This window comes from Bradyrhizobium sp. JHI2711, from assembly GCF_056156565.1.
The window spans coordinates 225,818-281,780 of the sequence record NZ_JBPZPT010000002.1; the positions used below are offsets into that span (position 1 = coordinate 225,818).

A 55,963-nucleotide genomic window follows, 5' to 3' on the forward strand; every position below is an offset into this window, starting at 1 on the left:
GAGCGCGAGATCTGCGCCACGGTCGGCCCGGCGCTGCGCGAGCGCGGCCTGCTGTTCGTCGGCATCGACGTCATCAACGGCAATCTCACCGAGATCAACGTGACCTCACCGACCGGCATCCGCGCCATCGCACGGCTCGGCGGCCCGGATGTCGCGGCGAAGATCTGGGACGTGATCGAAGCGAAGCGGAAGAAGTAGAGCTCTGCGCGCAGCCCGGATGGAGCGTTAGCGAAGTCCGGGATGCTAACGACGTATTCACCATGACGCCGCGCGCGCCGTGCGAACGTACGTGCCCGCGTAGGTGAAACTACGGGGCTGTTGGCCGACCCAATAACGCCGCGTTCACCATCTGCCGAAAACCAGCATCGCGGCCGGCGATCACGTTCGGCCTCGCAACACCCCTTATACTTTTGCTGCCTACTCATCGATGCGGGGGAACACGCCAGGTGCGGTTCGAGTGCCCCGCGTAAGAGTAGAAGCGTATGAATACCGCACGCATTGTCGTTCTCGTCATCGCTCTCGGCGCCGGCGGCGTCGCTGCATATCTGGCGAGCGGCTATCAGAATCCGCCCGCGGCCGTCCTGCCCGTCGCCGAGAAGCTGCCGACGGTCGAGGTCCTTATCGCCAAGAACGACATCCAGCTCGGCCAGGCCGTCAAGCCCGAGGACCTGCAATGGCAGGCCTGGCCCGCGGCAACCGCCAGCAGCGCCTTCATCCGCCGCGACAGCAGGCCCGAGGCACCGACCCAGATCGCGGGCTCGATCGCGCGCGTGCCGTTGATGCAGGGCGAGCCGATCCGCGAGCAGAAGCTGGTCAAGGCCGAAGGCTCCGGCTTCATGGCCGCGATCCTGCCGTCCGGGATGCGTGCCGTCTCCACCGAGATTTCAGCCGAAACCGGCGCCGGCGGCTTCATCCTGCCGAATGACCGCGTCGACATCGTCCTGACCCGCCGGCTGAAGAATCCGGACGGCGGCAACACCAACGGCCCGACCGGCGGCAACGACCTCATCCTGTCCGAGGTCATTCTCACCAACATCCGCGTGCTCGCGATCGACCAGGCCCCGAAGGAAAAGGAGGGCCAGAACGCGGTGGTCGGCAAGACCGTCACGCTCGAGCTGCGGCCCGACCAGATCGCCACGCTTTCGGCCGCACGGCAGGGCGGCACTCTGACACTCGCGCTGCGCAGCATCGTCGATGCCAACGCAGTCGACGGCACGCCCGAGGACCAGGCGATCAAGCGCCCGGGCGGCGTGAACGTAATCCGTTACGGCGTCCAGGCACGGCAACTGACGTCACAGAAGTGATGGGGACAGCATGAACTACGGGGGTGATCGGACGGGCTTGCGCATTCGGGGGAAGCGCGTGCGCTCGGTCCTGGCGGGGACGATGTTGGTGCTGGGGCTGCTCGCGGCTTCCGGCGTCCTCAGTGCTGCGGAGGCGCCGGTCGGCGACCAGGCGCCGATGCAGGCGTCGGATCTCGGCTTATCGTCGGTTGGGACTATCGCACCGGCGCGGTCGCGCTTTCTGTCGCTCGGCATCGGCAAGTCCGTCGTCATCGACCTGCCGCGCGAGGTCAAGGACGTGCTGGTGGCCGATCCCAAGATCGCCAATGCGGTGATCCGCTCGGCCCAGCGCGCCTATATCATCGGCGGCCAGGTCGGCCAGACCAACGTCGTGTTCTTCGCGGCCGATGGCCAGCAGGTCGCCTCCTATGACATCGCGGTGAAGCGCGACCTCAACGGCATGCGTTCGGCACTGCGCCAGTCGCTGCCGGGCGTGCAGATCGAGGGCGTCGGCGACAGCGTGATGCTGACCGGCTCGGTGTCGAGCCCGGTCGAGGCCCAGCAGGCCGGCGACGTTGCCGCAAAGCTGGTCGGCGGCGCGGACAAGGTCGTCAACAACATCGTCGTGCGCGGCCGCGACCAGGTCATGCTCAAGGTCGTGGTCGGCGAAGTCCGCCGCGACATCGTCAAGCAGCTCGGCGTCGATCTCAGCGCCAGCCTGAATGCCGGCACGGCGGTGGTGAATTTCAACAATTCCAATCCGTTCTCGGTCTCTGGCGGACCGATCGTCAGCAGCAATGGGCTCGGCGTCACCGGCCTCGCCAAGGGCGTCGCCACCGTCAACGCCACGATGCGGGCAATGGAAAGCGCCGGCGTCATGCGGACCCTGGCCGAACCGAGCCTCACCGCGATCTCGGGCGAATCCGCCACTTTCATCGCCGGCGGCGAATTCCCGATTCCCGGGGGCTATGCCTGCGATCCGGTCACTCACGTCTGTACCACCCAGGTCACCTACAAGAAGTTCGGCATCTCCCTGAACTTCACCCCGGTCGTGCTCAGCGAAGGCCGCATCAGCCTGCGCGTGATGACCGAGGTCTCGGAGCTGTCTAACACCAACTCGATCACGTTGACGCAGGCCGTGACCGGGTCCTCGACCAACTCGATCACCATTCCATCGATCCAGACCCGCCGCGCCGAAACGACGCTGGAAATTCCCTCGGGCGGCTCGATGGCGATGGCCGGCCTGATCCAGCAGCAGACCAAGCAGGCGATCAACGGACTGCCTGGTGTCGACCAGGTGCCGATCATCGGCGCGCTGTTCCGCAGCCAGGACTTCGTCAACAACGAGACCGAGCTGATGGTGATCGTGACGCCTTACGTGGTGCGCGCGGTTGCCCAGAAGGAATTGTCGCGGCCCGACGACGGCTTCGCGCCGGCCTCGGACGCACAGAGGGCGCTGCTCGGCCGGGTCAACCGCCTCTATGGCATCGCGAGCCGTGTCGATCCGGTCGCCGGCACGCCGGGCGATTTCGGCTTCATCATCGACTGAGACGAACGGTTTTGGGGACCGGGCAAGGCAGGGGCAGGAGGGATCAGGGGATGACGACAACATCAGCCGATCGACGGCGCAATTTGCGGCTCGCGCTGGCACTGACGGGCCTCTCCGTCATGCTCGGCGCCTGCAACACCACCGAGATCGTCACCCAGACGGTGCCGACCGATTATCGCCAGCGCCATCCGATTGCGGTGCAGGAAGGCAAGAAGTCGATCGTGATCTTCGTCGGCAAGAGCAGAGGCGGCCTCTCGGCTGCGCAGCATTCGGACGTCGCGGGCATCGCGCGGGACTGGATGCGCGAAGGCACCGGCTCGGTCGTCGTCGATGTGCCGGTCGACACCGCCAATTCGCGCGCGGCCGCCGCAACCTATCAGGAGATCCGCTCGGTGCTCATGTCCGGCGGCGTGCCGTCGCGCGCCATCGTCCAGCGGCCCTATCGCCCTGATGATCCCGGGCTGCTGCCCACCATCCGCCTGAGCTATTCCAAGATCACCGCGGTCGCCGGCCCCTGCGGGCTGTGGCCCGAAGACGTCGGTCCCAGCATCCTCAACCCCGGCTACACCGAGAACCGCCCCTATTTCAATCTGGGCTGCGCCAGCCAGCGCAATCTCGCCGCGATGATCGACAACCCGGCTGACCTCGAGCAACCGCGCGCCGAGACGCCCGCCTATACCGCACGGCGCGACATCGCGTTCGATCGCTATCGCAAGGGCACGACGACGACGACCACCTATCCCGAATCCGACAAGGCCAAACTCAGCGATACCGCCAAATGACAGGCATCGACGACGAAGACGCGGACGATCCGCAGCACCCCGAGGAACACATCGCGCCGGTTCCTCGCATTTCGGTGCAAGCCTTCTGCGAGACCGAGCAGACGCTCAAGGCGGTGACGGCGGCTGGCCAGGATCGCCGGCTCGCCAAGGCCCATCTCAGCGCCAAGGACGGCGGCCTCGCCGCGGCGATCGAAGCCTATGAATCGATGCCGACGCCGAACGTGATCGTCATCGAGTCCGACGGCACGCGCGACATCCTCGAAGGACTGGACGACCTCGCCGGCGTCTGCGATCCCGGCACACGCGTGGTCGTGATCGGCAGCCCCAGCGACACCGCGCCCTATCGCGAGCTGGTGCGCCGCGGCGTCAACGACTACGTGGTCGGCCCGGTCGAAACCATCGACGTGGTCCGCTCGATCTGCAGCCTGTTCTCGGCCTCGGAAGCCATCATCACCGGCCGCGTCATCGCCGTGGTCGGCGCCAAAGGCGGCGTCGGCGCGTCCACCGTCGCGCATAATCTGGCCTGGACCATCGCCCGCGATCTCTCGCTCGATTCCGTCGTGATCGATCTCGACCTCGCCTTCGGCACCGCGGGCCTCGACTACAACCAGGATCCGGTGCAGGGCATCGCAAACGCGGTGCTGTCGCAGGACCGGCCGGACACGGCGCTGATGGAGCGCCTGCTCGCCAAATGCACCGATCGCCTCAGCCTCCTGGCAGCGCCCGCCACGCTCGACCGCGTCTACGATTTCGGTGCCGAAGCCTTCGATGCCGTGTTCGACACGCTGCGCATGACGACGCCCTGCATCGTGCTCGACGTGCCCCATCAATGGTCCGGCTGGACCCGGCGCGCGCTGGTGAATGCCGACGACATCGTGATCGTGGCCGAGCCCGATCTCGCTAACTTGCGCAACACCAAGAACATGCTGAGCGTGCTGAAGGCGGCGCGACCGAACGACCGGCCGCCGCTGTACTGCCTCAACCAGGTCGGCATGCACAAGCGCGCGGAGATCGAGGTCAAGGCCTTCGCCAAGACCATGGAGAGCCAGCCGATCACGGTGATCCCGTTCGATTCGAAACTGTTCTCGACCGCGGCCAATAACGGCCAGATGATCGCGGAGGTCTCCAGGACCCACCGCACCACCGTTCTGTTCCAGAATATGGCGAACCGCCTCGCCGGCCGCGGCGAGGTGAAGAAGCCGAAGCGCTCGCTGCTCGAGCCGCTTTTGAAGAAGCTGAAGGGCAAGTCAGGACGCAGCTCGGCCCCGCATCGCAAGGCGTCGTAGACGCGGCTTATTTGAGCATGATCTCCGCGCAAGCGCCTTCCGCGTTTGTCGCGAGGGAAAACCGCTTCACACTTTGCGCTGACGCGGCCCTTCGGGTCCGGATCATGCTCTAGGGCGGATTACCTGTCCGCCCGCTGCTGCTTTTTCGCCAGCAGCTGCTTCAGCGCCGCGACTTTGGCCGCGGCCTGGTCCGGCGGCAAGTCTGCCTTGACGAGGATTTCGGCCTCGGCCTCGCGACCCTGCAATCCCAGCACGAGCGCCAGATTGGCGCGGACCCGCGCATCGTTCTGATTGCGCTGATGGGCGCGGCCGAGCACCTGTTCGGCCTTCGAGAGATTATTTTGCAGCATGTAGGACAGGCCGAGATTGGACAGCACGGTCGGCTCGTTCGGCACGATCTTCAACGCCGCGGCGTAATATTGCTGGGCTTCCTCGTTGCGGCCGAGCTGATCGAGCACAGCCCCTTGCGCCGACAGGATGCGCCAATCGGGATCCTCGGGCGAATGCGCCCGGCCGAGGACGTCGAAGGCCTGCTGGAAATTGCCGTTGTCGGCGAGCGCGCGGCCGTAGCCGGCGAGCAGCGCCTTGTTGCCGGGACGGGCGAGCACGGCCTGCTCCAGCACTGCGACCGCCTGCGCGCGCTGGCCGCTGCCACGCAGCGCCTTGCCGTATTCGAGAGCAATGGCGGGATCGCTCGGCTTGGCGCGATAACGCTCGCGAAGTGCGTCCATCTCCGGCGTGGGGTCGGCCTTGCTGTCGGACTTGCCGTCAAGCTTGGCGGCGGACTCCCGCTTGCCGCCGAGCGCACCGGTGACGTCGTCGATGCCGGCCGTCTGACAGCCGCCGAGCGCGAGGATCAGGACGGCGGAACACAGATATCCCGCCGGGGGAAAGGCGAGGAACGAACGCTTGGGCATACTCTGATCACTCGGCAACTGATCAGAGATGCTTACCGATTAACGCTAAAGTCCCGTTAAGGGGCGCGCCTGTTGATGTTCAGTCGACGAATTCGGCGCCGAATTCGCAGCCGATGCGCCAGCGCAGGCGGCATTGGCGGGAATAATCAGGCGCGAAGATGATGGTGAATTGCGGCGGCACTTCCAGAAATTCCGCCACCACTTTCACGCCGCCATCCGAAATATCCGTGATCGTGCAATCCCGCGGCAGCGAGCCCGCGCCAAAATGGATCTTGGCGAGGCGGCTGCACACCCGACGTTCGCTTCTCCGGCGATTTGCAAGCATTTGAACTGTTCACCCGTTAGACCACGGCCCATCCCGCAGCCCTAGGAGTAGCGGACATTCGTTGGAATGTGCTGAGGAGAGAAGGTGGCATTCGAGACGTAGTGTCTGGGCTGCGTTTACGATTGGTTAGGATTTGACCGGCCGCCAAGCGATTGTTCCCGTATTGTTCTTGCGGAAACGGCCGCGCTCTGCTACCCCTAATTGCAGCAATGGGCAGGCTGGTTCGGCATGGTTCAGCGGGTTTCTACCGTCGCCTTTGAGGGGATCGAGGCCCGGGCGGTTGACGTGCAGGTGCAGGTCGCGCCCGGCCTGCCGGCCTTTGCCATCGTCGGCCTGCCGGACAAGGCGGTGTCGGAGGCGCGCGAGCGGGTGCGCTCGGCGCTGATCGCCTCGGGGCTGGCGCTGCCGGCGCGGCGGATCATCGTCAATCTGGCCCCGGCCGACCTCCCGAAGGAGGGCAGCCATTACGACCTGCCGATCGCGCTCGGGCTGATGGCCGCGATCGGCGCCATCCCGCCGGATGCGCTGACCGGCTTCACCGTGCTCGGCGAGCTCGGCCTCGACGGCTCGATCGCGCCGGTGGCCGGCGTCCTTCCCGCCGCGATCGGCGCCAATATGCGCGAGGAAGGTCTGATCTGCCCGGCGTCCTGCGGCTCCGAAGCGGCATGGGCGAGCCCGGACATCCAGATCATTGCCGCACACTCGCTGATCCAGATCGCCAACCATTTCAAGGGCACGCAGGTGCTGTCGCGGCCGACGCCGAAGGTGCACGAGGCCGCCGTCTCGCCGCTCGACCTGCGCGACATCAAGGGCCAGGAAAGCGCCAAGCGCGCGCTGGAGATCGCGGCCGCCGGCGGGCACCACCTGCTCATGATCGGCGCGCCGGGCGCCGGCAAATCGATGCTGGCCGCGCGCCTGCCGTCGATCCTGCCGCCGCTGTCGCCGAGCGAGCTGCTCGAGGTCTCGATGATCGCCTCGGTCGCCGGCGAGATCGAAGGCGGCGCGCTGACGGCGCGGCGCCCGTTCCGCTCGCCGCATCATTCCGCAAGCATGGCCGCGCTCACCGGCGGCGGCGCGCGCGCCAAGCCCGGCGAGATCTCGCTGGCGCATCAGGGCGTGCTGTTCCTCGACGAATTGCCGGAGTTCGATCCGCGCGTGCTGGATTCGCTGCGCCAGCCGCTCGAGAACGGCGAGGTCGCGGTGTCGCGCGCCAATCATCGCGTCACCTACCCTGCCCGCTTCATGCTGGTCGCGGCGATGAATCCCTGCCGCTGCGGCAATGCGTTCGAGCCCGGCTATGCCTGCAAGCGCGGCCGCATCGACCGCTGCACCGGCGATTACCAGGCGCGCATCTCCGGTCCGCTGATGGACCGCATCGATCTGCGCATCGAAGTGCCGGCGGTGACGGCCGCCGACCTGATCCTGCCGCCGCCGTCGGAAGGATCGGCCGAGGTCGCCGCCCGCGTGGCGGCGGCGCGCGACATCCAGCTGGCGCGCTATGCGGATGCAGGCCTGCCCCATGTCCGCACCAATGCCGAGGCGCCCGCCTCCGTGCTGGAGGAGATCGCAAAGCCGGATGCGCAAGGCGCCAAGCTGCTGCGCGACGCCGCGGAGACCATGCGCCTGTCGGCGCGCGGCTATCACCGCGTGCTGCGGGTGGCGCGAACGCTGGCCGACCTCGACCATGCCGACAAGATCGGCCGGCTGCACCTCGCCGAAGCGCTGTCGTACCGCGCACTCGCGGAGGATGTGCGCCAGCTGGCTTGATCATTCCGCGCATCAACCCGGCGGTAACGACTTTCCTTTACGCTCTGCAAACCATAAGGCCCGACGCGTTTCGGTTGTGAGTTCCCGGGGCCTAGCGAGTAGAGCGTCATGTTGCGTTTCAAGTTCCTGGCCTCGGCTGTTCCCCTGTTGGCGGCTGCGGTGTTCGCCCGCGCCGAGATCGGATCGGTGTCGCATCCCTGCATCGCGCTGGGCGACACATCGGTCGAGCTCACCTCGCTGTTCTGGACCGCCGGCGTGCATGTCGCCTTCACTGACGATCCCGCGCGGGCAACGGTGCGGGTTCAGATCACCGAGGATGCCGACGCCGCGGATTTTGCCGTGGTCGACGACGGCCTCGGCTCCGAGCCTGACACCTGCCAGGCCAGCCCTTCGACGCGTCTCGTCTCGATCGCCGCGCAGCCGGTCGACGGCGGCCAGGTGGTCTATCTCTCCGGCGAAGGACCGGCGGATTACCGCATCTATGTGCGCTCAAAGACGTTCTCGCCGCGCGAGGCGGCGGCGCTGATCGTCGGCGCCCGCGGCGGCCATGGCCGCTTCCAGGCGGCATCGCTTTAGAGCTTTGTGTTTGAGCATGATCTCCGCGCAAACGCGTTCCGCGTTTGTCGCGAAGGAAAACCGCTGCACACTTTTCGCTAACGCGGCCCTTCGGGTCCGGATCATGCTCTGACCCGTTAACGTCTCGTCAACCCTGTTCGGAGGCGGCGCCACCGCCGCAATTTGTTCGCAAGGTCGGCGGGCCATCGTCGCACGCGGCGGCGGGGTTTCAGGCAAGGGTCGGTTGCGATGGGTCGGACGTTCCGGATCAAAGTGCGCATGCGTCGTTTCAGGCGACGGCATCCGAGGCTCGCTTTCGCGATCCGCTCCTTCATGATCTTCTCGGCGACGTTCGGCGGCGCCTATGGTTTCGTCTCCGGCAGCCGGTCCGACAATTCCGGCTACGATCCCCACACCTTTGCGATCGGCGCCAGCTTCCTGTTCGCGCTCGCCTGCCTCGGCCTTGCGACGCTGAGCATGCGTCTGCGCTTCGTCAATAAGCGGCTGCGGACGCTCGCCGCCCACAACGAAGCCTTGATCGACCGCAATTGGGAGCTGAAGGAAGCGGAAGAGCGCGCCCGCAGCCTGTTCGAGCAGCAGGGCGACCTCATCGTGCTGCGCGCTACCGACGGCCGCGTCACCTTTGCCAACGAGGCCTATTGCGCGCTCGCGGGACAGGCGCGCAGCGCGCTGGTCGGCACGCGATTCGATTTCGACGTGCTGGAGCAGGGCGACAGTGCCCGCGAGAGCAGCGGCACGCGCATCCACGACCAGAAGATCGCAACCCCGCTCGGCGCGCGCTGGATCGCCTGGCGCGAGGGCTATGTCCGCCTCGATGCCGGCCAGCCCGCCGAGTTGCAGAGCGTCGGACGCGACGTCACCGACCGCACCGAGACCGAGCGCGCATTGTCCGACGCGCGCGACCAGGCCGACGCCGCCAACCGCGCCAAGTCGCGCTTCCTGGCGATGGCCTCGCACGAGATCCGCACCCCCCTGAACGGCATCATCGGTATGGGCGGCCTGTTGCTCGACACCGATCTGACGCCGGAGCAGGCGACCTATGCCAGGGCGGTGAAGACCTCGGGCGAAGCCTTGATGGCGCTGATCGAGGAGCTGCTCGACTATTCCAAGATCGAGGCCGGCAAGCTCGACCTCGATCAACGTCCCTTCGCGCTCTCGACACTTGTCGAAGAGATCACCGAGCTGCTCGCGCCGCGCGCGCAGGCGAAGTCGCTCGAGATCGCCGCCTATGTCGACGAGCGCCTGCCGCTCGAAGTGGTCGGCGACGCCGCGCGGTTGCGCCAGGTGCTGCTCAACCTCGCCGGCAACGCCATCAAGTTCACGAGCAGCGGCGGCGTGGCGCTGATCGTCGAGCCCGGCATCTGGCCGAACGAGATCAGCTTCCTGGTTCGCGACACCGGCATCGGCATCGCAGCCGAAGCCCAGCAGCGCATCTTCCGCGAATTCGAGCAGGCCGACGAGCGCGTCGCCCGCACCTATGGCGGCACCGGACTTGGCCTCGCCATCAGCGAGCGCATCGTCAAGCGCATGGGCGGCCGGATCACGCTCACGAGCGAGCCGGGCAGGGGCTCGACCTTCGAGGTCGCGGTGCCGCTTCCGCCGTCGCAAGGCGGCGCCGGGCAGACCGCATTTCCGAGTCCCGACCTCACCGGCAAGTCGATGCTCCTCGTCGCCGACGGCATCGAAGCCTCGCTCATCGCGCGGCGGCTCGAACGCTGGGGCGGCCAGACCTGCCTGGTTGCAGATGCGGCGGTCGCCGAAGCATTGCTGCCGGAACGCTCCTGGCACACGGTGCTGATCGATCGGGCGATCGGCCCAGCCGCGGCCGATCAGCTCGGTGAGGCCGCCCGCGCGCATGCCTTGCAGCGCCTCGTTCTGCTGACGTCGAGCTCGCGCCACGAGAAGCTGTCGCCGGCTTTCACCGGCTTTCTGGTGAAGCCGCTGCGCGCGGCCTCGCTCGCCGCACGCCTTGCCCTGACGCCGGAGGTCGCCTCGCCCGATCTCGCGCCGGAGCCGCCGCCGGCCTCCGCCGGCCCCGCACCGGCGAAAGGCCTGTCGATCCTCGTCGCCGAGGACAACGAAATCAACGCCTTGCTGATGCGCTCGCTGCTGACCAAGCTCGGCCATCGCGTCGTCATTGCCGTCCATGGCGAGGCCGCGCTGGAATCCTGGCTCGCCGCCTCATCGGCCGGCACGCCCTACGATCTCGTGCTGATGGACATCCAGATGCCGCAGCTCGACGGCATCGAGGCGACAAAGCGCATCCGCGCGCACGAGGCCGCGCTGGGCGATTCCCGGACGCCGATCCTGGCGCTCACCGCCAACACGCTGGTGGAGGATCGTTATGCCTGCTTCGAGGCAGGCATGAACGGATTTCTGATCAAGCCGGTCGACCGTGAGAAGCTCGAGGAGGCGCTGGCGGGCCTCGCCGCATCCCCGGCACCAGACGGTTCCGGATCTCACGGGAACCTGATCTCGTCTGACGATCGCAATTGAAATCGAGCGCGTTGCGCGTCACGATCCCACCGGGGGCATTTTGCAACCAAAGGATTTGCGCATGAACGTGCTTTGCCGCCTCGCCCTGATTGTTCTCCTGGCTGGAATCTCCCGCCACGCAGCCGCCGACACACCGGACCTCATCTCGTCGCTCAAGCAGGGCGGCTACGTCCTGATCTTCCGACACACCGCGACTGACGACAGCCAGAAGGATGTCTATCCCTTCAAGTTCGACGACATGAGTGCCCAGCGTCAGCTCAGCGAGAAGGGCAGGGACGCGGCGCGCCAGATCGGGACGGCGATCAAGGACCTCGCGATCCCCATCGGCGACGTCTACACCAGCCGCCTGAACCGCGCGGTCGAGGCCGGCAAGCTGATCTCCGGCCGTGAGGTCAAGCCGGTCGATGCCCTGACCGACAGCAGCAACGCCAGCGCATCGGGAATGGCAAACCCGACCGGCGCCAATGCCAAGGCCGGGCAGGCCGTGCGTCAGCTCGTCGATGCGCCGCCGCAGGCCGGCACCAACACCGTCCTGGTCACCCACAAGACCAACATCGCCGACGCCTTCGGCAAGGACGCCGGCAACGTCGGGGAAGGCGAGGCCTTCGTCTACAAGGCCGGCAGCTCGGGCCCCGCCACCTTCGCAGGGCGCATCACGCTTGCGGATTGGATCGCGAAAGCGGGCAGGTGAGGACCTGCCGCTCCGCCACGATGTTGTGCTACGGACATCATCTGGCGAACGAGCGAAGAGCTGGCGAACACGTGAGAACATCGGAGAACCGTTCATTCCTCATCCTGCTTGGCGCGATCTCCGTCGCGTTCGTCTGGGTGCTTTGGCCGTTCTCCGGTGCCGTGTTGTGGGCCACGCTGCTGGCCATCATCTTCGCCCCGTTCTATCGGCGGGTGCTGAGATCCGTGCCCGAAAAGCACAACCTTGCCGCCCTCGTCACCGTCATCGTGGTGGTCGTCATGGTCCTGATCCCCGTGGCGGTCATCATCGCGTCGCTGATCGACCAGGGCGGGGAGCTGTATCAGCGCGTTCAGAGCGGCGAGATCAGCCTCTCTCATCCCCTGCAGCAGCTGAAATCCGCGCTGCCCGCCTGGGCTGTGTCGCTCGGAGACCGCCTGGCCGGCATCGATTTTTCGGCCCTGAGGGAACGCCTGTCGGGTCTGGTCGTCCCTGCCGGACAACAGCTGGCCGGGCACGCGATCAACATCGGTCAGGTGACGCTGGAGTTCGTCGCAAGCCTGCTCGTGATGCTGTACCTGCTGTTCTTCCTGCTGCGCGACGGTGACGAGCTCAATGCCCGCATTCGCGAGGCGCTCCCGCTGAGCCCGAACCATACCGCGGAAATTCTCGATGTCTTCACCCTGGCGGTTCGTGGAACGATCAAGGGGATCGTTCTCGTCGCGTTGATACAGGGAGCACTCGGCGGGCTCATCTTCTGGCTGCTCGGCCTCACCGCGCCGCTGCTGGCGGGCGCGCTGATGGCGCTGCTCTCGCTGCTGCCGGTGCTCGGCTCCGCGCTGGTCTGGGTTCCGGTTGCGCTTTACCTGCTTGTGGCAGGTTCGGTCACGAAGGGACTCATCCTGCTCGCTTTCGGCACCTTCGTGATCGGCCTTGCGGACAATTTTCTCCGCCCGATCCTGGTCGGCCAGTCGATCCAGATGCCGAGCTATATCGTGCTGCTCGCCACGCTGGGCGGCCTTGCGACGTTCGGAGCGAACGGGTTCGTGATCGGCCCGCTCGTCGCCGCGATGTTTCTGACGACGTGGCACATCTTCGTCGTCTCGAAGTCGAAACAGGGGGCCCCGAAATGATCGTCATGCCGGGCCTGGAGCGGGCGATCCGGCCGATGCGCAATCTCATGCAGCAGAGACAATAAAGCGCGGTGCAGACAGCTTGTCCGGCGTCGTCTGGCCTCCCCGGAAGACGGTATTTGCCTGCGCGGCGCGCTTGCAATGGGGGCACACGAAGAGATGCGCGATGACCGGGGTCGGCTCGTCCGTGAGCAATTCCGAGCGGAACCACTTCATCTCGACATGGCAGTCCGGGCAGACCGGAGCTTCCAGCTGCTCCGCAGCGCTCCTGAGACGATCAACCATGGTGTGCCCCCGCCGTTTTCCAAGGAATAGCGGAATACCCATCGTTGGTCTGCATCAAAAGATACTCTGCGCGAATGGGCAGGGCCCGGGCACCAAGGCGATTACAGCCGCCTGAGCGCCACGCTCTCCACCGTGTGGTCGGCGCCCTTCTTGAGGATCAGCGTCGCACGGGGCCGGGTCGGCAGGATGTTGTCCTCGAGATTGGCGAGGTTGGTACGCTCCCAGATCGCGATCGCGGTCGCGGTGGCTTCCTCGTCCGACAACAGAGCATAGCGGTTGAAGTAGGATTTTGGATTGGTGAATGCGGTGTCGCGCAGCGCCAGGAAGCGCTTGATGTACCATTGCCGCAGCGCCGCCTCGTCGGCGTCGATATAGACCGAGAAATCGAAGAAGTCGGAAACCACCGGCACCGCCTTGCCGTCGCGCGGCAGCTTGCCGGTCTGCAGCACGTTGACGCCTTCGACGATCAGGATGTCGGGCTGGTCGATCTCGGCCCATTGGTTCGGCACGATGTCGTAGGTCAGATGCGAATAGACCGGCGCACGGACGTGGCGGCGGCCGGCCTTGATGTCGGAGAGGAAGTTGAGCAGCATCGGCAGATCGTAGCTCTCCGGAAAACCCTTCTTCTGCATGATGCCGTGCCGCTCGAGCACCGCATTGGGATAGAGAAATCCGTCCGTGGTGATCAGCTCGACTTTCGGCCGCGGCGACCAGCGCGCCAAGAGGGCCTGGAGCACGCGTGCCGTGGTGGATTTCCCGACCGCCACCGAGCCGGCGACGCCGATGATGTAGGGCACCTTGCGGTCCCTGATGTTAAGGAACTGGCGCTCGGCGTAGTACAGCCGCTGCATGGCATCGACGTAGATCGACAACAGGCGCGACAGCGGAAGATAGATGTCTTCGACCTCCTGCAGGTCGAGGCGATCGTGCAGCGAACGCAGCCGGTCGAACTCGCCCGGCTCGAGCGTCATCGGCGTATCGTCGCGCAGTCGCGCCCATTCCTCACGCGTATAAACGCGGTAGGGATTGTACTGCTGCTCGGGTGCGCGGATATCCATGACGCCGCCTTTCCGTTGCGATCTATTCGCCCTTGCCTAGCCGCCCTTGCGCGACGCCTTCTCTTCCAGCCCCGACATCGAGGTCCGCTTGTCCAACGCGGCCTCGACCTCTTCCAGCTTTATGCCGCGCGCCTTCAGCAGCACAAGGAAATGATAGAGCAGGTCGGCACTTTCAGCGATCAGATGCGCGCGATCGTTTTCGACTGCAGCGATTACGGTTTCGACTGCTTCCTCGCCGAACTTCTTGGCGCAATGCTCGGGGCCTTTGTCGAGCAGCTTGCGGGTATAGGATGCTTCGCCGCCGGACGCTGCGCGGGCGTCGATGGTTTCGGCCAGATCATGGATCGTGAAACGCGGCATCGGACTCACTCGGAAACACATGGGACCACGGCGGCCATCCCCGTCCGCCAATGTAGCATCGTTACGAACCGGAGTCGTCAGGCATCCAGGCGCATCGGCAGCCCACGCTGCGCCATGTGCTCCTTGGCCTCACGAATCGTAAATTCCCCGAAATGGAAGATCGAGGCCGCCAGCACCGCGGTGGCGTGCCCGTCGCGGATACCGTCGACGAGATGGTCGAGATTGCCGACGCCGCCCGAGGCGATCACGGGAACGGGAACGCTGTCGGCGATCGCGCGGGTCAGCGGAATATCGAATCCCTGCCTTGTGCCGTCGCGGTCCATCGAGGTGAGCAGGATTTCACCGGCGCCGAGCGAAACCACCTCCTGCGCGTATTCGATCGCGTCGATGCCGGTCGAGTTGCGCCCGCCATGGGTAAAGATCTCCCAGCGGTCGCCGCCCGGACGCTTGACGCGCTTGGCATCGATCGCGACCACCACGCACTGCTCGCCGAATTTTTCAGCGGCTTCCTTGACGAATTCGCGCCGCGACACCGCGGCGCTGTTGATCGAGACCTTGTCGGCGCCGGCGCGCAGCAGCGTCTTGATGTCGTTGACCTCGCGCACGCCGCCGCCGACGGTGACAGGCATGAAGCAGGCTTCCGCCGTGCGCCGGACCACGTCCAGCATGATGCCGCGGTTCTCGTGGGTCGCGGTGATGTCGAGGAAGGTGAGCTCGTCGGCGCCGGCGGCGTCATAGGCGATGGCGGCTTCGACGGGATCGCCGGCATCCCTGAGATCGACGAAGTTGACGCCCTTGACGACGCGGCCGTCCTTGACATCGAGGCAGGGGATCACGCGCACCTTGAACATGGGTCAGCTCCTGCGCGCGTCGCGGATCAAGGTGAGGGCGGCGGCGGGATCGAGCCGGCCGTCATAGAGCGCGCGCCCGGCAATCGCGCCGGCGAGCTTCTTCGCGCGCGGCGTCAGCATGGCTTTCACGTCCTCGATCGAGGCGAGGCCGCCGGAGGCGATCACGGGAATCGAAATGGCATCGGCCAGCGCGATGGTCGCCTCTAAGTTCAAGCCCTTGAGCAAGCCGTCGCGCGCGATGTCGGTGAAGATGATGGCGGCAACGCCGGCATCCTCGAAGCGCTTGGCGATCTCGAGCACCGTGACCTGCGACGTCTCGGCCCAGCCCTCGACCGCGACCTTGCCGTCGCGCGCGTCGAGCCCGACCGCGACGCGGCCGGGGAATGTCTTCGCGGCGGACTTCACCAGCTCGGGATCGCGCACCGCGGCGGTGCCGATGATGACGCGGGTGATGCCCTTGTCGAGCCAGGCTTCGACGGTCGCGAGATCCCGAATGCCGCCGCCGAGCTGGACCGGGATCTCGATCGTCTTCAGCATCGCCTCGACGGCGTCAGCATTCACCGGCTTGCCGGCGAAGGCACCATCGAGGTCGACGACGTGAAGAAACTCAAACCCCTGCTCGGCAAAGCTCTGCGCCTGTGCGGCCGGATTGAGATTGAACACGGTCGCGCGCGCCATGTCGCCTTGCTCGAGGCGCACGCACTGGCCGTTCTTGAGGTCGATCGCGGGAAAGAGAATCACGGTTTCCATCGCAAGAAGTTCGAGATCAGGGCCAGCCCGAAGCGCTGGCTCTTCTCGGGGTGGAATTGCGTGCCGATGGCGGTGTCCTTGCCGACGATCGCCGTGACGGGCCCCCCGTAATCGGCGCGCGCAAGCACGTCCGCCTCGCTGGCGGCGTTGAGATGGTAGGAGTGCACGAAATAAGCGTGCTGGCCCTTGGGACCGAGCGGCAGCTTGTTCAGCACCGGATGCTCCTGCAGCAGGTCCAGCGTATTCCAGCCCATGTGCGGGATCTTCAGGCTTTCATCGCGCGGCGTGATCTTCTCGACGTCGCCGCCGATCCAGTTCAAGCCCTCGGTGACGACGTGTTCCTTGCCGCGGCTCGCCATCAGCTGCATGCCGACGCAGATGCCGAAGAACGGCCGCGCCTTGACGCGCACCGCTTCGGTGATGGCCTCGACCATGCCGTTGACGGCATCGAGCCCGCGCCGGCAATCGGCAAAGGCGCCGACGCCGGGCAGCACCAGGCGGTCAGCCTCGTAAGCCTGGTCCGGATCGCTGGTAACAAAGACCTTTTGCGGGCTCTCCAGGCTGCGCGCGGCGCGCTCGAAGGCTTTCGCGGCGGAATGCAGGTTGCCGGAACCGTAATCGATGATGGCGACGCTCATCTTGACCCTCCCGGTTCTGGAAACAACCCAATGATGCCGCCGGCCGGAATCGGCGGCGGGTTCGAGAATGGCTGACCCGGCACATTGCGGGTCGGCGGCGGGCCGCCGCGATCGACGGCCCATTGATCGCCAGCGCTGCCGTTCTGCTTCTGGCTCCAGCGTTCGAAGAAGCGGCGCTCCGCAGTGTCGCTGTCATCAGCGACGACGATATCCAGCTGCCGCCACTTTCCGCGCGACAAGGTCCAGCGGCGCAGGCTCGAGGCTTCGAGGCCCATCAGCACCGCGACGATGCAATCGGCGAAGAAGATCGAGGAGCGCCCGACGCCGAGGCTCGACAGCCCCGCGTTGAACGCGGCCAGGAAGATCAGATAGCCGATCAGCGCCAGCCACAGCCGATTCCACAACAGCCAGAACGGACCGAAGATCATCGCCCAGAAATGGAAGCCGTCGCGCACGAACACGAACTTGTCGGTCGCGCGCGGGTCGGCTCCTGCGGGTGAGGGAGCGTGAACTGTGTAGACAGGCATGGTGATGCCCCGTTCTCGAAAATCAGTGATGCCGCCAGCAGCCTTCGCCGCAAGACGGAAGATGTCAGCCGCCGAGCGAGCCCTTGGTGGAGGGGATCTCGCCCGCCGCCTTCGGATCGATCGCCACGGCCGCGCGGAGCGCCCGCGCCAGACCCTTGAAGCAGGACTCGGCGATATGATGGCTGTTATCGCCATATAGGGTCTCGACGTGGAGAGTCACGCCGGCGTTGATGGCAAAGGCCTGGAACCATTCGCGCACCAGCTCGGTGTCGAACTCGCCGATCTTGGGCCGGGGGAAGTCGGCCTTGAACACCAGGAACGGGCGGCCCGAGATGTCGATCACCACGCGCGTCAGCGTCTCGTCCATGGGCATGTGCACGCCGGCATAGCGGGTGATACCCGCCATGTTGCCGAGTGCCTGCTTGACCGCCTGGCCAAGCGCGATGCCGGTGTCCTCGGTGGTATGGTGATAATCAATGTGCAGATCGCCCACCGCCTTGACCGTGAGGTCGATGCGGGAATGGCGGGCGAGGAGATCGAGCATATGGTCGAAAAAGCCGATGCCGGTCGCGATATTGGCCACGCCGGTGCCATCGAGGTTCACGGAGACCTCGATGTCGGTTTCCTTGGTCTTGCGCTTGATCGTCGCGGTGCGCATTGAAAGCTGGCTTTCATCCTAGCTAGGGAGCCGAAAACGCCAGTCTCTTAACAGCCAAATGACACCTTCGCTACTGCGGGAACGGCCGGCCGGACCTCTACTTCTGCCTATGGTGAGCGAAATTCGGCCCGGAACGGCCCGTTGTGCCCTTCGTCCCGACCGCCTAAATCAGGCCGGACAGTGAGGTATTCATGCAGGACTCCCAGAACAGCTCGCCGGGCTGGCACGGCACCACGATTCTAACGGTCCGCAAGGGCGGCAAGGTGGTGGTCGGCGGCGACGGCCAGGTCTCGATCGGCCAGACCGTGATCAAGTCCAATGCCAAGAAGGTCCGCAAGCTCGGCAAGGGCGACGTGATCGGCGGCTTTGCCGGCGCCACGGCTGACGCCTTCACGCTGTTCGAGCGGCTCGAATCCAAGCTCGAGCAATATCCGGGGCAGCTGACCCGGGCGGCGGTGGAGCTCGCCAAGGACTGGCGCACCGACCGCTATCTTCGGCGGCTGGAGGCCATGATGATCGTGGCTGACAGGGACGTCTCCCTCGTGCTGACAGGCACCGGCGACGTGCTCGAACCCGAGGCCGGCGTGATGGCGATCGGCTCCGGCGGCAATTACGCGCTGGCGGCGGCCCGGGCCCTGCTCGACACCGACAAGGACGCCGAGACCATCGTCCGCCGCTCCCTGGACATCGCCGCGGACATCTGCGTCTACACCAACCGGAATCTGACGATCGAGAGCCTGGCTACGGGGTAGGGCGGAGGGGTCATTTGTCCGAGTGCCTCTCCGCACGGTCGGTGCAACCTCCCGCTTGCGGGGGAGGTCGGCGCGAAGCGCCGGGTGGGGGCTCTTCCCTCTGGGGGATTGTCCCATTGCGGAAACACCCTCTCCCCAACCCTCTCCCGCAAGCGGGAGAGGGAGAGCAGCACCGCTGTGGACGCTAGATGACGCAAAGCTACGCCTTCCGTCCCATGACCGCGGCCGACATGCCGCTGATCCGGCGCTGGCTCGCCGCACCGCATGTTGCCGAATGGTGGCATGATCTGGAGACGCTTGAATTCGTCGGCGGCGACCTCGATCATCCTGACCTGGCGCAGTTCATCGTCAGCCTTGACGGCCGGCCTTTCGCCTACCTGCAGTGCTACCGGCTCGGCGATTGGCATATCAGCTTCGGCCCGCAGCCCGTGGGCACTCGCGGCCTCGATCAGTTCATCGGCGAGGCCGACATGCTCGGATGCGGCCACGGCTCCGCTTTCATCCGCGCCTTCATCGACCAGCTCTTCGCGCGCGGTGTGCCGCGCATCGTGATAGACCCGAGTCCTTCCAATGCGCGCGCGATTCGTGCCTATGAGAAAGCTGGCTTCGTGCCGCAGCACGAGATCGTCACGCCCGATGGTCCCGCACTCCTGATGATCCGAGACCCATGACGCTAGCCGCAAGCCCCGCCGCCAAGACCACATTCCCGCCGCTCGCCTGGGCCGGCATCGCGCTACTGCTGCTGGCGCTGCAGGCGGGGATCCTGCTTGCGATGGGGCGGGTGCCGATCTGCGCCTGCGGCACGATCAAGCTGTGGCACGGCGTGGTGAACAGCTCGGAGAATTCACAGCAGATTGCAGACTGGTACACGTTCTCACACGTCCTGCACGGCTTCCTGTTCTACGGCCTGACTTGGCTTTTGTTTGCGCGGTTACCCTTGCTGCCTCTCTCCTGGCCCGCACGGCTGATCATCGCCATCCTGATCGAAGGCGCCTGGGAGATCGTCGAGAACTCGCCCTTCATCATCGAGCGCTACCGCGCCGGCACGATCTCGCTGGATTATTACGGCGACAGCATCCTCAATTCGGTCTCGGACAATCTGGCCATGATCTTGGGGTTCCTGGCCGCACGCGCGCTGCCTGTCACCACGACCGTGCTGCTCGGCATCGCCTTCGAGATCGTGCTGGCGCTCCACATTCGCGACAATCTGACGCTCAATATCCTGATGCTGATCCATCCGATCGATGCCGTGAAGCAGTGGCAATCCGGCCCGCCGATCATCTGACCCAAAATGCGGCTTGTCCTTGGCCGTCTCCCGCCCTAGCTAATCAGACATGACAGACTTCTCCCCCCGCGAAATCGTTTCCGAACTCGACCGTTTCATCGTCGGCCAGGGCGACGCCAAGCGCGCCGTATCGATCGCGCTGCGCAACCGCTGGCGCCGGCAGCAGCTCACCGGCTCCTTGCGCGAGGAGGTGCTGCCGAAGAACATCCTGATGATCGGCCCCACCGGCGTCGGCAAGACCGAGATCGCGCGGCGGCTCGCCAAGCTCGCCAATGCGCCGTTCCTGAAGGTGGAAGCGACCAAATTCACCGAGGTCGGCTATGTCGGCCGCGACGTCGAGCAGATCATCCGCGATCTCGTCGAGGTCGCAATCGCGCAAGTGCGCGAGCGGAAGCGCAAGGATGTGCAGGCGCGCGCCCAGCTTGCCGCCGAGGAGCGCGTGCTCGATGCGCTGGTCGGCGCCAATGCGAGCTCGGCGACGCGCGAATCCTTCCGCAAGAAGCTGCGCGCCGGCGAACTGAACGACAAGGAAATCGAAATCGAGACGCAGTCGTCGGGCGGCGGCATGCCGATGTTCGAGATCCCGGGCATGCCGGGCGCTCAGATGGGCGCGATCTCGCTCGGCGACATCTTCGGCAAGCTCGGCCGCAGCAAGACGCGCCGGCTGACGGTAGAGAGCTCGCACGAGATCCTCGTCAACGAGGAATCCGACAAGCTCTTGGACACCGAGCAGCTGACGCTGGAGGCGATCAGCGCGGTCGAGAACAACGGCATCGTGTTCCTCGACGAGATCGACAAGATCTGCGCCCGCGACGGCCGCGTCGGCGGCGACGTCTCGCGCGAGGGCGTGCAGCGCGATCTCCTGCCGCTGATCGAGGGCACCACGGTCTCGACCAAGCACGGCGCGGTCAAGACCGACCACATCCTGTTCATCGCTTCCGGCGCCTTCCACGTCGCCAAGCCGTCCGACCTCTTGCCGGAATTGCAGGGCCGCCTGCCGATCCGCGTCGAATTGCAGGCGCTGACCCGCGACGACATGCGCCGCATCCTGACCGAGCCCGAGGCCTCGCTGATCAAGCAATATGTCGCCCTGATGCAGACCGAAGGCGTGACACTCGACATCACCGACAGCGCCATCGATGCGCTGGCCGACATTGCGGTTGCCGTCAATTCAACGGTCGAGAATATCGGCGCCCGGCGGCTGCAGACCGTGATGGAGCGGGTGCTGGACGAGATCTCCTTCACCGCCCCCGACCGCAACGGCGAGACGGTCCGGCTCGATGCGGATTACGTGCAAAAGCACATCGGCGACCTCGCCAAGAATGCGGATCTGAGCCGCTTCATTTTGTGATTCGGAGCGGTCACGCTATTGATGCGGCGTGACCGTACGCATCCTGCAAAATCCCTGGCGGCTCCTGCTCGCGATCAACGCGGCGGTCATCGTCGGCGTGCTCATTCACAAGATCCAGCTGCCGCCCTACGTCCCCTACATCCATCTCCTGGTCGACTATCATTTCGGCTTCATCAAGCGCGCGCTGATCGGGGCAATCGTCGCGCTGTTCACCGACAAGGTGCCGGTATGGCCGGTGTTCGCGCTCGGCGGGGCGACGTGGCTGGCAACGCTGGGTCTCTATGCCAGGCTCTTCCAGAACACGTTCGGCTTCTCCGCGAAAACGCTGCCGCTGTTCGTCTTCACCGCGGGCTCGCCGTTCTTCCTGAAGAACTTCATGCACACGCTCGGCCATTTCGACATCTATGGCTGCGCGCTGGCGATCATCCTGCTGCTGATGCCGGCGGGCTCGCTCGCCTTCGTGGCGACGGCTGCTTTGTTCTCGATCGTTCTCGTGCTGATCCATCACATTCATCTCTTGATGTACGTGCCGACGATCATCACCATCGTCGTGATCCGGCATTACCTTGCTTACGGTTGTGACCGCAGCAATGTTGTCTTCGGCGGGGTCGCTCTCGCCATTGTCTCCGCGCTGTTCTTCGCCGCGCAGTTTCTGGGAACGATGCCGGTCCCCGAAACGGACTTCGTCGCCTATCTCAAGAGCCGGATGGCCGATCCTGCGCGCATCGACCTCTTGCAATTCGCCTACATCTGGTACCAGCCGCTGGCGAAGGAGGTTGCCGACACCTGGGGCCGCCTGCCGCACAACATCCTCGGCGTGCCCGTGTTCGCAGCTCTGATCTGGCTGCACGCGCCGCTGTGGCGCTTCTTTGCCAGCCTGATCGGCGCGCTCGCCAGCGATCTGCACAAGCGGCTCGTCATCGCAGCACTGGTCGGCATCAGTGTCGCCTATCTCGTGATGTTCGCGATGGTGTTCGACTATTCACGCTGGATCTCGAACTGGGCGGTCTGCATGTTCCTGATCCTGCACGCGGTGAAGATGCTGCCGGCCAAGCAGGAAGCAGCGCTGATCCCGGCGGAGGATCGTCAGACCAACATTTTCGGTCTGATCCTCACGCTGATCCCACGCGTCGGAATCATCCGACCGTTTTAGGGCCGCACGGGCGGTGCGCTCCCTCCCCCGCTCTTGTCCGCCGAAGCCTTGGCGAAGGCGGATGCGGGGGAGGGAGGGTGTCTCCACAGAGGGATTCCCCAAGAGGAGAGAACCCTCACCCGCGCGCTTCGCGCGTCGGCCTCTCCAGCAAGCGGGAGAGGCAAGGGAAGCCGCATGCGCCGAGACTGCTACCCTCTCGCCCGCCTGATCCGCACATACAGCGCCCCCTCGCCGCCATGGCCGATCGCGGCTTCCTCGAAGCCGACGACGAAGGCGCGGAATTCCGGCAGGCTGAGCCATTCCGGCACTTGGCGGCGGAGCACGCCGCTTTCGCCGCCGCTGCGTCCCTTGCCGGTGATGACGAGCACGAAGGTGAGGCCGTCCTGATGGGCGCGGTGCAGGAAGCCGGCCAGTGCGCGATGGGCGCGCATCTGGGTCATGCCGTGCAGGTCGAGCCGCGCCTCGATCTCGCTGCGGCCGCGCGACAGCTTGGTCCGCTCGCGCTTGCCGAGCGGCGCTAGCGGCGGAATCGACGGCTTTGCAGCGCGCGGCGCCGGTGCAGCGGCAACCGGCCTTGACGGTGGCGAAGTCCTCGTCACCTGGGACCCGGGCGAAGATTCGGCGCGCGGGATAGCATGCGCCTTGGCCGCGCGATGCTTTCGCAGCGGCTTGACATGCTTTGCGACGAGATCCCACAGCTCGCGCTCCTCCTCGCTCAGCGCGCGACGGCGCGGCGAGGGGCGAGGCTCCAGCACGGGCGGACGGGACGATCGCTTCATTGCGGGCGATGAGGACGATTCTTTGCCGGACGGCGCGGCTCAGGGGCAGGCTCGATCGCGGGACGCGGCACCGGCAGCGGAACCGGGCCGGCGACGGCGACTGTTTCGGTCTTGCCTTGCGCCGCCGCGGCGACGGGCGTGCCGGTCTTCGCCGGATCGGTCTGCGGAAACAGCTTTGCGATCTTCTCGGCGGGCCTTGGGTCCGGGATCGGCAGCTTCGCGGCGCGCGGGGCGGGATCGAGGCTCTTCGGCACCAGCATCACGAATTGCATGGGGTGGCGCAGCCGGCCGGAGACACGGCCGGCATCCGCGCCGGCGCCGAAAAACAGATCGGCCCGTGCGGGCCCGATGATGGCAGAGCCGGTGTCCTGCGCGATCATCAGCCGGCGGAACGGCGTCTTGGCGCGTTCTGACTCGATCGGAAGCTCGCCCTCGATGAAGAACGGCGTGCCGTAGACATGCAGCGATTTGTCGACGGCGATGGAGCGCCCCGCGGTCAAGGGAATGCCTTGCGCGCCGACTGCCTCCTCCTTGTCGGAGAGGTTGACCTCGCGGAAGAAGATGTAGGCGCGGTTCGCGCGGCGCAGCTCCTTGGCGCCGTCGGGGTTCTGCGCCATCCACTCCCTGATCTTCTGCATCGACATCTCCTCTCTCGGGATGATGCCGCGCTCGATCAGGATGCGACCGACCGCCGTGTAGGGATAGCCGTTATAGGCGTCGTAATTGAGTCGAACCGAGCTGCCGTCGTCGAACTTGATGCGGGCCGAGCCCTGGATCTGCGCGAACAACAGATCGGTCGGATCCTTCAGCCAGGCGATCTCGAGCCCCCGGCCGGCGATCTTGCCGTCCTCGATCTCGCCGCGGTCGTAATAGGGCACCAGCTTGCGGCGGCCGATCTTGCGATAGACCGGGCCCTTGTTGGGCAGGCTGAGCGCATCCTGCTTGTAGCCGCGCACAAACAAGTTCGAGGGACGGCGATAGACCGGCACGTTGTAGACATCGGACTGCGTGCGCGCCCCCTCCAGCACCGGCTCGTAATAGCCGGTGACGAAGCCTTCGGGCTCGCCGAGCCGCGAGATCCGCAGCGGCGTGAAATTCTCCTCGAAGAAGGTCTTCGCTTTGCCGTCGTCGGCGAGATCGAGCGTTTTAGCGACGCGGCAGGGCTCACCCAGCGATGTGCCCAAAGCTTTGGGCTCGGCCTTGGCTTCGCCGTTCTGCGCATTGATCGGCTTGCAGCTGGCGCGAAAGGTCTTGTACGCGGCGAGATGATTGTCGTCGCCCCACCCCTTCACGTCCGCCCAGGCCAGCGGCAGATATTGCGCGCCGGGAATTTCGAAGGGCAGGGTGAGCTGCGGATAGGGCAAGGCTCGTGGCGGAGCGGCAGGCGTTCGCGGCAGATGGTGGTGGTGGCTGCGATGGTGACGCCGCGCCGCCTCGGCGCCGAGCGAAAACGACGACAGCGCGACGGCAGCTGCGCAAAGCGCCGTCGCGCCGTTCTTCAGGAAGATCTTAATTCGCGCTTCCGGTGCCAACCAGCTTCCAGTTCGGATCGCGAGAGGAGGTGTCGCGGGCGAAAGTCCAGATATCGGTGATATCGGCGACCGTGTCGGCGCTGCCGTCGACGATGTTGCCGGCCTTGTCGCGGGTGGCCGAGATCATCTGCGAGACGAAGCGCACGGTGAGCTGCGCACTGCGATCGCGCAACTCGGCGCCGACGAGCTCGGCCTTGTCGATCGACACGAAGCGCGTCTCGGTCTTCTGCTCGTTCTTCTCGCGTTCCTTGATTGCAGCGTCGAAGCTTTCATAGACGTCCGACGACAACAGATCGCGCAGCGCGCGGCGGTCGCCATTGGCAAAAGCGAGCACGATCATCTCGTAGGCGCCGCGCGCGCCCGAGAGGAAATGGCGCGGGTCGAAGCTGGAATCCTTCTCGACGATGGCATCGAGACCCTGCGCCAGCGGCGTGCCCGGCTCGGTCAGCCCCTTCCAGCGATCGGACGGCGCGGTCGGCTCGGCCGTCGGCGCCAGCGGGGCCTGGTCGATCACCTTGCCCGGCATGGTCACGACGTTGTTGTCCTGGGCGCCTCCGAGCGCGTTGCGGGCGGCGGTGCGATCGAACGGCGGCCGCTCGTTGCCGGTGCGCTGCCCCAGCACGCTACGCAGCCGCAAGAAGATGAAGACGGCCAGCGCCAGGAATATGATGGTGTAGATGTCCACGTCGTATTCGCTTTCTGGTCTTTGCAGGGCTCGTTGCCGGGAAAATCAATCCGGCCAGTAGACCGTTCCTTACGGAAACGGCAAGTCTACATCACCATTTTGGGTCCACGTCAGGTCCGTGGGATGTAGGCACGAAATCTGGCCCGGCCAATGGCGCCTTTTGGCACAGCGCCAAGTGTAGCGCGTTTTATGCTTAAGGGGAAACCCGATCCTGCCCGGAAATGGCGCATCTTCAATCGTTTAAGGCGAAATTTCGCGGAAAAGGCAGGAGGAACGTCAAAGGCGCGATTGCGGCCCGAATTCCCGGTCCGGGACCGTTCGTCCTTGTGGAACGAGCCGGCCCTATGTTAGCCAACCGCCGCGAAATTCAGCCCCAATCGGGTAAGGAGACACTTTCATGACCAACGGTAACGGTACCCCTCCCGAGGCGGCCCAGGCTCCCCAGCTCAACGTGCTGGCGCAATACACCAAGGACCTCTCGTTCGAAAATCCCAACGCGCCGAGCTCGCTGCAGCCGCAGAGCCAGCCGCCGCAGATCAACATCCAGATCAACGTCAACGCCAACAATCTCAGTGAACAGGAATTCGAGGTGACGTTGTCGGTCGAGGGCAAAGCCGAGACCGCCGGTAAAGTGATGTTCTCGTTCGAGCTCGCCTATGCCGGCGTGTTCCGGATCGTCAACGTGCCCAAGGAGAACCTGCACCCGCTGGTCATGATCGAGTGCCCGCGCCTGTTGTTCCCGTTCGCACGCGAGATCATTGCGACGGCGGTGCGCGATGGCGGGTTCCCGCCGCTGATGCTGGATCCGGTCGACTTCGTCGGTCTGTACCGCCAGAACATGGAGCGGCAAATGGCCGCTCAGGGCGGACAGGCCGGTCAGGCCTGAGCCGCCGCCAGCGCGACTGGAGCGGGCAGGTACTCGTTCCAGATCGCCTTGTCGCCGAGCGTTGCGATGAAGGCCCGATGGGCCTCGCGCTCGGCTTCGGAAATCCGCGGCGCGAGCGGCACCGGGCGTTGCCGCCGCGGCGCATCGCCGGCGCTATTGACCCTGATCTCCTCGGCGTCCGAGGCCAGCAGCAGCTGCGACTGCCGCGCTCCAACCAGATCGACATAGACCTCGGCGAGCAGCTCGGCGTCCAGCAGCGCGCCGTGCTTGGTACGGTGTGAATTGTCGATCGAATAGCGCGAGCAGAGATCGTCGAGCCGGTTGGACACGCCGGGATGCTTGCGACGCGCCAGCAGCAGCGTATCGACCAGGCGCTCGCGCGGGATCGCAGCGCGCTTGATGCGGTCGAGCTCGGCGTTGATGAAGCCGATGTCGAACGAGGCGTTGTGGATCACCAGCGGGGCGTCGCCGATGAACGCCAGAAAGTCGTCGGCGACCTCGTGGAACAACGGCTTGGTCGCCAGGAATTCGGACGACAATCCGTGTACCGCAAACGCTTCCGCCGGCATGTCCCGCTCGGGGTTGATGTAGACGTGATACGTCTGTCCGGTCGGCATGCGGTTGAAGATCTCGACGCAGCCGATCTCGACCAACCGATCGCCGCGCAGCGGATCGAGGCCGGTGGTTTCGGTGTCGAGGACGATTTCGCGCATGTCTCTTGGAAGCCGTGTGAGGCGGCGAATCAGGTCCGCCGCTGCGGCATCTTAACGACCTCGGCCAGGATGTGCGCGATTTGGGCCCGTACGGGGTCAAGTCCGTGTGAGGTATCCACCACGAAATCGGCCCGCTTGCGCTTCTCGGCATCCGGCATCTGCTTGGCGATGATGGCATCGAGCTTGGCCTCGTCCATCGTGCCGCGCGCCAGCACCCGCTGGCGCTGCAGCTCGGGCGAGGTCGAGACCACGACCACGGCATCGACCCGCTTCTCGCCGCCGGTCTCGAACAGCAGCGGGATGTCCAGCACCACGACCGGCGCCTTGGCGGCCTCGGCGTCGGCAAAGAATTTCTGCCGGGACGCGCCGAGCATGGGATGAACGATCTGCTCGAGCTGCTTGATCGCGGCGGGATCGTGCACGACACGCGCCGACAGCTTTTGCCGGTCGACCTTGCCATTCGCGGTGGTGCCGGGGAAGGCGGCCTCGATCGCGGGAGCGGCCTCGCCCTCATAGAGCTGATGCACGGCGGCATCGGCGTCGTAGACGGGGACGCCGGCCTCCGCGAACAATGTCGCGGTGGTGGATTTGCCCATCCCGATCGAGCCGGTCAGTCCGAGAATTCGCATCAGCACCCAGCCTTCTCTCGCATCTACACCGCAATTAGCTGCTCGCTGCGCAGATACGCAAGCAGCGGCAGCAGCGGCAGGCCGAGAATGGTGAAATGGTCGCCCTCGATGCGCTCGAACAGATGGATGCCGAGGCCCTCGAGCTGATAGGCGCCGACGCTTCTGGTCACAGCGTCGCCCGCGGCGTCGAGATAGGCCGAAAGATCGGCTTCGCTCATTCCCCGCATGGTCATGCGCGCCACGGAAACGTCCTCGAAGAGAATCCTGCCATCCTGCGCCACGGCGACGGCGGAATTCAGCTCGTGCGTCTGACCGGCGAGATCGCGCAATTGCGCCAGCGCCTGGGTGCGGCCTGCCGGCTTATTGAAGAGACGGCTCCCAAGCGCCAGCGTCTGGTCGGCGCCGATCACATAATGTCCGGGATAACAGGCAGAAACAGCCTTGGCCTTTTCGCGGGCCAGCAGCAGGGCAATCTCGCGCGGGTTGGAGAGCTTTGACGCGGCCTGGATGCCACGCTCGTCGATATCGGCGGTGACGGCTTCGAAGTCGAGCCCGGCATCGCCCAGCAGCATTTTGCGCGCGCTGCTTTGCGAGGCCAGGATCAACGGACTTTTGCCGCGCCACAGACTCATCGGCGACACTTACTCGGACGGCCGGTTGCGCTGGCGATCGCTATACAGCTTCATGATCGCCGCCGCGGTTTCCTCGATTGAGCGGCGCGTGACGTCCAGCAGCGGCCAGTCATGCTTGGCGCTCAGCTTGCGCGCGAACGCGACCTCCTCCGTGACCGACTGCTTGTCGGTGTAGGTATCGCTACCGCTGCTGGACTCGGCGCCCATGGACAGCAGGCGGTTCTGCCGGATCTGAATCAGGCGTTCCGGCGTCGCGTGCAGGCTGACCACCAGCGGCCGCGTCAGCGTCTCCAATTGCGGGGGCACCGGAATGCCCGGCACCAGCGGCACGTTGGCGGTGCGAATGCCGCGATTGGCGAGATAGATCGATGTCGGCGTCTTCGATGTCCGGGACACCCCGACCAGTACCACGTCTGCCTCGTCGAGACCTTCGACATGCTGACCGTCGTCATGGATCATCGTGTAGTTCAAGGCATCGATGCGCTTGAAATATTCCGCGTTGAGCACGTGCTGGGCGCCGACACGGCCGGTGGTCGCTGCTCCCAGATAGGCCTCGAACAGCTGCATCACCGGTCCGATGATCGACAGGCTCGGAACATTGATCTGCTTGCACTTATCCTCGAGTCTGGCGACCAGATCCTTCTCGAGCAGCGTGAACAGCACGATCCCTGGCGCTTCCTCGATCTCATCAAGCACGCGGTCGAGCTGCTTCTGGCTGCGCACCAGCGGATAGACGTGCTCGACCGGCGTCACGTTGGCGTATTGGGCCGCGACCGCGCGCGCCACGGTGATGAGCGTCTCACCCGTGGAGTCCGAGACCAGGTGGAGATGGAAATAATTGTTCGAGGTCGGCACAAAAACCCTTTGAATTTCGTTGGGGTGGTTTGTGGATTTCTGTGGAGCTTAACCTCTCGGAAAGGGATGTGCGACACCAGGGGCGGGACAAGGCGTGATTTTCTTCACACCGCTGCCGGTCAGGACAAATCCGACGCCTCGCCGAGAGGGAAGCGGGATTGCGCGGACAAGTCCCTTGATAAGCTGCCGATACAATCGCGCAAGCCTTTGAAGCCGGCTGACTTATCGGAAGTCGACAAAGGCTGTCCGGAATATGTGGATGGATGTGAACAAGCGCGCGTGAACGCGCGGACGGAATTGCGTGAGTCCAATCCACGGTCACATAGACTCAAACCTTAAGAATCTAAGATTCTAGATTTGAGGAAGGCGCTACGGAGGGATATGTGTGCGGGGTAAGACCTTAACGGGTTCTTACTATCCCCAGCGTTCCCCGCGCTGGGCAGCAAGCCGGACCCCCGAAAATGTTCGAAGACGTCTATCTCTGGATCAAGGCGCTGCACGTGATCGCCGTCATCTCCTGGATGGCCGGCATGCTCTACCTGCCGCGGCTGTTCGTCTATCACTGCGAGGCCGAAATCGGCTCGAAGCAGTCGGAGACGTTCAAGGTGATGGAACGCCGGCTGCTCAAGGCGATCATCAACCCCGCGATGATGGTCACCTGGCTCGCCGGGCTCTATCTCGCCTGGTCCGGGCATTGGTTCTCGTTCGGCTGGCTGCACGTCAAACTGGCACTGGTCCTCGTGCTCTCGGCGGTCCACGGCTATTTTTCACGCTGGGTCAAGGATTTCGCCGCCGATCGTCGCCCGCGAGGCCAGAAATTCTATCGGATTATCAACGAGGTGCCGACCGTCCTGATGATTTTCATCGTTATCATGGTGATCGTGAAGCCGTTCTAGGCAAACTGCGCGACGATTCGCTCAGCGCTTCGGCTTGCGGAGCGCTAGGCGATTTTCTATATTATCGATATCCCACCCAACGCAGGCGGATGTGGTTGTGTCCGAGCCTTCCAGAGGCCGGACCCCGCATCAGGATTGAAGCCTCACCGGCGTTCACCTTGCCAGACCTGCGGACCTTACCTGCACCTGCTCGCGTCCGCATTTCAGAGCCTCCTCGCACCCCCTCTTTTCAGGTTACCCCACAGGACCACCCCAATGCGGGAAATCAAACTCGAAGACCTCAAGTCCAAAACGCCGGCCGAGCTCGTCTCGTTCGCGGAGGAGAATGGGGTCGAGAATGCCAGCACCATGCGCAAGCAGGAGCTGCTATTCGCCATCCTCAAGCAGCTGGCGCTCGCCGAGACCGATATTGTCGGCCAGGGCGTCGTGGAAGTTCTCTCCGACGGCTTCGGCTTTCTCCGCTCGCCCGACGCGAATTATCTGCCGGGTCCTGACGACATCTACGTGTCGCCCTCGCAGATCCGCCGTTTCGGCCTGCGCACCGGCGACACCATCGAAGGTCACATCCGCAGCCCGAAAGAGGGCGAGCGCTACTTCGCGCTGCTGAAGGTCAACACGCTCAATTTCGAGGATCCGGAAAAGGCCAAGCACAAGGTCAATTTCGACAACCTCACGCCGCTGTTTCCGAATCAGCGTTTCCGCATGGAGATCGACGATCCCACGCGGAAAGACCTGTCTGCACGCGTGATCGACATCGTCGCGCCCATCGGCAAGGGCCAGCGCGCCTTGATCGTGGCACCGCCGCGTACCGGTAAAACCGTGCTGATGCAGAACATCGCGCATTCGATCACGCACAATCACCCCGAATGCTATTTGATCGTGCTCTTGATCGACGAGCGTCCGGAAGAAGTCACGGACATGCAGCGCTCGGTGAAGGGCGAGGTCGTGTCCTCGACCTTCGACGAGCCGGCGGTGCGCCACGTCCAGGTCGCCGAGATGGTGATCGAGAAGGCAAAACGCCTGGTCGAGCACGGTCGCGACGTCGTGATCCTGCTCGATTCGATCACGCGCCTCGGCCGCGCCTACAACACCGTGGTGCCGTCATCCGGCAAGGTGCTGACCGGCGGTGTCGACGCCAACGCGCTGCAGCGTCCGAAGCGCTTCTTCGGCGCGGCCCGCAACATTGAGGAGGGCGGCTCCCTGACCATCATCGCGACCGCGCTGGTCGATACCGGCAGCCGCATGGACGAAGTCATCTTCGAAGAGTTCAAGGGCACCGGTAACTCCGAACTGATCCTGGACCGTAAGGTCTCGGACAAGCGCACCTTCCCGGCGATCGATATCTCGCGCTCCGGCACCCGCAAGGAGGAGCTCATCACCGATCCGCAGGTGCTCAAGAAGATGTACGTGCTCCGCCGCATCCTCAATCCGATGGGGACGATGGACGCGATCGACTTCCTGCTCGACAAGCTGCGCTCGACCAAGAGCAATTCGGAGTTCTTCGACTCCATGAACACCTGAGTGCACTGCAACAAAGAATTTTGGGGCGCCTTCGGGCGCCCCTTTTTGTTGCGGCTTTGCTGCAGCGAAGGTGCAGCATGAGTGGCAGCCGATGCCCAACCTAGGTTTCTCACTAAACTGTTGATATTGAAAGGTAATTCTTGAAATCCTAGTCGGCCTCCTCCTGCGATCAGGCCAACTGCAGCAGAATGCTGCGGTTATATTGCGGTGCAAAATCGATTTGCTGCAGAACCTGGTGCAGCAAATCCGGTTGCTCTCGATCGCGAGAAACGGACGTTTGCGTTTTCGGCCGCAGCCGGACAAATAGGCTATGCATCCGCGAGACCAGACCATTTTCGCGCTGTCATCCGGGCGGGCGCCCAGCGCGATCGCCGTGGTCCGCGTCTCCGGCTCGCAAGCCGGCGCCGCGCTGACGGCGCTTGCGGGCCGGCTGCCGGCGCCGCGACAAGCGAGCCGTCGGCTACTCCGGGACGGGGCGGGCCAGCCGATCGACGATGCGGTCGTGCTCTGGTTTCCAGGACCGGCCAGCGCCACCGGCGAGGATGTTGCCGAGTTTCACGTTCATGGCGGCCGGGCGGTGCTCGCGGCGCTCTTCGCTGCAATTTCCGATATCCCGAATACGCGTGCGGCCGACCCCGGCGAGTTCACGCGCCGCGCCTTCGAGAATGGCAAGCTCGACCTGACCGAGGCCGAGGGGCTCGACGACCTCATTCACGCCGACACCGACCGCCAGCGCCGCCAAGCGCTGCGCCAATTCCAGGGCCTGCTTGGCGACCGCGCGCGCGAATGGCGCGAGCGCATCATCGAGGCCTCCGCGCTGATCGAGGCCGGCATCGATTTTTCCGATGAAGGCGACGTGCCGGCGGAGCTGCGGGCGCCGGCGGTGAAAGCGATCAGAGCGCTTCACGATGAAATCGCGAAAGTGCTTGCGGCACAGGGGCATTCTGAACGGCTGCGCGAGGGCCTTGTCGTTGCCATCGCCGGCGAGCCGAATGTTGGCAAGTCGACGCTGATCAACCAGCTCGCGCGCCGCGAGGTCGCGATCGTCTCGCCGCATGCCGGCACGACGCGCGACGTCATCGAGGTGCAGCTCGACCTCGACGGCTATCCCGTCACGGTCATCGACACCGCTGGCATCCGCGAGACCGAGGATCCGGTCGAGCAGGAAGGCGTGCGCCGCGCCCGCGCGCGCGCCGAGGACGCCGACCTGGTGCTGTGGCTGGTGGAGGGCGGACAAGCCGTCGATCCTGATACAACGCGCTCGCGCTGGACATCGGCGGCCGGCGCTGCTTCGCCCGGCGGCTCGGTCTGGATCGTGCGCAACAAGATCGATCTCGGCGGTGGCGAAGGAGCCAGGCCGAGCGAGTTCGGGATCTCGGCAAGCCGGGGCGACGGCATGCCTGAGCTGGTCGAGGCCCTGGTGAAATTCGCTTCGGAGTTCTTCGGAACCACCGAGGGCGCCATGGTGACCCGGGCGCGCCAGCGCGAATTGTTGAGCCGGGCCTCAGCCAGCTTGCGCCGGAGTCTGGACCTTGTAGAACACGGTGAGGAGCTCGCGGCCGAAGAGCTGCGGGCGGCCGCCTATGCCTTGGGCCGGCTCTTGGGCCGGGTAGACGTCGAGGACGTCCTTGGGGCCATCTTCCAGAAGTTCTGCATCGGAAAGTAGCGCTAGTTCTTCATTGTAGAACTGGCCCTTGTTCCATTTCTTCTGTTTCACGTGAAACGGGGGTTCCGGTTCCGCACGGTGGTTTCTGGTCGTTTCACGTGAAACAGCGCCGGGGGCCCGTGTCGGTCGGCCGTTCCCATCTACAGCGAGAGCGCCGAGGCGACGGCCGTGCTTCGAGTCTGGTCATTGCGAGGAGCCCTTGCGACGAAGCAATCCAGACTGTCTCCGCCGCGAGACTCTGGATTGCTTCGCTGCGCTCGCAATGACGGAGTATGACGCGGTTGCCCCGCGTTCGACTGGCAGCTCCGCCAAAGAGACAATGGGACGTATCGGGGGTTGTGTTCGATGGTCGTGGAATTAGGCCCCGTTCCGTTTCACGTGAAACGCGATGTGGCTCAATGCCCCTCCTACTGTGCATGGGGTTGTTTTCGCGAAAGTGCTGCCGCCCTGGGCCCGCGCTTGTTTCACGTGAAACACGGCCCGCAGAGTTTCTACTTCCGGCTTTCTCGCCGCTAAGCTAGAAGTCCGTCCATGCGAACAGAGCGAGAGAGCTTCGACGTCATCATCATCGGCGGCGGCCACGCCGGCTGTGAGGCCGCGGCTGCGTCTGCCCGGATGGGTGCGACGACCGCTCTGGTAACGCACCGTTTCTCGACCGTTGGCGCGATGTCCTGCAATCCCGCCATCGGCGGGCTCGGCAAAGGGCATCTGGTCCGCGAGGTCGATGCGCTCGACGGCCTGATGGGCCGTGTGAGCGATGCCGGCGGCATCCAGTTTCGCGTTCTCAATCGCCGGAAAGGTCCTGCTGTACGTGGACCCCGAGCCCAGGCCGACCGAAAACTCTATGCGGCGGCGATGCAGGCGGCGATCCGCCAGACCGAAGGCCTTTCCGTCATCGAGGGCGAAGCCGACGAGCTAGTCGTGACCGATAGCAGGGTGACGGGACTGCGTCTTGCCGACGGCCGGGAGCTCCGGGCAGGGGCCGTTGTCGTCACCACCGGCACTTTCCTTCGCGGTCTCATCCATCTCGGTGAGAAGAACTGGCCCGCCGGCCGCGTCGGCGAGGCACCTGCAATGGGCCTTTCCAGCTCCTTCGAGCGTGCCGGCTTTACCCTCGGACGCCTCAAGACCGGGACGCCGCCGCGTCTCGACGGCACTACCATCGACTGGTCCGCAGTCGAGATGCAGCCCGGCGACGAGCCGCCGGAGCCGTTCTCGGTGATGACCGAGCGGATCACGACGCCGCAGATCCAGTGCGGGATCACCCGGACCACGGTCGCGACCCATGAGGTGATCCGGGCCAATGTCCATCGCTCTCCGATGTACTCCGGCCAGATCAAGAGCTCCGGACCGCGCTATTGCCCCTCGATCGAGGACAAGATCGTCCGCTTCGGCGACCGCGACGGTCACCAGATCTTTCTGGAGCCGGAAGGGCTCGACGACACGACCGTCTATCCCAACGGCATCTCGACCTCGCTTCCCGAAGAGGTCCAGCTCGCGATCCTCGCCAGCATCCCCGGCCTGGAGCGGGTGAGGATGGTCCGTCCCGGCTACGCCATCGAATACGACCACATCGATCCCCGCGAGCTCGATCCGACCCTCCAGACCAAGCGTCTGCGTGGTCTCTTCCTGGCCGGGCAGATCAATGGCACCACCGGATATGAGGAAGCCGCCGGGCAGGGCATCGTCGCCGGCCTGAATGCCGCGCTCTCGGCCAGCGGTGCCGCGCTCACCGTGTTCGACCGTGCCGACGGCTATCTCGGTGTGATGATCGACGACCTCGTAACCCGCGGGATCAGCGAGCCCTATCGCATGTTCACCTCCAGGGCCGAGTACCGGCTGACCCTGCGGGCCGACAATGCCGACCAGCGTCTGACCGAGAAAGGGATCGCTCTGGGATGTGTCGGCAGCGCCCGCATCAGGCATCATCGCGCCAAGATGGACGCCCTGAACGCTGCCCGGACGTTGTCGAAGTCCCTGACCATCACCCCGAACGAAGCCATCAAGCACGGGCTGTCGCTGAACCGGGACGGCCAACGCCGCTCGGCGTTCGAGCTGATGGCCTATCCGGAGATCGGCTGGAGCCAGGTCCGCGCGATCTGGCCTGAGCTGTCGGCCATCGATCCCCTCATCGCGACCCATCTCGAGATCGACGCCAAGTACGACGTCTACCTGGAGCGCCAGAGCGCCGACGTCGAAGCCTTCCGGCGCGACGAGGGCATGGTGCTGGCGGATGTCGATTACCAGCTCGTGCCCGGTCTCTCCAATGAAGTGCGCGCCAAGCTGGAGAAGGCACGACCGTTCACCGTCGGCCAGGCCGGCCGGATCGACGGGATGACGCCGGCGGCGCTCGGCATTCTCGCGGCCTATCTCCGCCGCGAGGCACGGAAGACTTCCAAAGCAATCGCATAAAGCCAATCGCATAGGCGTTTCACGTGAAACAGCGCGGATCGGGCGGAGATCGACCGCCATCGCGAAGACCCGGAGCGGGTGAGGGCGCCGGGCAGCGAAGTGAACCTGGAGTGGCCGGCCCGAAGATCAGCAAGGCCGCGGCCAACGACAAGGTGCTCGATTCGATCATCGCCGCTGACAAGACCGCCGCTATGAAGCTCGCTCCCGTTTCACGTGAAACCGAGGAGCGGCTTGATCGCTACATCGCGCTACTCCGGGAGTGGCAGGCCAAGACCAATCTCGTCGCGCCATCGACTTTGCCAAACCTCTGGACCCGGCACATCGCTGACTCGCTCCAGCTCGTCGATCTCGCACCGGCTGCAAAACGGTGGGCTGATCTCGGGAGCGGCGGCGGATTTCCCGGCGTCGTGCTCGCCTGCGTCATGGCCGGCACGCCTGGCGCGAGCGTCCATCTGGTCGAGCGAATCGCCAAGAAGGCCGCTTTTTTGCGCGAAGCGATCCGCGTCACCACATCTCCGGGAGTCGTACATCTCGCTGAGATCGGGGATAATGTGGATAGAATCACCGGCCCCGTCGATTGCGTCACCGCGCGTGCGCTGGCTCCGCTACATCAACTCATCGGCTTTGCGGAGCCGCTGATGAGCCAGGGCGCAAAAGCGTTGTTTCCCAAGGGTCAAGATGTAGAGGCTGAATTGACCGAAGCCGCTAAATATTGGAATATTCGGCCGCAGCTCCACCAAAGCCGCACGGGCGACGGCTGGATCGTGGAGCTCAATGCCGCCGAACGGCGCAACTGAGGCGTTGAGGGGTGAGTGGGGAATTGCGATGAGCGTGATTGACGAACCGCAGCAAGAACAGACGGCCCAAAAGACCGACGAGGTCCCCCACGGCCATCCGCGCATCCTCGCGCTGGCGAATCAAAAGGGCGGGGTGGGGAAAACAACCACAGCGATCAACTTGGGCACGGCGCTCGCGGCGATCGGGGAGCGCGTCCTGATCGTCGATCTCGATCCTCAGGGCAACGCCTCGACCGGCCTCGGCATCGATCGCCGCAACCGCTCCTGCTCGACCTACGACGTGCTGATCGGCGAAGCCGCCTTGCGCGAGGCGGTGGTCTCGACCGCGGTGCCGCGGCTGCACATCGCACCATCGACCATGGATCTCTCCGGCCTCGAGCTCGAGCTCGGCACCACGCCCGGCCGCGCCTTCAAGTTGCGCGATGCGATCGGCGCGCTCAACAACAACGTCTCGCCGGACGCCGACTACACCTACGTGCTGATCGACTGCCCGCCCTCGCTCAACCTGCTTACGGTCAATGCGATGGCGGCCTCGGATGCGATCCTGGTGCCGCTGCAATGCGAGTTCTTCGCGCTCGAAGGTCTGTCGCAATTGTTGCAGACCGTGGAGCAGGTGCGCTCGACACTCAATCCGAATCTGTCGATCCACGGCATCGTGCTGACCATGTTCGACTCGCGCAACAACCTGTCGAACCAGGTCGTCGCCGACGTCCGCCAGTTCATGGGCGAGAAGGTCTACAAGACCATGATCCCGCGCAACGTGCGCATCTCGGAAGCGCCGTCCTACGGCAAGCCGGTGCTGGTCTACGACCTCAAATGCGTCGGCAGCGAAGCTTACTTGCGCCTCGCCACCGAAGTGATCCAGCGCGAGCGCGAGTTGCGCACCACGCATTGACAATGCCGTAGGGTGGGCAAAGGCGTCTTCGCCGTGCCCACCGTCTTCCGCACACAATCGGTGGGCACGCTTCGCTTTACCCACCCTACGATAATTCAGTTCTGGAGTGCTGCACCGTGAATCCAAGGGAGCTGGCGATGGCCGACGAAGCGCGTTCGCGACTGGGCCGGGGTCTTGCAAGTCTGATCGGTGACGTCGGCGGCGAGGCTCAGCATGTCGATCGTCCGCGCGCGCAGCGCAAGGTGCCGATCGAATTCATCAAGGCCAATCCGCGCAACCCGCGCCGCACCTTTTCGGACACCGAGCTGAAGGAGCTCTCGGAGTCCATCAAGCAGCATGGCGTAATCCAGCCGATCGTGGTGCGTCCGGTGAAGGGCACGCAGGACCGCTTCGAGATCATTGCCGGCGAACGACGCTGGCGCGCCTCGCAGATGGCCGGGCTGCACGAGGTGCCGATCGTCCCGGTCGACATCAGCGACAGCGATGCGCTGGAATTCGCGATCGTCGAGAACGTGCAGCGCGAGGACCTCAATCCGATGGAAGAGGCGCAGGGCTATCATGCGCTCGCCAACGAGTTCAAACGCAGCCAGGAGGACATCGCCAAGGTCGTCGGCAAGAGCCGCAGTCACGTCGCCAACATGATGCGGCTGACCAAGCTGCCGGCGGAAGTGCAGGCCTTCATCGCGACCGGCGAGCTGACGGCCGGCCACGCCCGCGCGCTGATCGGCGTGCCCGATCCACTCGCCGCCGCCAAGCGCATCGTCGAGGAAGGTCTCAACGTCCGCCAGGCCGAGGCGCTTGCGCATGAAGAGGGCGTGCCGGAGCGCAAGCCGCAGAAGGCGCGCGCCAGCGGAGGCAAGGAGAAGGACCCCGACACGATCGATCTGGAGAAGCGCGTCAGCGACGCGCTCGGCCTCAAGGTCACCGTCAATCACCGCGATCCCGGCGGCTCCGTGCAGATCAACTACCGCAACCTCGATCAGCTCGACGAGGTGATGAAGCGGCTGGCCAAGGGCGCGCTGTAGAGCCATTTTCACACCACTCTCTCCACGCGTCATTGCGAGGAGCTCGCGACAAAATTGCGAAGCAATTTTGCGCTGAAGCGACGAAGCAATCCAGAATCTTTCCGCGTAGGGACTCTGGATTGCTTCGCTGCGCTCGCAATGACGTGGAGAGAGCGGAGGTCTAGCCCCGCCGTTTCGCATTCGCGGCGATCGCCATCAGCGCGCGTTGGGCGATGGCGGCGGCGAGGGTGGACTGCTTGCGCGTGTCGAGGGCGGCGGTCGCCAGCTGCTCGATCACAGCGGCGAGCCGCGCCGGGCTGAAATTGCGCAGCGCGGTTTCGACCGCGGGCTTTCGTGAAAAATGCAGGCGCGGAAAGCCGCCGTCGAGCACGGCGGAGGCAGGCGTGCCGTCTGCAATCGCCAGCGCGGATTTGTGCAGCCACGCGGCCTGGCGCTGCGCGGCCGAGATGATCACGCCAGGATAGGTCCCGGCGATCATCGCTTTCGCAAACTCGGTCTCGACGATGTCGGGCCGCCCGGCGAAGGCACCGTCGACGATCGGATCGAGCTTCAGCTCCGAGGCATCGGCGACCACGGCCATGACGTCATCCAGCGTGACCTCGCCCTTGCCATGGGCGTAGAGCGTCAGCTTGCGCAGCTCGTTACGCGAGGCCTGACGGTCGCCGCCGAGGAACGACATCAGCGCCGCGCGGGCGTCCGGCGCGATGCGCAAATTCGCGATCCGCAGCTCGTCGTCCATCAGCTTGGCAAGATCGCGCTCGGTGTCGGGATAACAGCCGATCGCCACGGCAGTCTTGGCTTTCTCGCAGGTCTTGCGCAGCGGCGATTCCGGACGGAGCTCGCCGGCCTCGATCACGATGCGGCAATCCTTCACGTTCATCTCGGCCAGAGTCTCGATGCCGGAGGCAAAGCTGCGCGAGCCGGCGCGAACGCGGATGGCGCGTCGGCCGCCGAACAGCGGCACCGTCATGGCTTCGTCGACCAGGCGCGACGGCTCGGCGGAGAGCTCGTCACCGTCGAGCTTGACCAGCGAGAACGGATCGTTGGGATCGTCGACGCCGGACGCGATCAGCGCGTCGGCGCGCTCGCGCACGAGGCCGGCATCGGGACCGTAGAGCAGGATGATCGGACGGCCCGCATCGGGGCGGGCGAGGAAGGCGTCGATCTCTTTTCCGCGCAGTGCGACCATATCGTCCGATACTCGTCATTCCGGAATGCCTCGTCAGAAGGCGAACCCGGAATGACGGAAGCGTATTACGTTCCCGCGGTGAAGAACGAGGCGAGCCGGGTGGTGATGTTCTCGGCGATCTCGTTGGCGGCCCGGTCTTCGGCATCGCGCACGGCGCGGGTGCGCGAGAAGCGCTGATAGGACCCCGGCATGTCATAGGACACGCGCGAGAAGGTCGAGCCGGTCATCACAGACTTGCCGGTTACGACTTCGACCAGATTGTACTGGGCGTCGATGCCGAGATTTTCGCTGGTCGGCAATCCCGTTGCGGAGCTGATGATCAGGGAGGAGCGGCTGGTGGTGAAGCGGATGTCGAGCCGGTGGGTCGGCGGCATGCCCGTCGCCGTGCCGTAAAGCTTGAAGGCCAGCGCGTTGCGGATCTCGACGCCGACGCGGGCCTCGCGGGACGCATTGGGTTTGTTGATCGGGGGCAGCTCGACCCCCATCAGCTTCTCGCGCAGGCCCGGGGTGCCGTCGCTGCGCTCGGCATACATCGGCTGGAAGCAGCCGGCCGTCAGCGCCGCCAGCGCGGCAACTGCCAGCAAGCGGGCTGCGATACGGGTCCTAGCCGACAACATTCACGATCCTCTTGGGAACGATGATCACCTTGCGGACGGGCTTGCCGTCCAGGGCCAGCTTTACCGCATCGAGGGCCAAAACGGCAGCCTCGATTTCCGGATTTTGGGCCGCTGTTGCAACTGTGACCTCACCCCGCTTCTTGCCGTTGACCTGCACCACCAGGGTCACGCTGTCTTCAACCAGCAAATCGCGTTCGATTTGCGGCCAATCGGCCTCCGAAACCAGCCCCTTTTGGTCTAGAACCTGCCAGCACTCCTCGGCCAGATGCGGCATCATCGGCGAGAACAGCTGGACCAGGATCTGGCTGGCCTCCTGGATCGCCCAAGCCAAATCTGGAGCGAGATCCGGGGCGGGCTGGCCGGGGCGCTGGAGCACCTCCGAGAAGGCATTGGTGAATTCGCGGATATGGGCGAGGCAAACGTTGAAGTGCAGCCGCTCGATGCCGGCGGTGACCTTGTCCAGCGCGCCGTGGGCGGCCTTGCGCAACGCCGTGGCGTCCGGGCCGAAGCTGGCCGGCCGGGCCGCCGGCGCAGCCTTGCCGAGGGTGGCGGCATCGTTCACCAGCCGCCACAGCCGCTGCACGAAGCGCGAGGCACCCTGGACGCGCTCGTCGCTCCAGATCACGTCGCGGTCGGGCGGAGAGTCCGACAGCATGAACCAGCGGGCGACATCGGCGCCATAGGTCTCGATGATGTCGTCGGGGTCGACCGTGTTCTTCTTCGACTTTGACATCTTCTCGATCGGGCCGATCGCGATGTCTTCGCCCGTCGTCAGAAGCGTAGCGCGGCGTCCGTTGCCGCCGACCTCGACCTTCACCTCGGCCGGCTGCACATAGCTGCCGTCGGCCTTCTGGTAGGTCTCGTGCACCACCATGCCTTGCGTGAACATGCCGGCGAACGGCTCGTCCAGCGCGATATGCCCGGTCGCTTTCATCGCGCGGGTGAAGAAGCGGCTGTAGAGCAGATGCAGGATCGCGTGCTCGACGCCGCCGATATATTGGTCGACCGGCAGCATCCGGTTGGCGACCGCAGGCGTGGTCGGCGAAGCCTCGTTCCAGGGATCGGTGAAGCGCGCAAAGTACCAGGACGAGTCCACGAACGTGTCCATGGTGTCGGTTTCGCGCTGCGCCTTGCCGCCGCATTGCGGGCAGGTGACGTGCTTCCAGGTCGGATGATGATCGAGAGCGTTGCCCGGCTTGTCGAAGGTCGCATCGTCAGGCAGCTTCACGGGCAGGTCGGCATCCGGCACCGGCACCACGTCGCATTTCGGACAGTGAATGACGGGAATCGGGCAGCCCCAATAGCGCTGGCGCGAAATGCCCCAGTCGCGCAGACGGAAATTCACCTGGCGCTCGCCGACCGGCGCGTTGCCGCGCAGCTCCGTCTCGAGCCGCTTCGCCACCTCTTCCTTCGCCTGCTCGATGGTCATGCCGTCGAGGAAGCGCGAATTGATCATGCGGCCGTCGCCGTCATAGGCGGTATCGGTGATGACGAAGCTCTTCGGATCCTGGCCGTCCGGGCACACGACGGGCGTGTTGCCGAGAGCGTACTTGTTGACGAAGTCGAGGTCGCGCTGATCGTGCGCCGGGCAGCCGAAGATGGCGCCGGTGCCGTATTCCATCAGCACGAAATTGGCGACATAGACCGGCAGCTTCCAGGAGGGATCGAGCGGGTGCACCGCGCGGATGCCGGTGTCGAAACCCTGCTTCTCAGCGGTGTCGATGATCTCCTGCGCGGTGCCGATCTTCTTGATCTCGGCAACGAAAGCCGCAAGCTCAGGGTTCTTTGCGGCGGCGGCCTGCGCCAGCGGATGATCCGCCGAGATCGCCATGAACTTGGCGCCGAACAGCGTATCCGGCCGCGTCGTGAAAATCTTCAGCTCGCTCTCGCCGGCCGGCGTCGTCGCCGCATCCAGCGCGAAGCGGATCAACAGGCCCTCGGAGCGGCCGATCCAGTTGCGCTGCATCAGCCGTACCTTGTCGGGCCAGCGGTCCAGCCCGTCGAGCGCCGACAGCAGCTCCTGCGAGTACTTCGTGATCTTGAAGACCCACTGGTTCATCTCGCGCTGCTCGACCACGGCGCCCGAGCGCCAGCCGCGGCCATCGATCACCTGCTCGTTGGCGAGCACGGTCATGTCGACGGGGTCCCAGTTCACCTTGCGCTTCTCGCGCTCGGCAAGCCCTGCGCGCAGGAAATCCAGGAACATCTTCTGCTGGTGCTTGTAATAGGAGGGGTCGCAGGTCGCGATCTCCCTGGACCAGTCCAGCGACAGCCCGATCGAGCGGAGCTGCTTCTTCATCGCGGCGATGTTGTCGTAGGTCCAGGCCTTCGGCGCCACCTTGCGCTCGATCGCGGCGTTCTCGGCCGGCAGGCCGAAGGCGTCCCAGCCCATCGGATGCAGCACGTTGAACCCCTTGGCGCGCATGAAGCGGGCCAGCACGTCACCGAGCGTGTAATTCCGGACATGGCCGATATGGATGCGCCCGGACGGGTAGGGGAACATCTCGAGCACGTAATATTTCGGCCGCGGATCGCCGTTCTTGGAGACGAAGATCGCCTGCTCGTCCCAGAGGCGTTGCCAGCGCGGTTCGGCGTCGCGGGCGTTATAGCGTTCGGAGGTCATGGAATCGTTGGGTTTTCGTGGTTCGGCCGTCTCAAGACGGCGGACTAGGCCATAGAAGCCCTTAAGGGGTCAATGGGTTGCCGCGTTTTGGAACTTTGACCCCTCCGCATAACTACGAGGGTCCGCGTTGGGGTGTGATTAAGGCGTCGATGCCAAGTTGCAGCCCGACAAGGCCGCGTTACCGCACATGGATTCCAGCTTCGACGATCCCGATTACGACTATGCCGCGTCCGTCGCCGGGCGGGCAATGCGGAGCATGGCCGAACAGCGGATTGCACCGACCCCGGCCAACTTTGCCGTCTGGTTCCAGTATTTCGCGGGCAGCCATGACGATCTGCGCAACGCGATCGATCTCCTGATCGACCACAATCGTCCCTTCGACGCCCAAACCAATCAGGATCTGTTCGAGACCTACGTCGCGCCGCAGGTGAGTGCCGTCGTGGTCGACACCTCCGAGCGGCTGCAGGCGCTGATGGGGACGGCGAAGGAGTTTCTGACGACGGCGATCGCCGACAATCATTCGCAAATGCAGGTCATCAGCCAGGTGGCTGACCAGGGCAAGGCCGGCGTCGATCCAAAGCTGCTGGTTGCCCAGCTCATGAACGAGCTGGCGCGGGCGGCCACGCGGGCGACGCGGCTGGAGGCAGGCTTTGCGGAAAAGACCCGCGAACTCGACGTGATCCGCGATTCGCTGTCGCGGTCCGAGCAGCGCGCCCGGACCGACACGCTGACCGGGCTGGCGAACCGGCGGGCCCTCGACGAATTCCTGCGCAAGGCGCAGACGACGGCGGAATGGGGCGAGCCGCTCAGCGTGCTGATGCTCGACATCGACTACTTCAAGTCGTTCAACGACAATTTCGGCCACGGTGTCGGCGACCAGGTGCTGCGCCTGATGGCCAAGGTCCTGCGCGAGAAGGTTCGCGCGCAAGATCTGCCGGCCCGCTATGGCGGCGAGGAGCTGATCGCGGTGCTGCCGGACGCCGATCTGGCCGCTTGCGCCGAGATCGCCGAACGGATCAGGCGCGCGATCGCAGATTGCACGATCACGCGTCGCTCGACCGGCGAGACCCTGCCCGGCATCAGCGTGTCGATCGGCGTGGCGCAATACCGGGTCGGCGAGGCGATCACGGATCTGATCGAACGCTGCGACCGTGCGCTCTATCTCGCCAAGGGCGGCGGCCGCAATCGTGTGGTGACGGAGATCGAGCTCGATCGCGCCGGCGCTGCGGGCTAGCTCGGGCGAGACGACAGGCCGTCATGCCCGGGCTTGTCCCGGGCATCCACGTTCTTTGTGCTGTGGGCAAGGCGTGGATGGCCGGGACAAGCCCGGCCATGACGATGTGGAATCTATCGTGTCCGGCAGTGCACAGTTCAGACGCCGCAAGCGGGGCGAGGTGAAGAACCAGCGCTTTAGGCGCTCGCCACCATCATCATCTCGGCCGTGCCGGTCGCGATCGCCTGCACGCCGTGCTCGACGACATTGTTGCGGCCACGATGCTTGGCGGCGTAGAGCGCGGCGTCGGCGGCTTCGATCAGGTCGCCGGGACGCAAGGATTCGCTCGGCTTGGTCGCGGCGACGCCGATCGAGACCGTGACGATCATGTGGTTCGAGGTGATGTGAGGCAGGCAGAGCCTCAGCACGGCCGAACGCACCTGCTCGCCGATCGCGACGGCGCGCGTCACGTCGGTGTTCGGCAGCAGCAGGCAGAACTCCTCGCCGCCGTAGCGGGCCGCGAAGCCCATCGTGTCGGCGGCGATGCCGGACAGTGATTCGCCGAGCCGCGTCAGGCAGGAATCGCCTTCGAGATGGCCGTAGGTGTCGTTGAACAGCTTGAAATGGTCGACGTCGATCATCAGAAGCGCCAGCTCGCTGCCATATTGCTGCGCGCGCATCCATTCGAAATCCAGCCGGCTCTGGAAGCCGCGGCGGTTGGCGAGACCGGACAGCATGTCGATCGAAGCCATCACCGTCAGGCGGTCGTTGCTTGCGATCAGCTCGCGCTCGCGCTGGCTCAGCTGCGCGGCCATCGCGTTGAACGCGCGGGCCAGCGGCACGAACTCGGCGGGCAGGCGATTGCGCGCGGCGCGCGCCGACAGGTCGCCCTCGCCGAGCCGCTTGGCCATGTCGGCGAGCATCTCGATCGGCTTGATCACGAGCTTTTCGGCGGCGATCAGCGCGCCGAGCAGGACGAACATGAGCACGAAGGCGAGCTGCAGATAGGCGGTGCGGATGTCGCGGCTGACCGCTGCGGATACCTTGTCTTCGTCGATGCTGGCGATCAGGCGGGCATTGGTGCCGGCGATGCGGATATAGCTGACCGCGCGGCGGGAGCCGTCGGCGGCGAGGAAGGACAGCGAACCCTCATCCTGATCGGAGCGCAGCGCCTTGTCGGCGATCGCGGACATCAGCGGCATGTTGTCGAGCGGACGGCCGACCGCGCTGTGCTGATCGGCCGGGGCCGCCAGCACGGTGCCCGCGCTGTCGACCAGCACCGCAGTGATGCCGGCGCGACCGCCCAGATTGTTCATGACCTTCGACATCCAGTCGAGATTGACGGTGGCGAGCACGACGGCATCGGCCACACCGCTGAAGGCGGAGACCGGATAGACCGCCATCACCGTTGGCGACGGCACCGGCCGCGACATGATGAAGTCGCTCAGCACGAAGCGGCCGGTTTCCTGGGCCTGCTGGAAGTACGGTCGGTCACTGAGATCGAGGCCGACATACATGTTGTTGGTGGCGCATTGGATGCGGCCGTCCTGGCCGGCGATCAGAAGCGTGCGAATCCAGGGCAGGCTCGACGGCAGGCTCGCGCGCAGCACGTCGCAGCTCTTGCTGATGCCGCCGGCGGAGGCGCGGATGAAGGCCTCCGATTTCAGAATGGTCTCGACCGACGAGATCACCTGGCGCTGCGCATCGGCGCTGTGCCTCGCCACCGTGGTGAATTCAGCCGCGGCCTGCGCAACTTGCCGCGCGCGCGTGTCTTCGAGGGAACGGATGCGCTCGATCATCAAGGGCGTCACGAGAATCACCGCGAGCAACGCAAGCCGCGCCCGGATACCGAGAACCTGCTTGAGTTTCGCGCGCTTGCGGTTGAGACTGACGCTTGCCATTTTCGCTACCCACCCCGCGGGCTAAGGTAAAGCGAAGGGTTCAAAAACTGTTTCTTGAACTCGGTAAAATTGGACCTAACTCGGGCTAAGGTCACAACCAAGAGACGTCATGACGGAAGCCAACGTCGCGCCGGTCACCGGCCATTCACCAAACGCGCTCGCCGCGGTCGAAGCCGAAATTGCACGCGCCTGCAGGGACGCGCAGCGTGACCGCGCCTCGGTCACGCTGATCGCCGTGTCCAAGACGTTCGCGGCGGATGCAATTATCCCGGTTATCGCCGCAGGACAGCGCGTATTTGGCGAGAATCGGGTGCAGGAGGCCAAAGCCAAGTGGCCGGCGTTAACGTCTGCTTACCCCGATATCGCGCTGCATCTGATCGGGCCGCTGCAATCCAACAAGGCGAAAGAGGCGGTCGCGCTGTTCGACGCCATCCATTCGGTCGACCGTCCGAGCATTTGCCAAGCGTTAGCCAAGGAAATCGAATCCCAGAACAGGCACCCGGAGCTGTTCGTCCAGATCAACACCGGCGAGGAGCCGCAGAAGGCCGGGATTGCCCCGGGCGAGGCCGATGCCTTCATTGCAAGCTGCCGCGACACCTACGGGCTGACGATCTCCGGATTGATGTGCATCCCGCCGGTCGACGAGCCGCCCGCCGCGCACTTTGCGCTCACGGCCAAGATCGCCGCGCGCAATGGCTTGACGAATCTCTCGATGGGCATGAGCGCCGATTTCGCGACCGCCATCATGCTGGGTGCCACCCATGTGCGCGTCGGCAGCGCGATCTTCGGGCATCGGTAATTGCCGTTGGCGAGGGCCGATGCCGCCCGAACGCTGTCAATATTGTCGCAAGGGCTCCTCGCAATGACGGCGGTGTGCCTCACCCGATGATGATCTTTGTGCGCGGGCCCAGGCGCCGCAGCAATTGCAGCATGGCGGATTTCGTCATGGAGACGCAGCCGGCGGTCGGGCCGAAATTGTCGCGGGCAAGGTGCAGGAACACCGCGCTGCCGCGGCCGGCGATGCGGGGTCGGGTGTTGTGGTCGATCTCGATGATGAAGTCGTAGAGATGGTCGGCGCGCTGGAGCCGGTCGCCGCCCTGCCCCTCGCCGAGCCGGATGCTCTGGTTGTAGCGGCGGTCCCGCGGATCCTCGCACCAGGCGTCCACGCCGGTGATCATCCGGGCCGGCAGGAACGTCCGGGGACGGCTGTGCCGGTCGCCCCGCCACCACAATTGCCTGGGCCGGAAGCTGCCTCTGGGGGTGCCGCCATCGCCCTCGCGCTTGTTGGCGAGAATGCCGCCTCGCCCCAGCGCAACCGGAATGGTCAGCGCTCCCGCCGTCAGCCAGCCCCGGCGCGGATTGCCGGCAGCAGGCTTAACGCGGATCGCCGAGAGCGGCCCGGGGCCTCGATTCCTGATGTAACCGACTGAAGCTGCTTTGTTTTTCATGTGAACGTGCAATGTCGAATTCATTACAGGACATTCATCAAAACGTCCTGCTATTCTGAGTTAGAGTGCTTCTGGCTTGTGAATCGGTAACAGCCCACTACTTCAACACGAACAACAATAATCACGGCGACCTTAAACTTCCCCTCGCGGCTGGGTGCGGCATGGATGTGCCGCCGAGCCGGACTCCAAAAGGATGACCCCCCATGGCCAATGCCCGCAAGATCCTGATCGTGGATGACGATACCGATCTGCGCGACACGTTGGTGGAGCAATTATCGCTACACGAAGAATTCGAAGCCTCTGCGGTCGATACCGGCGCCAAGGGCGCCAGCGCCGCGAAGGCCAATTCCCCCGATCTGGTTCTGATGGATGTCGGCCTGCCCGACACCGACGGCCGCGAGGTTGTCCGCTCGCTGCGGAAGGGCGGCTTCAAGGCCCCGATCATCATGCTGACCGGGCACGACACCGATTCCGACACGATCCTGGGCCTGGAATCCGGCGCCAACGACTATGTGGCAAAGCCCTTCCGTTTCGCGGTGCTGCTGGCGCGCATCCGCGCCCAGCTCCGTCAGCATGAAGCCAGCGAGGACGCGGTGTTCTCGGTCGGACCCTACTCCTTCCGTCCCGGCTCGAAGATGCTCACCGCGGCCAATGCCCGCAAGGTCCGCCTCACCGAGAAGGAAACCGCAATTCTCCGCTTCCTCTACCGGGCCGGCCAGATGCCGGTGTCGCGCGAGACCCTGCTCCAGGAGGTTTGGGGCTATAATTCCGGCGTCACCACGCACACGCTGGAAACCCACATCTACCGCCTCCGCCAGAAGATCGAGAAGGACGCCGCCAACCCGGAGATCCTGGTGACGGAAGCCGGTGGCTACAAGCTGGTGCCGTGATACGCTTCGATGGCGTGCGAATCGTTTTAGATCGCACGCCTTCGAGCCTCGGACCTGAATGTCAATCGACGATGATGTAGCGCTTCTCGAGCGTGTCCCGACACTGCGCCTGTTGGGAGACGCCTCGTTGCGCATGCTGGCGATCGGCTCGGAGCAGCGTGATTTCGTCCGCGGCGACGTGCTGTTCAATCTCGGCGACGACGCCGACGCCGGCTTCGTGGTCCAGCGCGGCGCCTTCCGGGTTGAAGACGGCGCCGGCGCCGAAATGATCGCCGGTCCCGGCGCGTTGATCGGCGAGCTCGCGCTGGTGGTGCCGATGAAGCGGCCGTCGAGCGCGGTCGCGCTGGAGCATTCCTCCGTCATCCGCGTCGCCCGCAGCCTGTTCCAGCGCGTGCTCGAAAGCGATCCCGCTGCGGCGGTGCGCCTGCGCGACGAGTTCGCGGTGCGCTCCAGCCAGATCGCCAGCGATATTTTGATGGCGGGTGCGAAGCTGACGTCGTAGCTCTCTCCACTCGTCATTCCGGGGCGCGACGAAGTCGCGAACTATGGTGCGCAATTGCGCACCTGAGAATCCATTGAGCGGCAGAGTCAGTTGATGAATGGATTCCGGGCTCGCGCCAAGTGGCGCGCCCCGGAATGACGAGGGCGGCTCACACCTCCAGCGTCACCGTCACAGGCACGTGGTCCGATGGCCGCTCCCAGCTGCGCGCATCGCGCAGAATCCTGAAATCGCTGACTGCATCCTTCAGCGCGCGCGAGACCCAGATGTGGTCGAGCCTGCGGCCGCGATCGCCGATGGTCCAGTCGGCGGAGCGGTAGCTCCACCACGTATAGACCTTCTCCGACATCGGGATGCGCTCGCGCGCGACGTCGACCCATTCGCCGGCCGCGAGCGCCGCCTTCAGCTTCTCCGTTTCGACAGGCGTGTGCGAGACCACTTTCAGCAGCTGCTTGTGCGACCACACGTCGTTCTCGTGCGGGGCGACGTTGAGATCGCCGACCAGGATGTGGCGGTCCTCACCGCGCGGATGCAGCGGCTCGCACGCTTTCATCTCGTCGAGGAAGCGGAGCTTGTGGTCGAATTTCTCGTTCAGCGCGGGATCGGGAATGTCGCCGCCCGCGGGCACGTAGAAATTATGCAGCACCAGTGGTTTTGCGATGCCCGCCTTTTCACCGAACGACACCGAGATGTGGCGCGAATCCACCTTGTCGCAGAAGGTGCGGATGTCCTTCGATTCGAACGGGATCTTCGAGATGATGGCGACGCCGTGATAGCCCTTCTGACCGTTCAGCGCGACGTGCTCGTAGCCGAGCCGCTTGAAGCGCTTCAGCGGAAAAGCATCGTCGATGCACTTGGTCTCCTGCAGGCACAGCACTTCTGGCCGCGCGCTCTTGAGAAATTTCGCGACCAGGTCGATGCGTAGCCGCACCGAATTGATGTTCCAGGTTGTCAGGGAAAGACGCATAGGAAATGCGTCTTAGCATGGATTGGCGTGGGGAAAATGCTTGTCCACAGCGAGCTCTCGTAGGGTGGGCAAAGCGAAGCGTGCCCACCGTGATGGCCGTGAGGAGAGGTGGTGGGCACGGCGCAAGAGCGCCTTTGCCCACCCTACGGCAGCGGAGCGCTCAACCCCGCGACGGCGTGTTGTAATTGGTGAAATCGATCTTGAACATGTTGGGGTCGAGCTTCTTGCTCGAGTCCAGATTGTACACCGCAATCGTCGTGTCGTAGCCCTGCGGATCGGTGACGGTCCACTGCTTGAGCTGGCCGTCCTTGGCGCCGAACATCAGCAGCAAGCGGCTGGTGCCGACCAGGGCCTGCTTCTCCTCGATGGTGACGCTGACGAAGACGTCGTCGGCCGAGACGCCAACGACATTGGTGTCCCTCATCAGGTCGATGCGGTCGGACAATAGAAAGCGCAGCGGCGTCTGCGACAGCGGGTAGACGTCCTGGGTCGCGAGCTTGCGGTCGCGCACCACGAGCGAGGATCCGTCGGCGACGATGTCGATCGGGCTCGGCGCATCATATTCGAAGCGTACCTTGCCGGGTTTCTGGATGTAGAAGTCGCCCTGCGTCTTGCTGCCGTCGGGACCGACCTGGACGAAATTCCCGACCAACGTCTGCAGCGACGACAGATAGGCGCTGACCTTGGCCGCCTGCGCTTTCTGGTTGGCGTCGAAGGTCTGGAAGATGCTGCTCGGAACGTTGCGCCGCGGATCCGGGATCACCGGATTGGGCGGCGCCTGCGTCGCGCCGGTGACGGCCGGCCCACCGGCGGTCGCGCCGCCGTCACGCCCCTTCGGCGCGGGCTTCGGCACCGGCACGGTCTGCGCGAAGGACGCAGCGGTCACCATCGCGGCGGTGACGAGAAGCACGCCGGCCATGCGCGCGCTTCGCGCGGCGATGGTGGCAGCGAATCGAATGTCCGGATGTCTGATCAACGCGTCGTCCTGTGTGGCTGGGCGCCCTTTTACCGTGATTTCGGGCAAAAGCAGATATCGAATTTGCGTGAAATGTTGCTCAGAGGCTCCTCGCCTCACATATGGCTGTCTTCTTCCTCGACCAGAATCTCGCGCTTGCCGGCATGGTTGGCGGGACCGACGATGCCTTCCAGTTCCATGCGCTCCATCAGCGATGCGGCGCGGTTGTAGCCGATTTGCAGACGGCGCTGGATGTAGCTGGTCGAGGCCTTGCGATCGCGTTTGACGATCGCAACCGCCTGCTGGAAGAGATCGCCGCCGCCATCGCCGCCCATGCCGGTGGCGTCGAACACGGCACCGTCCTCGTCCTCGGTCGGCTCTTCGGCGGTGACGGCTTCGAGATATTCCGGCTGTCCCTGCGTCTTGAGGTGACGCACCACCTTCTCGACTTCCTCGTCGGAGGCGAACGGTCCGTGCACGCGGCTGATGCGGCCGCCGCCCGCCATGTAGAGCATGTCGCCCTGGCCGAGCAGCTGCTCGGCGCCCATCTCGCCGAGAATGGTGCGGCTGTCGATCTTGGAGGTGACCTGGAAGGCGATACGGGTCGGGAAGTTCGCCTTGATGGTGCCGGTGATGACGTCGACCGACGGACGCTGCGTCGCCAGGATCACGTGCAGGCCGGCGGCGCGCGCCATCTGCGCCAGACGCTGCACCGCGCCTTCGATGTCCTTGCCGGCGACCATCATCAGGTCGGCCATTTCGTCGACGATGATGACGATGTAGGGCAGCGGATCGAGCGAGAGCTTCTCTTCCTCGTAGATCGCCTTGCCGGTCTCCTTGTCGAAGCCGGTATGCACCGTGCGCGTCGGCTCCTCGCCCTTGGCCTTCAATTCGAGCAGGCGCGTGTTGTAACCGTCGATGTTGCGCACACCGAGCTTGGCCATGTTCTTGTAGCGCTCTTCCATCTCGCGCACGGCCCATTTCAGCGCGACCACCGCCTTCTTCGGGTCGGTCACAACAGGCGTGAGCAGATGGGGAATGCCGTCATAGACGGAGAGCTCGAGCATCTTCGGATCGACCATGATCAGGCGGCACTGGTCCGGCCGCAGCCGGTAGACCAGGCTGAGGATCATGGTGTTGATCGCGACCGACTTGCCCGAGCCGGTGGTACCGGCGATCAGCATGTGCGGGGTGCGCGCGAGGTCGATGATGACGGGGTCGCCGCCGATGGTCTTGCCGAGGCAGAGCGGCAGCTTCGCCACCGTGTCGGTCGCCTCCTTCGCCACCAGCAATTCGCGCAAATAGACTTTCTCGCGATGCGCGTTCGGCAGCTCGATGCCGATCGCGTTGCGGCCGGGCACGACGGCGACGCGTGCCGACAGCGCGCTCATCGAGCGGGCGATGTCGTCGGCGAGGCCGATCACGCGCGAGGACTTGATGCCGGGCGCCGGCTCCAGCTCGTACAGCGTAACGACCGGACCGGGATTGGCCTTCACGATCTCGCCGCGCACGCCGAAATCCTGCAGCACGCCTTCGAGCGAACGGGAATTGTTCTCCAGCTCGGCCTTGCTGAGCGGCTGGCGATCGCCGGCCTTTGGTGCGGCCAGCATGGAGACGGACGGGAGGTCGAACTTGTCGGAGGATTTCTTGGAAGCGGGCTTCGGCGCGGCTTTCTTCTTCGGGGCGCGCGCGGCGGGCTCCTCCTCTTCCTCCTCCTCGTCCTCCAATTCGTCTTCGTGCTCGTCCTCGTAGTCCTCGTCTTGAGACTGCGGCGAGATCGACGGCGCCGAGCGGCCGCCGCCGAGATTCGGCTCCTGCCGGCTGAACTGGGCGGCCTTGGTCTTCGGTCCGCTCGAGACCAGCGAGCGGTAGGCGGCACCACACAGCCAGATCAGCCGCGCCTTGGTGCTCATCAATGCATGGAACAGCCAGCCCAGCGAGACCGAACCCCGATCGCTCTCCTCGTCTTCGTCGAGCGGCTTGTCGTCATCGGCGACCTCAGCGATCTCGTCGTCTTGCTCGCGCGCGCCGAGGCCGCAGGCGATCAGGAAGGTCGCTGTCATCGCGGCGAACAGGATCGTGCCCAGCACGATGCGATAGATCGTACCGGCCGGCCCGAAGATCACCGCGGGCGCGCGCACCAGCGCATCGCCGACCACGCCGCCGAGGCCGGTCGGCAGCGGCCAGGCCCCGCCATGCTGAAAGCAACTGACGAAGCCTGCCGCGATCACCGTGCAGAGAATCCAGGAGCCGAGCCGCAGCGCCTCGCGGTCGAACGGCCGATGCGTCATCATACGCCAGCCCCAGACCGCAACGGTCAGGACCAGCATGATCGCGCCGAGCCCCAGGATCTGCATGGCGAGATCGGCGCCGATCGCGCCGGCATAGCCGAGGATGTTGCGGATCGGCCGCGAGGTCGCGTGGCTGAGACTGGGATCCTGCACCGACCACGTCATCAGCGCCGCCGCGGCGATGCCCGCCAGCGCGATCAGGCCGAGGCCGGCGAGCTCGCGCATGCGCCGCGCCAGCCCCTCGCGGATCGAGGGCGGCAGATGGCCGACCAGAGGAATGACGCGTTCGATTGCCGACATGCTCACGGGCCCCGCCTAACCCAGAGTCTCGACCAGCCGGTGCAGCGCCTGCGCCGTGGTCTCGCCGTCCTGCACCAGTGCGAGGCGGATATAGCCTGCGCCGGGATTGAATCCGTCAGGCTGCTGTCGCGCCAGGAAGCTGCCGGGCACCACGCGCACGCCGGCTTCCCTGAACAGCTTGAGCGTCACCGACACGTCGTCGCCGATCTCGGAGGTGTTGAGCCAGACGCAGAAGCCGGCATCGGGGCGGCGATAGCCGTAACGATTGCCGATGATCTGGTCGGCGAGGTCGAACTTGATCCGGTACAGCCGCCGATTCTCCTCGACATGCGCCTCGTCGCCATAGGCGACCGTCGCGACATGCTGCAGCGGCACCGGCACCTGGGGCGCGGCGATGTTGCGCAGCTCGAGGAACATGCCGATGAACCTGTTGTCGCCGGCGGCAAAGCCGACGCGCAGGCCCGGCAGGTTGGAGCGCTTCGACAGTGACTGGAACGCGACCACGCGCGTGAAGTCGGGGCCGGCGCATTCCAGCGCGCTGCCGGGTGCCTCGCGGGTGTAGATCTCGGAATAACATTCGTCGCTGAGGATCACGAAGCCGTAGCGGTCGGCGAGCTGCTTCAAGCGCTTGAAGTAGCCGGGCCTCGCCACCGAGCCCTGCGGATTGGCGGGCGAAGCCAGGTAGAACGCCACCGTGCGCGCCAGGGTCGCTTCGTCGATGGCGTCGAGGTCGGGCAGGAAGCCGTTCTCGACCGTGGTCGGCAGATGGACCGGTTCGCAAGCGGCCGCAAGCGCGCCCGCGCCGTAGACCGGATAGAACGGGTTTGGCATCAGGATCGCGGGCTTGCCCGGACGCGGGCCGACATAGCGCGCGGCCGCGATCGCGGCGAGGAACAGCCCCTCGCGGCTGCCATTGAGGACGAGAATCTCGCTCTCGGGGTCGAGCGGCCGCGGCAGCTTGAAGCGCGTCGACAGCCAGGCCCCGGCGGCGTTGCGGAACGGATCGGTACCCTTGTTCGCGGGATAACGGCCGAAATCGGCGATGTGCTTGGCCAGCACCGGGCCGACGAAGTCGGGCACGGGATGCTGGGGCTCGCCGACCGCAAGCGAAATCAAGGGCTTGCCCGGCTGATGCGGGGCCAGCAGCTCGTTCAGCCGGACGAAGGGCGAGCGTTCGGAATCGGAGCCATTACCGCCCTGCGGCGCACGGGATGAAGCGGTCAGAGCCATTCGTTGGGCGCCAGTACTCTTGGAACGGCCGGTCGCTACCATAGGCGCCGGCGGGAAGCGGTTCAGTTCACCATAGATAGGGCGAGGTTAAGACGCGATTAACCATCGGCCGCCGCCCGCGTCCAGAGCGGGAATAATGGGGCCGGAGATAGCGGCGTGCATGGACGGTCCACCCTCCCCTGGAGGTGCCCTGCAGGCGGAGCCATCAAAAGAAAGGGGCTCCAGCTCGCGCTGGAGCCCCTCAACGGTCAGGGCATTGCCGGGTATGTGCCCGAACCGTAGTTGTGGACGCGGTCCCCGAAGAGACCGCGCCCGGGAGGAGAGGGTCACATGTTGTAGGCGCGCTCGGTGTGCTCGGTGATGTCGAGGCCTTCACGCTCGCTCTCGACATTGGCGCGGAGGCCGACGATCACATCGACAACCTTGAAGAGGATCGCCGAGCCGACGCCCGACCACACCAGCGTGGTGCAGACGGCCTTGATCTGGGCGAGCATCTGCGTGGCGAAGTCGTAATCGGCGACCTTCGGCGGGATCGCCGAATAGTCGATGATGCCGGCGCCGCCGAGCGCGGGGTTGACCAGAATGCCGGTGCCGATGGCGCCAACGATGCCGCCGATGCAGTGCACGCCGAACACGTCGAGGGAGTCATCGTAGCCGAGCGCGTTCTTCACCACGGTGCAGAAGAACAGGCAGACTACGCCGACGACGAGGCCGAGGACGATCGCTCCCATGACGCCGGAGAAGCCGGCGGCGGGCGTGACGGCCACGAGGCCCGCGACGGCGCCTGAGATCACGCCGAGCACGGAGGGATGACCCTTGATGATCCACTCCGCGAACATCCACGACAGCGCGGCGGCTGCGGTGGCGACGAAGGAGTTGGTCATGGCGAGCGCAGCGCCGCCGCTGGCCTCGAGATTGGAGCCGGCATTGAAGCCGAACCAGCCGACCCAGAGCAGCGAGGCGCCGATCATCGACATGGTCAGCGAGTGCGGGGCCATCAGCTCCTTGCCGTAGCCGACGCGCTTGCCGATCAGGAGAGCGCCGACGAGGCCCGCGATACCGGCGTTGATGTGCACCACGGTGCCGCCCGCGAAGTCGATCGCGCCCATCTTGAAGATCCAGCCGGCATCGGCGTTGAGCTCGTCGAGCTTGGCCTGGGCCGCGGTCTTCGCCGCCGCGTCAGTAGCGGCAGCCAACGCTTTGGCCGCATCCTGGATCAGGTCCGGACCCTGCCAGTACCAGACCATGTGCGCGATCGGGAAATAGACCAGCGTCACCCAGAGCGGAACGAACAGCGCGATCGCCGCGAACTTCATGCGCTCGGCGAAGGCGCCGACGATGAGAGCGGGCGTGATCGCCGCGAAGGTCATCTGGAAGCAGACGTAAATCAGCTCCGAGATGTTGGCGTCGACCGAGAAGGTCGCGGCCTTCGTGTCGGTGGTGACGC

Annotated in this window: 54 protein-coding genes (2 of these 54 cut by a window edge); 27 read left to right on the forward strand and 27 right to left on the reverse strand. The window is 65.1% G+C overall.

Translation table 11 applies throughout. The features are described 5' to 3' along the window. The 5 genes from gshB to ACTEK7_RS13615 all read left to right on the forward strand — a co-directional run. Positions 1-198: the final stretch of a glutathione synthase gene (gene gshB, locus ACTEK7_RS13595; RefSeq protein ID WP_036024326.1), read on the forward strand. It extends 747 nt beyond the left edge of the window; the window shows 198 of its 945 coding nt (coding positions 748-945); its start codon lies beyond the left edge, outside the window; its stop codon occupies positions 196-198. A 284-nt stretch (positions 199-482) separates the two neighbouring features. After that, positions 483-1,304: a Flp pilus assembly protein CpaB gene (cpaB, locus tag ACTEK7_RS13600; protein WP_036024324.1), complete on the forward strand. Its 822-nt coding sequence runs from the start codon at positions 483-485 to the stop codon at positions 1,302-1,304. Positions 1,305-1,314: 10 nt separating this feature from the next. Beyond that, a complete protein-coding gene (locus tag ACTEK7_RS13605; RefSeq protein WP_225113139.1) occupies positions 1,315-2,832 on the forward strand; it encodes a type II and III secretion system protein family protein in 1,518 nt (505 codons plus the stop codon). Positions 2,833-2,882: 50 nt separating this feature from the next. Further along, positions 2,883-3,614, forward strand: coding sequence for a CpaD family pilus assembly protein (locus ACTEK7_RS13610; protein WP_225148191.1), 732 nt, complete (start codon positions 2,883-2,885; stop codon positions 3,612-3,614). Continuing rightward, positions 3,611-4,900 carry a CpaE/TadZ family protein gene (locus ACTEK7_RS13615; RefSeq protein ID WP_225148192.1) on the forward strand — a complete coding sequence of 430 codons (1,290 nt, stop codon included), beginning with the start codon at positions 3,611-3,613 and terminating at the stop codon, positions 4,898-4,900. The genes ACTEK7_RS13610 and ACTEK7_RS13615 overlap by 4 nt, the downstream gene beginning before the upstream one ends. A 119-nt stretch (positions 4,901-5,019) precedes the next feature. Here the strand turns inward: ACTEK7_RS13615 and ACTEK7_RS13620 are convergent, their stop codons facing one another. Both ACTEK7_RS13620 and ACTEK7_RS13625 read right to left on the reverse strand, forming a co-directional pair. Next, on the reverse strand, positions 5,020-5,817 hold the full coding sequence (locus tag ACTEK7_RS13620) for a tetratricopeptide repeat protein (RefSeq protein ID WP_157285175.1): 798 nt from the start codon (positions 5,815-5,817) through the stop codon (positions 5,020-5,022). A 79-nt stretch (positions 5,818-5,896) separates the two neighbouring features. Further along, positions 5,897-6,142, reverse strand: a complete 246-nt coding sequence (locus ACTEK7_RS13625) for a PilZ domain-containing protein (protein ID WP_018644993.1) — start codon at positions 6,140-6,142, stop codon at positions 5,897-5,899. Positions 6,143-6,370: 228 nt separating this feature from the next. Between ACTEK7_RS13625 and ACTEK7_RS13630 the strand changes: the two genes are divergently transcribed. From ACTEK7_RS13630 to ACTEK7_RS13650, 5 genes are all read left to right on the forward strand, one after another. After that, positions 6,371-7,909: a YifB family Mg chelatase-like AAA ATPase gene (locus ACTEK7_RS13630; protein ID WP_225148193.1), complete on the forward strand. Its 1,539-nt coding sequence runs from the start codon at positions 6,371-6,373 to the stop codon at positions 7,907-7,909. Between the two features lie 108 nt (positions 7,910-8,017). Then, positions 8,018-8,485, forward strand: a complete 468-nt coding sequence (locus ACTEK7_RS13635) for a hypothetical protein (RefSeq protein ID WP_225148194.1) — start codon at positions 8,018-8,020, stop codon at positions 8,483-8,485. Positions 8,486-8,713: 228 nt separating this feature from the next. Further along, a complete protein-coding gene (locus ACTEK7_RS13640; protein ID WP_225148195.1) occupies positions 8,714-10,981 on the forward strand; it encodes a PAS domain-containing hybrid sensor histidine kinase/response regulator in 2,268 nt (755 codons plus the stop codon). A gap of 61 nt (positions 10,982-11,042) precedes the next feature. Continuing rightward, the gene (locus ACTEK7_RS13645; RefSeq protein WP_225113144.1) at positions 11,043-11,672 is read left to right on the forward strand and encodes a histidine phosphatase family protein; all 630 of its coding nucleotides are present in this window, start codon (positions 11,043-11,045) and stop codon (positions 11,670-11,672) included. 71 nt (positions 11,673-11,743) lie between these two features. After that, positions 11,744-12,802, forward strand: coding sequence for an AI-2E family transporter (locus ACTEK7_RS13650; RefSeq protein ID WP_036003187.1), 1,059 nt, complete (start codon positions 11,744-11,746; stop codon positions 12,800-12,802). Positions 12,803-12,847: 45 nt separating this feature from the next. Here the strand turns inward: ACTEK7_RS13650 and ACTEK7_RS13655 are convergent, their stop codons facing one another. From ACTEK7_RS13655 to hisB, 8 genes are all read right to left on the reverse strand, one after another. Continuing rightward, entirely contained in the window at positions 12,848-13,087 is a 240-nt protein-coding gene (locus ACTEK7_RS13655; RefSeq protein ID WP_036003274.1) for a hypothetical protein, read from the reverse strand. A gap of 101 nt (positions 13,088-13,188) precedes the next feature. Then, the gene (coaA, locus tag ACTEK7_RS13660) at positions 13,189-14,145 is read right to left on the reverse strand and encodes a type I pantothenate kinase (protein WP_036003185.1); all 957 of its coding nucleotides are present in this window, start codon (positions 14,143-14,145) and stop codon (positions 13,189-13,191) included. Between the two features lie 36 nt (positions 14,146-14,181). Further along, on the reverse strand, positions 14,182-14,505 hold the full coding sequence (locus ACTEK7_RS13665; RefSeq protein ID WP_036044993.1) for a phosphoribosyl-ATP diphosphatase: 324 nt from the start codon (positions 14,503-14,505) through the stop codon (positions 14,182-14,184). 77 nt (positions 14,506-14,582) lie between these two features. Continuing rightward, positions 14,583-15,356, reverse strand: a complete 774-nt coding sequence (hisF, locus tag ACTEK7_RS13670; protein WP_225135505.1) for an imidazole glycerol phosphate synthase subunit HisF — start codon at positions 15,354-15,356, stop codon at positions 14,583-14,585. A gap of 3 nt (positions 15,357-15,359) precedes the next feature. Beyond that, complete coding sequence (hisA, locus tag ACTEK7_RS13675) at positions 15,360-16,097, reverse strand: 1-(5-phosphoribosyl)-5-[(5-phosphoribosylamino)methylideneamino]imidazole-4-carboxamide isomerase (RefSeq protein WP_225148196.1); 738 nt, start codon at positions 16,095-16,097, stop codon at positions 15,360-15,362. After that, a complete protein-coding gene (gene hisH / locus ACTEK7_RS13680; RefSeq protein ID WP_036003163.1) occupies positions 16,094-16,744 on the reverse strand; it encodes an imidazole glycerol phosphate synthase subunit HisH in 651 nt (216 codons plus the stop codon). Before hisH ends, hisA begins: the two co-directional genes overlap by 4 nt. Continuing rightward, positions 16,741-17,271 carry a DUF2628 domain-containing protein gene (locus ACTEK7_RS13685; RefSeq protein WP_109141959.1) on the reverse strand — a complete coding sequence of 177 codons (531 nt, stop codon included), beginning with the start codon at positions 17,269-17,271 and terminating at the stop codon, positions 16,741-16,743. The genes hisH and ACTEK7_RS13685 overlap by 4 nt, the downstream gene beginning before the upstream one ends. A 64-nt stretch (positions 17,272-17,335) precedes the next feature. After that, positions 17,336-17,929, reverse strand: coding sequence for an imidazoleglycerol-phosphate dehydratase HisB (gene hisB, locus ACTEK7_RS13690; RefSeq protein ID WP_225148197.1), 594 nt, complete (start codon positions 17,927-17,929; stop codon positions 17,336-17,338). Positions 17,930-18,120: 191 nt separating this feature from the next. Here hisB and hslV point away from each other — a divergent pair, with 191 nt between their 5' ends. The 5 genes from hslV to ACTEK7_RS13715 all read left to right on the forward strand — a co-directional run bounded on the left by hslV (position 18,121) and on the right by ACTEK7_RS13715 (position 22,470). Continuing rightward, positions 18,121-18,681, forward strand: coding sequence for an ATP-dependent protease subunit HslV (hslV, locus tag ACTEK7_RS13695; protein ID WP_036003154.1), 561 nt, complete (start codon positions 18,121-18,123; stop codon positions 18,679-18,681). Between the two features lie 188 nt (positions 18,682-18,869). Beyond that, positions 18,870-19,352 (forward strand): GNAT family N-acetyltransferase, encoded by a 483-nt coding sequence (locus tag ACTEK7_RS13700; protein ID WP_225148198.1) that lies wholly within the window; start codon positions 18,870-18,872, stop codon positions 19,350-19,352. Continuing rightward, a complete protein-coding gene (locus ACTEK7_RS13705; RefSeq protein ID WP_225148199.1) occupies positions 19,349-19,966 on the forward strand; it encodes a DUF2585 domain-containing protein in 618 nt (205 codons plus the stop codon). The genes ACTEK7_RS13700 and ACTEK7_RS13705 overlap by 4 nt, the downstream gene beginning before the upstream one ends. 49 nt (positions 19,967-20,015) lie before the next feature. Beyond that, on the forward strand, positions 20,016-21,317 hold the full coding sequence (gene hslU / locus ACTEK7_RS13710) for an ATP-dependent protease ATPase subunit HslU (protein ID WP_225148200.1): 1,302 nt from the start codon (positions 20,016-20,018) through the stop codon (positions 21,315-21,317). Between the two features lie 28 nt (positions 21,318-21,345). Then, a complete protein-coding gene (locus ACTEK7_RS13715) occupies positions 21,346-22,470 on the forward strand; it encodes a hypothetical protein (RefSeq protein ID WP_225148201.1) in 1,125 nt (374 codons plus the stop codon). 188 nt (positions 22,471-22,658) lie between these two features. Here the strand turns inward: ACTEK7_RS13715 and ACTEK7_RS13720 are convergent, their stop codons facing one another. The 3 genes from ACTEK7_RS13720 to ACTEK7_RS13730 are packed head-to-tail and all read right to left on the reverse strand — an operon-like array spanning position 22,659 to position 25,466. Further along, positions 22,659-23,249, reverse strand: a complete 591-nt coding sequence (locus ACTEK7_RS13720) for a Smr/MutS family protein (protein ID WP_225135512.1) — start codon at positions 23,247-23,249, stop codon at positions 22,659-22,661. Continuing rightward, positions 23,246-24,781, reverse strand: coding sequence for a murein transglycosylase A (mltA, locus tag ACTEK7_RS13725; RefSeq protein WP_225113150.1), 1,536 nt, complete (start codon positions 24,779-24,781; stop codon positions 23,246-23,248). Before mltA ends, ACTEK7_RS13720 begins: the two co-directional genes overlap by 4 nt. Beyond that, entirely contained in the window at positions 24,759-25,466 is a 708-nt protein-coding gene (locus ACTEK7_RS13730; protein ID WP_036003134.1) for a Tim44/TimA family putative adaptor protein, read from the reverse strand. The genes mltA and ACTEK7_RS13730 overlap by 23 nt, the downstream gene beginning before the upstream one ends. A 397-nt stretch (positions 25,467-25,863) precedes the next feature. On the opposite strand from ACTEK7_RS13730, the gene secB reads away from it, so the two are divergent. Then, a complete protein-coding gene (gene secB / locus ACTEK7_RS13735) occupies positions 25,864-26,352 on the forward strand; it encodes a protein-export chaperone SecB (RefSeq protein ID WP_036003132.1) in 489 nt (162 codons plus the stop codon). Here the strand turns inward: secB and dnaQ are convergent. Genes dnaQ through ACTEK7_RS13755 form a run of 4 tightly spaced genes read right to left on the reverse strand, consistent with a single transcriptional unit; the run spans position 26,343 to position 29,181 of the window. Beyond that, entirely contained in the window at positions 26,343-27,065 is a 723-nt protein-coding gene (dnaQ, locus tag ACTEK7_RS13740) for a DNA polymerase III subunit epsilon (RefSeq protein WP_036024295.1), read from the reverse strand. The genes secB and dnaQ overlap by 10 nt on opposite strands. Before the next feature lie 29 nt (positions 27,066-27,094). Continuing rightward, positions 27,095-27,694: a dephospho-CoA kinase gene (gene coaE, locus ACTEK7_RS13745; protein ID WP_036024292.1), complete on the reverse strand. Its 600-nt coding sequence runs from the start codon at positions 27,692-27,694 to the stop codon at positions 27,095-27,097. A 23-nt stretch (positions 27,695-27,717) separates the two neighbouring features. After that, complete coding sequence (locus ACTEK7_RS13750) at positions 27,718-28,326, reverse strand: Maf family nucleotide pyrophosphatase (protein ID WP_057025980.1); 609 nt, start codon at positions 28,324-28,326, stop codon at positions 27,718-27,720. A 9-nt stretch (positions 28,327-28,335) separates the two neighbouring features. Beyond that, on the reverse strand, positions 28,336-29,181 hold the full coding sequence (locus tag ACTEK7_RS13755) for a pyruvate, water dikinase regulatory protein (RefSeq protein WP_036003121.1): 846 nt from the start codon (positions 29,179-29,181) through the stop codon (positions 28,336-28,338). Positions 29,182-29,642: 461 nt separating this feature from the next. On the opposite strand from ACTEK7_RS13755, the gene hemJ reads away from it, so the two are divergent. From hemJ to ACTEK7_RS13790, 7 genes are all read left to right on the forward strand, one after another. Then, complete coding sequence (gene hemJ, locus ACTEK7_RS13760) at positions 29,643-30,077, forward strand: protoporphyrinogen oxidase HemJ (protein WP_225148202.1); 435 nt, start codon at positions 29,643-29,645, stop codon at positions 30,075-30,077. A 255-nt stretch (positions 30,078-30,332) separates the two neighbouring features. After that, positions 30,333-31,598, forward strand: coding sequence for a transcription termination factor Rho (rho, locus tag ACTEK7_RS13765; RefSeq protein WP_008133567.1), 1,266 nt, complete (start codon positions 30,333-30,335; stop codon positions 31,596-31,598). Positions 31,599-31,908: 310 nt separating this feature from the next. Continuing rightward, entirely contained in the window at positions 31,909-33,264 is a 1,356-nt protein-coding gene (gene mnmE, locus ACTEK7_RS13770; RefSeq protein WP_225148203.1) for a tRNA uridine-5-carboxymethylaminomethyl(34) synthesis GTPase MnmE, read from the forward strand. A 531-nt stretch (positions 33,265-33,795) separates the two neighbouring features. Further along, the gene (mnmG, locus tag ACTEK7_RS13775; protein WP_225148204.1) at positions 33,796-35,676 is read left to right on the forward strand and encodes a tRNA uridine-5-carboxymethylaminomethyl(34) synthesis enzyme MnmG; all 1,881 of its coding nucleotides are present in this window, start codon (positions 33,796-33,798) and stop codon (positions 35,674-35,676) included. 23 nt (positions 35,677-35,699) lie between these two features. Continuing rightward, positions 35,700-36,473, forward strand: coding sequence for a 16S rRNA (guanine(527)-N(7))-methyltransferase RsmG (gene rsmG, locus ACTEK7_RS13780; protein WP_463671678.1), 774 nt, complete (start codon positions 35,700-35,702; stop codon positions 36,471-36,473). Between the two features lie 28 nt (positions 36,474-36,501). Then, positions 36,502-37,368: a ParA family protein gene (locus tag ACTEK7_RS13785; RefSeq protein ID WP_025033064.1), complete on the forward strand. Its 867-nt coding sequence runs from the start codon at positions 36,502-36,504 to the stop codon at positions 37,366-37,368. Between the two features lie 137 nt (positions 37,369-37,505). Next, positions 37,506-38,393: a ParB/RepB/Spo0J family partition protein gene (locus ACTEK7_RS13790; protein ID WP_225148205.1), complete on the forward strand. Its 888-nt coding sequence runs from the start codon at positions 37,506-37,508 to the stop codon at positions 38,391-38,393. 160 nt (positions 38,394-38,553) lie between these two features. Here ACTEK7_RS13790 and holA read toward each other — a convergent pair whose 3' ends face one another. From holA to leuS, 3 genes are all read right to left on the reverse strand, one after another. Beyond that, positions 38,554-39,582, reverse strand: a complete 1,029-nt coding sequence (gene holA, locus ACTEK7_RS13795) for a DNA polymerase III subunit delta (RefSeq protein ID WP_036024285.1) — start codon at positions 39,580-39,582, stop codon at positions 38,554-38,556. 65 nt (positions 39,583-39,647) lie between these two features. Next, positions 39,648-40,199, reverse strand: coding sequence for an LPS assembly lipoprotein LptE (lptE, locus tag ACTEK7_RS13800; RefSeq protein WP_225148206.1), 552 nt, complete (start codon positions 40,197-40,199; stop codon positions 39,648-39,650). Next, complete coding sequence (leuS, locus tag ACTEK7_RS13805; protein ID WP_225148207.1) at positions 40,186-42,822, reverse strand: leucine--tRNA ligase; 2,637 nt, start codon at positions 42,820-42,822, stop codon at positions 40,186-40,188. The genes lptE and leuS overlap by 14 nt, the downstream gene beginning before the upstream one ends. A 256-nt stretch (positions 42,823-43,078) precedes the next feature. On the opposite strand from leuS, the gene ACTEK7_RS13810 reads away from it, so the two are divergent. Further along, positions 43,079-44,056 (forward strand): GGDEF domain-containing protein, encoded by a 978-nt coding sequence (locus tag ACTEK7_RS13810; RefSeq protein ID WP_225148247.1) that lies wholly within the window; start codon positions 43,079-43,081, stop codon positions 44,054-44,056. Between the two features lie 176 nt (positions 44,057-44,232). On the opposite strand, the gene ACTEK7_RS13815 is transcribed toward ACTEK7_RS13810, so the two are convergent. Further along, positions 44,233-45,936 carry a sensor domain-containing diguanylate cyclase gene (locus ACTEK7_RS13815; protein ID WP_036003074.1) on the reverse strand — a complete coding sequence of 568 codons (1,704 nt, stop codon included), beginning with the start codon at positions 45,934-45,936 and terminating at the stop codon, positions 44,233-44,235. 109 nt (positions 45,937-46,045) lie between these two features. On the opposite strand from ACTEK7_RS13815, the gene ACTEK7_RS13820 reads away from it, so the two are divergent. Then, the gene (locus ACTEK7_RS13820; protein WP_225148208.1) at positions 46,046-46,735 is read left to right on the forward strand and encodes a YggS family pyridoxal phosphate-dependent enzyme; all 690 of its coding nucleotides are present in this window, start codon (positions 46,046-46,048) and stop codon (positions 46,733-46,735) included. A 79-nt stretch (positions 46,736-46,814) separates the two neighbouring features. Here ACTEK7_RS13820 and ACTEK7_RS13825 read toward each other — a convergent pair whose 3' ends face one another. Beyond that, complete coding sequence (locus ACTEK7_RS13825) at positions 46,815-47,384, reverse strand: L,D-transpeptidase family protein (RefSeq protein WP_036024277.1); 570 nt, start codon at positions 47,382-47,384, stop codon at positions 46,815-46,817. A 203-nt stretch (positions 47,385-47,587) separates the two neighbouring features. Between ACTEK7_RS13825 and ACTEK7_RS13830 the strand changes: the two genes are divergently transcribed. Continuing rightward, positions 47,588-48,274 (forward strand): response regulator transcription factor, encoded by a 687-nt coding sequence (locus ACTEK7_RS13830; RefSeq protein ID WP_008142830.1) that lies wholly within the window; start codon positions 47,588-47,590, stop codon positions 48,272-48,274. A gap of 58 nt (positions 48,275-48,332) precedes the next feature. Then, positions 48,333-48,776 (forward strand): Crp/Fnr family transcriptional regulator, encoded by a 444-nt coding sequence (locus ACTEK7_RS13835; protein ID WP_025033074.1) that lies wholly within the window; start codon positions 48,333-48,335, stop codon positions 48,774-48,776. A 148-nt stretch (positions 48,777-48,924) separates the two neighbouring features. Here the strand turns inward: ACTEK7_RS13835 and ACTEK7_RS13840 are convergent, their stop codons facing one another. The 5 genes from ACTEK7_RS13840 to ACTEK7_RS13860 form a co-directional block, all read right to left on the reverse strand. Next, positions 48,925-49,740 (reverse strand): exodeoxyribonuclease III, encoded by an 816-nt coding sequence (locus ACTEK7_RS13840; RefSeq protein ID WP_036003067.1) that lies wholly within the window; start codon positions 49,738-49,740, stop codon positions 48,925-48,927. Positions 49,741-49,900: 160 nt separating this feature from the next. Further along, the gene (locus ACTEK7_RS13845) at positions 49,901-50,659 is read right to left on the reverse strand and encodes an outer membrane lipoprotein carrier protein LolA (RefSeq protein WP_036003066.1); all 759 of its coding nucleotides are present in this window, start codon (positions 50,657-50,659) and stop codon (positions 49,901-49,903) included. A 152-nt stretch (positions 50,660-50,811) separates the two neighbouring features. After that, on the reverse strand, positions 50,812-53,292 hold the full coding sequence (locus tag ACTEK7_RS13850; RefSeq protein ID WP_036024275.1) for a DNA translocase FtsK: 2,481 nt from the start codon (positions 53,290-53,292) through the stop codon (positions 50,812-50,814). 9 nt (positions 53,293-53,301) lie between these two features. After that, positions 53,302-54,516 (reverse strand): aminotransferase class I/II-fold pyridoxal phosphate-dependent enzyme, encoded by a 1,215-nt coding sequence (locus ACTEK7_RS13855; protein ID WP_225148209.1) that lies wholly within the window; start codon positions 54,514-54,516, stop codon positions 53,302-53,304. Between the two features lie 326 nt (positions 54,517-54,842). Beyond that, positions 54,843-55,963: the 3' portion of an ammonium transporter gene (locus ACTEK7_RS13860; protein ID WP_036003055.1), read on the reverse strand. 328 nt of this gene lie beyond the right edge of the window; 1,121 of the gene's 1,449 nt are visible here — the last part of the coding sequence; the start codon falls outside the window, past its right edge; its stop codon occupies positions 54,843-54,845.

Excerpts from the sequence above, each read along its gene's own strand:
- cpaB (WP_036024324.1), top strand. The coding sequence starts at position 483 with ATGAATACCGCACGCATTGTCGTTCTCGTCATCGCTCTCGGCGCCGGC.
- ACTEK7_RS13605 (WP_225113139.1), top strand. The coding sequence starts at position 1,315 with ATGAACTACGGGGGTGATCGGACGGGCTTGCGCATTCGGGGGAAGCGC.
- ACTEK7_RS13610 (WP_225148191.1), top strand. The coding sequence starts at position 2,883 with ATGACGACAACATCAGCCGATCGACGGCGCAATTTGCGGCTCGCGCTG.
- ACTEK7_RS13615 (WP_225148192.1), top strand. The coding sequence starts at position 3,611 with ATGACAGGCATCGACGACGAAGACGCGGACGATCCGCAGCACCCCGAG.
- ACTEK7_RS13620 (WP_157285175.1), bottom strand. The coding sequence starts at position 5,817 with ATGCCCAAGCGTTCGTTCCTCGCCTTTCCCCCGGCGGGATATCTGTGT.
- ACTEK7_RS13625 (WP_018644993.1), bottom strand. The coding sequence starts at position 6,142 with ATGCTTGCAAATCGCCGGAGAAGCGAACGTCGGGTGTGCAGCCGCCTC.
- ACTEK7_RS13630 (WP_225148193.1), top strand. The coding sequence starts at position 6,371 with ATGGTTCAGCGGGTTTCTACCGTCGCCTTTGAGGGGATCGAGGCCCGG.
- ACTEK7_RS13635 (WP_225148194.1), top strand. The coding sequence starts at position 8,018 with ATGTTGCGTTTCAAGTTCCTGGCCTCGGCTGTTCCCCTGTTGGCGGCT.
- ACTEK7_RS13640 (WP_225148195.1), top strand. The coding sequence starts at position 8,714 with ATGGGTCGGACGTTCCGGATCAAAGTGCGCATGCGTCGTTTCAGGCGA.
- ACTEK7_RS13645 (WP_225113144.1), top strand. The coding sequence starts at position 11,043 with ATGAACGTGCTTTGCCGCCTCGCCCTGATTGTTCTCCTGGCTGGAATC.
- ACTEK7_RS13655 (WP_036003274.1), bottom strand. The coding sequence starts at position 13,087 with ATGGTTGATCGTCTCAGGAGCGCTGCGGAGCAGCTGGAAGCTCCGGTC.
- coaA (WP_036003185.1), bottom strand. The coding sequence starts at position 14,145 with ATGGATATCCGCGCACCCGAGCAGCAGTACAATCCCTACCGCGTTTAT.
- ACTEK7_RS13665 (WP_036044993.1), bottom strand. The coding sequence starts at position 14,505 with ATGCCGCGTTTCACGATCCATGATCTGGCCGAAACCATCGACGCCCGC.
- hisF (WP_225135505.1), bottom strand. The coding sequence starts at position 15,356 with ATGTTCAAGGTGCGCGTGATCCCCTGCCTCGATGTCAAGGACGGCCGC.
- hisH (WP_036003163.1), bottom strand. The coding sequence starts at position 16,744 with ATGAGCGTCGCCATCATCGATTACGGTTCCGGCAACCTGCATTCCGCC.
- ACTEK7_RS13685 (WP_109141959.1), bottom strand. The coding sequence starts at position 17,271 with ATGCCTGTCTACACAGTTCACGCTCCCTCACCCGCAGGAGCCGACCCG.
- hisB (WP_225148197.1), bottom strand. The coding sequence starts at position 17,929 with ATGCGCACCGCGACGATCAAGCGCAAGACCAAGGAAACCGACATCGAG.
- hslV (WP_036003154.1), top strand. The coding sequence starts at position 18,121 with ATGCAGGACTCCCAGAACAGCTCGCCGGGCTGGCACGGCACCACGATT.
- ACTEK7_RS13700 (WP_225148198.1), top strand. The coding sequence starts at position 18,870 with ATGACGCAAAGCTACGCCTTCCGTCCCATGACCGCGGCCGACATGCCG.
- ACTEK7_RS13705 (WP_225148199.1), top strand. The coding sequence starts at position 19,349 with ATGACGCTAGCCGCAAGCCCCGCCGCCAAGACCACATTCCCGCCGCTC.
- hslU (WP_225148200.1), top strand. The coding sequence starts at position 20,016 with ATGACAGACTTCTCCCCCCGCGAAATCGTTTCCGAACTCGACCGTTTC.
- ACTEK7_RS13720 (WP_225135512.1), bottom strand. The coding sequence starts at position 23,249 with ATGAAGCGATCGTCCCGTCCGCCCGTGCTGGAGCCTCGCCCCTCGCCG.
- secB (WP_036003132.1), top strand. The coding sequence starts at position 25,864 with ATGACCAACGGTAACGGTACCCCTCCCGAGGCGGCCCAGGCTCCCCAG.
- dnaQ (WP_036024295.1), bottom strand. The coding sequence starts at position 27,065 with ATGCGCGAAATCGTCCTCGACACCGAAACCACCGGCCTCGATCCGCTG.
- coaE (WP_036024292.1), bottom strand. The coding sequence starts at position 27,694 with ATGCGAATTCTCGGACTGACCGGCTCGATCGGGATGGGCAAATCCACC.
- ACTEK7_RS13750 (WP_057025980.1), bottom strand. The coding sequence starts at position 28,326 with ATGAGTCTGTGGCGCGGCAAAAGTCCGTTGATCCTGGCCTCGCAAAGC.
- hemJ (WP_225148202.1), top strand. The coding sequence starts at position 29,643 with ATGTTCGAAGACGTCTATCTCTGGATCAAGGCGCTGCACGTGATCGCC.
- rho (WP_008133567.1), top strand. The coding sequence starts at position 30,333 with ATGCGGGAAATCAAACTCGAAGACCTCAAGTCCAAAACGCCGGCCGAG.
- mnmE (WP_225148203.1), top strand. The coding sequence starts at position 31,909 with ATGCATCCGCGAGACCAGACCATTTTCGCGCTGTCATCCGGGCGGGCG.
- mnmG (WP_225148204.1), top strand. The coding sequence starts at position 33,796 with ATGCGAACAGAGCGAGAGAGCTTCGACGTCATCATCATCGGCGGCGGC.
- ACTEK7_RS13785 (WP_025033064.1), top strand. The coding sequence starts at position 36,502 with ATGAGCGTGATTGACGAACCGCAGCAAGAACAGACGGCCCAAAAGACC.
- ACTEK7_RS13790 (WP_225148205.1), top strand. The coding sequence starts at position 37,506 with ATGGCCGACGAAGCGCGTTCGCGACTGGGCCGGGGTCTTGCAAGTCTG.
- holA (WP_036024285.1), bottom strand. The coding sequence starts at position 39,582 with ATGGTCGCACTGCGCGGAAAAGAGATCGACGCCTTCCTCGCCCGCCCC.
- lptE (WP_225148206.1), bottom strand. The coding sequence starts at position 40,199 with ATGTTGTCGGCTAGGACCCGTATCGCAGCCCGCTTGCTGGCAGTTGCC.
- leuS (WP_225148207.1), bottom strand. The coding sequence starts at position 42,822 with ATGACCTCCGAACGCTATAACGCCCGCGACGCCGAACCGCGCTGGCAA.
- ACTEK7_RS13810 (WP_225148247.1), top strand. The coding sequence starts at position 43,079 with ATGGCCGAACAGCGGATTGCACCGACCCCGGCCAACTTTGCCGTCTGG.
- ACTEK7_RS13815 (WP_036003074.1), bottom strand. The coding sequence starts at position 45,936 with ATGGCAAGCGTCAGTCTCAACCGCAAGCGCGCGAAACTCAAGCAGGTT.
- ACTEK7_RS13820 (WP_225148208.1), top strand. The coding sequence starts at position 46,046 with ATGACGGAAGCCAACGTCGCGCCGGTCACCGGCCATTCACCAAACGCG.
- ACTEK7_RS13825 (WP_036024277.1), bottom strand. The coding sequence starts at position 47,384 with ATGAAAAACAAAGCAGCTTCAGTCGGTTACATCAGGAATCGAGGCCCC.
- ACTEK7_RS13830 (WP_008142830.1), top strand. The coding sequence starts at position 47,588 with ATGGCCAATGCCCGCAAGATCCTGATCGTGGATGACGATACCGATCTG.
- ACTEK7_RS13835 (WP_025033074.1), top strand. The coding sequence starts at position 48,333 with ATGTCAATCGACGATGATGTAGCGCTTCTCGAGCGTGTCCCGACACTG.
- ACTEK7_RS13840 (WP_036003067.1), bottom strand. The coding sequence starts at position 49,740 with ATGCGTCTTTCCCTGACAACCTGGAACATCAATTCGGTGCGGCTACGC.
- ACTEK7_RS13845 (WP_036003066.1), bottom strand. The coding sequence starts at position 50,659 with ATGGCCGGCGTGCTTCTCGTCACCGCCGCGATGGTGACCGCTGCGTCC.
- ACTEK7_RS13855 (WP_225148209.1), bottom strand. The coding sequence starts at position 54,516 with ATGGCTCTGACCGCTTCATCCCGTGCGCCGCAGGGCGGTAATGGCTCC.